35 protein-coding genes, 1 tRNA gene and 2 pseudogenes are annotated in these 40634 nt (G+C 46.8%); 18 read left to right on the forward strand and 20 right to left on the reverse strand.

The features are described from left to right. Both B5D26_RS14270 and B5D26_RS14275 read right to left on the reverse strand, forming a co-directional pair. Positions 1-258: helix-turn-helix domain-containing protein (locus B5D26_RS14270; RefSeq protein WP_143833120.1), on the reverse strand; the 258-nt coding region annotated here is incomplete at its 3' end. 121 nt (positions 259-379) lie between these two features. After that, complete coding sequence (locus tag B5D26_RS14275; RefSeq protein ID WP_078746397.1) at positions 380-1621, reverse strand: glycosyltransferase; 1242 nt, start codon at positions 1619-1621, stop codon at positions 380-382. Positions 1622-1804: 183 nt separating this feature from the next. Here B5D26_RS14275 and B5D26_RS14280 point away from each other — a divergent pair, with 183 nt between their 5' ends. Then, entirely contained in the window at positions 1805-3037 is a 1233-nt protein-coding gene (locus B5D26_RS14280) for a TIGR03862 family flavoprotein (protein WP_078746398.1), read from the forward strand. Between the two features lie 54 nt (positions 3038-3091). Here the strand turns inward: B5D26_RS14280 and B5D26_RS14285 are convergent, their stop codons facing one another. The 11 genes from B5D26_RS14285 to hutH all read right to left on the reverse strand — a co-directional run bounded on the left by B5D26_RS14285 (position 3092) and on the right by hutH (position 15565). Next, positions 3092-3994, reverse strand: a complete 903-nt coding sequence (locus B5D26_RS14285; protein ID WP_078746399.1) for a methyl-accepting chemotaxis protein — start codon at positions 3992-3994, stop codon at positions 3092-3094. A gap of 43 nt (positions 3995-4037) precedes the next feature. After that, on the reverse strand, positions 4038-4256 hold the full coding sequence (gene nrtS / locus B5D26_RS14290) for a nitrate/nitrite transporter NrtS (RefSeq protein WP_078746400.1): 219 nt from the start codon (positions 4254-4256) through the stop codon (positions 4038-4040). 31 nt (positions 4257-4287) lie between these two features. Next, complete coding sequence (locus B5D26_RS16630; RefSeq protein ID WP_159445676.1) at positions 4288-5115, reverse strand: peptidoglycan DD-metalloendopeptidase family protein; 828 nt, start codon at positions 5113-5115, stop codon at positions 4288-4290. Positions 5116-5188: 73 nt separating this feature from the next. Beyond that, positions 5189-6085 carry a LysR family transcriptional regulator gene (locus B5D26_RS14300; RefSeq protein WP_078746401.1) on the reverse strand — a complete coding sequence of 299 codons (897 nt, stop codon included), beginning with the start codon at positions 6083-6085 and terminating at the stop codon, positions 5189-5191. A gap of 120 nt (positions 6086-6205) precedes the next feature. Continuing rightward, complete coding sequence (locus tag B5D26_RS14305; RefSeq protein WP_078746402.1) at positions 6206-6745, reverse strand: DUF924 family protein; 540 nt, start codon at positions 6743-6745, stop codon at positions 6206-6208. 97 nt (positions 6746-6842) lie between these two features. Next, entirely contained in the window at positions 6843-8225 is a 1383-nt protein-coding gene (locus B5D26_RS14310) for an ATP-binding response regulator (protein WP_078746403.1), read from the reverse strand. Then, the gene (ercA, locus tag B5D26_RS14315; RefSeq protein WP_078746404.1) at positions 8209-9372 is read right to left on the reverse strand and encodes an alcohol dehydrogenase-like regulatory protein ErcA; all 1164 of its coding nucleotides are present in this window, start codon (positions 9370-9372) and stop codon (positions 8209-8211) included. Before ercA ends, B5D26_RS14310 begins: the two co-directional genes overlap by 17 nt. Positions 9373-9564: 192 nt before the next feature. After that, the gene (gene hutG / locus B5D26_RS14320; protein ID WP_078746405.1) at positions 9565-10557 is read right to left on the reverse strand and encodes a formimidoylglutamase; all 993 of its coding nucleotides are present in this window, start codon (positions 10555-10557) and stop codon (positions 9565-9567) included. Between the two features lie 2 nt (positions 10558-10559). Beyond that, the gene (hutI, locus tag B5D26_RS14325) at positions 10560-11861 is read right to left on the reverse strand and encodes an imidazolonepropionase (protein ID WP_078746406.1); all 1302 of its coding nucleotides are present in this window, start codon (positions 11859-11861) and stop codon (positions 10560-10562) included. Between the two features lie 151 nt (positions 11862-12012). Further along, on the reverse strand, positions 12013-13791 hold the full coding sequence (locus B5D26_RS14330; protein ID WP_200810697.1) for a urocanate hydratase: 1779 nt from the start codon (positions 13789-13791) through the stop codon (positions 12013-12015). Positions 13792-14053: 262 nt separating this feature from the next. Further along, a complete protein-coding gene (hutH, locus tag B5D26_RS14335) occupies positions 14054-15565 on the reverse strand; it encodes a histidine ammonia-lyase (RefSeq protein WP_078746408.1) in 1512 nt (503 codons plus the stop codon). A 184-nt stretch (positions 15566-15749) separates the two neighbouring features. Between hutH and B5D26_RS14340 the strand changes: the two genes are divergently transcribed. The 10 genes and pseudogenes from B5D26_RS14340 (at position 15750) to B5D26_RS14390 (ending at position 23292) form a co-directional block, all read left to right on the forward strand. Continuing rightward, positions 15750-16649 carry a LysR family transcriptional regulator gene (locus tag B5D26_RS14340; protein WP_078746409.1) on the forward strand — a complete coding sequence of 300 codons (900 nt, stop codon included), beginning with the start codon at positions 15750-15752 and terminating at the stop codon, positions 16647-16649. Between the two features lie 481 nt (positions 16650-17130). Continuing rightward, positions 17131-17859 carry an FRG domain-containing protein gene (locus tag B5D26_RS14345; RefSeq protein ID WP_078746410.1) on the forward strand — a complete coding sequence of 243 codons (729 nt, stop codon included), beginning with the start codon at positions 17131-17133 and terminating at the stop codon, positions 17857-17859. A gap of 8 nt (positions 17860-17867) precedes the next feature. Next, positions 17868-17949, forward strand: a tRNA-Tyr gene (locus B5D26_RS14350). 237 nt (positions 17950-18186) lie between these two features. Next, positions 18187-19029 carry a hypothetical protein gene (locus B5D26_RS14355; protein WP_078746411.1) on the forward strand — a complete coding sequence of 281 codons (843 nt, stop codon included), beginning with the start codon at positions 18187-18189 and terminating at the stop codon, positions 19027-19029. Between the two features lie 109 nt (positions 19030-19138). Next, positions 19139-19234: pseudogene (locus B5D26_RS14360) on the forward strand (Type I secretion system protein TolC); the annotation flags it as partial. Between the two features lie 54 nt (positions 19235-19288). After that, a pseudogene (locus tag B5D26_RS14365) lies at positions 19289-19606 on the forward strand (antibiotic biosynthesis monooxygenase family protein). Between the two features lie 618 nt (positions 19607-20224). Next, positions 20225-20392: a hypothetical protein gene (locus B5D26_RS16230; protein WP_159445677.1), complete on the forward strand. Its 168-nt coding sequence runs from the start codon at positions 20225-20227 to the stop codon at positions 20390-20392. A gap of 11 nt (positions 20393-20403) precedes the next feature. Further along, positions 20404-20919, forward strand: coding sequence for a hypothetical protein (locus B5D26_RS14380; protein WP_078746414.1), 516 nt, complete (start codon positions 20404-20406; stop codon positions 20917-20919). Positions 20920-21322: 403 nt separating this feature from the next. After that, positions 21323-22951 (forward strand): methyl-accepting chemotaxis protein, encoded by a 1629-nt coding sequence (locus tag B5D26_RS14385; protein WP_078746415.1) that lies wholly within the window; start codon positions 21323-21325, stop codon positions 22949-22951. Positions 22952-23064: 113 nt separating this feature from the next. Then, positions 23065-23292: a hypothetical protein gene (locus tag B5D26_RS14390; RefSeq protein WP_078746416.1), complete on the forward strand. Its 228-nt coding sequence runs from the start codon at positions 23065-23067 to the stop codon at positions 23290-23292. A 91-nt stretch (positions 23293-23383) separates the two neighbouring features. Here the strand turns inward: B5D26_RS14390 and B5D26_RS14395 are convergent, their stop codons facing one another. The 3 genes from B5D26_RS14395 to B5D26_RS14405 form a co-directional block, all read right to left on the reverse strand. Further along, positions 23384-23722, reverse strand: a complete 339-nt coding sequence (locus B5D26_RS14395; protein ID WP_078746417.1) for a PBPRA1643 family SWIM/SEC-C metal-binding motif protein — start codon at positions 23720-23722, stop codon at positions 23384-23386. Positions 23723-23889: 167 nt separating this feature from the next. Continuing rightward, entirely contained in the window at positions 23890-24900 is a 1011-nt protein-coding gene (locus tag B5D26_RS14400; RefSeq protein WP_078746418.1) for a PA2778 family cysteine peptidase, read from the reverse strand. 35 nt (positions 24901-24935) lie between these two features. Beyond that, the gene (locus tag B5D26_RS14405) at positions 24936-25322 is read right to left on the reverse strand and encodes a DUF6627 family protein (protein ID WP_159445678.1); all 387 of its coding nucleotides are present in this window, start codon (positions 25320-25322) and stop codon (positions 24936-24938) included. Between the two features lie 214 nt (positions 25323-25536). Here B5D26_RS14405 and pyrC point away from each other — a divergent pair, with 214 nt between their 5' ends. Next, complete coding sequence (gene pyrC, locus B5D26_RS14410; protein ID WP_078746419.1) at positions 25537-26571, forward strand: dihydroorotase; 1035 nt, start codon at positions 25537-25539, stop codon at positions 26569-26571. 400 nt (positions 26572-26971) lie between these two features. Here the strand turns inward: pyrC and B5D26_RS14415 are convergent, their stop codons facing one another. Continuing rightward, a complete protein-coding gene (locus B5D26_RS14415) occupies positions 26972-27415 on the reverse strand; it encodes a gamma-glutamylcyclotransferase family protein (protein WP_078746420.1) in 444 nt (147 codons plus the stop codon). A gap of 102 nt (positions 27416-27517) precedes the next feature. On the opposite strand from B5D26_RS14415, the gene B5D26_RS14420 reads away from it, so the two are divergent. From B5D26_RS14420 to B5D26_RS14430, 3 genes are all read left to right on the forward strand, one after another. Beyond that, complete coding sequence (locus B5D26_RS14420; RefSeq protein WP_078746421.1) at positions 27518-28405, forward strand: DMT family transporter; 888 nt, start codon at positions 27518-27520, stop codon at positions 28403-28405. A gap of 118 nt (positions 28406-28523) precedes the next feature. Further along, positions 28524-29549 (forward strand): Preprotein translocase subunit SecY, encoded by a 1026-nt coding sequence (locus tag B5D26_RS14425; RefSeq protein ID WP_078746422.1) that lies wholly within the window; start codon positions 28524-28526, stop codon positions 29547-29549. A 98-nt stretch (positions 29550-29647) separates the two neighbouring features. Then, the gene (locus tag B5D26_RS14430; protein ID WP_078746423.1) at positions 29648-30220 is read left to right on the forward strand and encodes a hypothetical protein; all 573 of its coding nucleotides are present in this window, start codon (positions 29648-29650) and stop codon (positions 30218-30220) included. A gap of 65 nt (positions 30221-30285) precedes the next feature. Here the strand turns inward: B5D26_RS14430 and alr are convergent, their stop codons facing one another. From alr to B5D26_RS14445, 3 genes are all read right to left on the reverse strand, one after another. Next, a complete protein-coding gene (gene alr / locus B5D26_RS14435) occupies positions 30286-31362 on the reverse strand; it encodes an alanine racemase (RefSeq protein ID WP_078746424.1) in 1077 nt (358 codons plus the stop codon). Positions 31363-31458: 96 nt separating this feature from the next. Next, a complete protein-coding gene (locus B5D26_RS14440; protein ID WP_249024959.1) occupies positions 31459-31842 on the reverse strand; it encodes a RidA family protein in 384 nt (127 codons plus the stop codon). 129 nt (positions 31843-31971) lie between these two features. Further along, positions 31972-33225, reverse strand: a complete 1254-nt coding sequence (locus B5D26_RS14445) for a D-amino acid dehydrogenase (protein ID WP_078746425.1) — start codon at positions 33223-33225, stop codon at positions 31972-31974. A 532-nt stretch (positions 33226-33757) separates the two neighbouring features. On the opposite strand from B5D26_RS14445, the gene B5D26_RS14450 reads away from it, so the two are divergent. The 3 genes from B5D26_RS14450 to B5D26_RS14460 all read left to right on the forward strand — a co-directional run. Then, positions 33758-35788, forward strand: a complete 2031-nt coding sequence (locus tag B5D26_RS14450) for a sensor histidine kinase (RefSeq protein ID WP_139776658.1) — start codon at positions 33758-33760, stop codon at positions 35786-35788. Further along, on the forward strand, positions 35767-36459 hold the full coding sequence (locus B5D26_RS14455) for a response regulator transcription factor (RefSeq protein WP_078746427.1): 693 nt from the start codon (positions 35767-35769) through the stop codon (positions 36457-36459). Before B5D26_RS14450 ends, B5D26_RS14455 begins: the two co-directional genes overlap by 22 nt. 172 nt (positions 36460-36631) lie before the next feature. Next, positions 36632-40634 (forward strand): LVIVD repeat-containing protein (locus B5D26_RS14460; protein ID WP_200810698.1); only part of this gene is annotated, 4003 nt, incomplete at its 3' end.

The following is a 40634-nucleotide window of genomic DNA, read 5'->3' on the forward strand; positions in this document are numbered from 1 at the left end:
CAAAATCACGAGGTCAAACAGTTCATTACCCTGAGCAAGCTTTTTCACTGGTCGACAGCCTACTCTTCGAGCCTGACGGTTGGCTTGAGCCTTAGGTGCTTCGTATAGGCCATCGGCAAGCTGGTTACGACGAATCTCTCGACTGATTGTTGAGGGGCTTCGATCAAGTAGGCGAGCAATACTTCGCAGACTGAGATTGTGAAGCAGGCCAATTTGAATAGTGGCACGCTCTTCTATGTTGAGTTCTTTGTATGTCATAACAACACCTTACCCGATATTGGATTAGGTGTTGCACTCAGAATTTGCCGCTAAGAAGATATAAAAGCGCGCTTGTGGCTAACCGCAAGCGCGCTTTTTTTATGGCGATAAAAATAGAGGGTTATGAGGGCTGCGGTGGGGCATTTTTAGCCGCGATCCACTGCGACATATACTTTGTGCTGGCCATGGTATGATGCCTCAGCATTGCGCCAGTGAAATTGTCGAGTCGATGCTGTTCTAACTGCTCACTGATCTGCTCAATTCGCGTGATTAAGGTTCGTCCTAATTGCTCTGCATCATAACGCTTGTTTAATAATGTGTTCGCATCCGCTTGTGCTTGCTGCCACTGCTCAGCGTTTTGATACAGCGCTACCGCTGCGTTTGCAAAAGCTTGTGCGTCAACCTGTTTACAAACCACCCCTGGCCAGCGTTCATCTTCAAGCATGCCCTCACTGCCAATAGGGGTTGTGACGTTCGGTGTTTGCATGATCATCGCATCTAGCAGCTTACCTTTAATACCTGCGCCAAAGCGGAGTGGTGCTAGACAAACCCGAGCTTGTTCCATCACCACAAAGGCATCGTCTGCCCAACCTTTAATTAAAAACCCCGTTTTCGGATTATGTAGCGCAGTGGCCTTAGGAGGCGGATAAGATCCATAAATATGTAACTCAGCACTGGGTAACTGTTTACGAATCAACGGCCAAATTTCCTGTAAGAATAAAACAGCATCCCAATTAGGGGCGTGTCTAAAGTTGCCGATGGTCATAAAATGCTGACGTTGATCGTAGCTTTTAGTCTCTGTTGGACATTGTGCCAAGTTCACCATAAACGGCAGATGATGCAGGATGCTAGCGTCAATCTTAAAGCGCTCTGTTAACAGCTCCACTTCAAAGCTGGAGATAATCAGTGCAAGGTCACAGCGTAAAATGGCCGCAATTTCTCGTTTAGCCAAATCAGAGCATAAGTCAGCCTGCTTCAGTTCTCGGCCTGCTTTGAGTGCTTGGTGACGAGCATTGCGCAGAAACTGTAAGTCCTCGGTATCCAGTATTTTGAGCGCCTGAGGACAGTTTTTTTCAACGCGCCAGCCAAACTGTTCCTCCATCATAAAGCGGTCAAACATCACGATATCAGGCTGATATTCAAGGATATACTGATCAAAGCTGTCACAGTTCAACACAATATTTCGGCTGCTAATACCCTCTTCTGCTAGGTCAACCATATGCTCAGTGGCTTGTGCGGGGGTAGCAAACTCAACCTGCCAGTTTTGCTGACGGAACAGTCTCAAGAGCGACAGCATATGCGTGCCTGCGGCTGAGGAGTTTGGCTCAGGCCATACGTAGCCAATGACTAATACTTTTTTCATATAAAAGGTGATCCAGCGCTTTGATTTGAAAGGCGTTACCTGCCGAAAGAGTTGCAGCGCAAGTGTATAGGGCAATCCTTGTAATGTGAAATTGGAGATATTCGGTCGATTACTCACAAGCTTTTAAGACAAAAGGCTCCAAATTGCCTAGAATCTGCGCTTTTAGATTTACAGGTGTCTCGCATGTCGTTTTCTGCTCCAATTCCCGTTGCCATTATCGGTGCAGGCCCCGCAGGCTTAATGGCGGCGCAACGGTTATTACAAGCAGGTATTGCTGTACATCTTTTTGAAGCGATGCCAACGGTTGCCCGCAAGTTTTTATATGCGGGTAAAAGTGGCATGAACATTACGCATGCCGAAGCCACTGAACAGTTTCTGACCCGTTATCAGCCGCAAGCCCCTGCACTTTTAGAAAGCTTGCACGCTTTTAACAATGTTGACGTACGCCAGTGGGTACATGATTTAGGCATCGAAACTTTTGTAGGGTCTTCGCAGCGGGTGTTTCCTACGGGTATGAAAGCCGCGCCTTTACTGCGCGCTTGGCTACATCAGCTTAAAAACCAGGGTTTAGTATTACACACCCGTCATTATTGGACGGGGTGGGATGCAAATCAGCAACTCTGCTTTGACACACCCGAAGGTCAGATTTGTGTAGAGGCGCAAAGTACAATTTTGGCTTTAGGCGGTGGTAGCTGGGCCAAGTTAGGCAGTGATGCCCGTTGGGTGCCACTATTAACTCAGCGTCAAATTAGGCTGGCCGCGCTGAAACCGGCCAACTGCGGTTTTTTATATCCTTGGTCACAGGTATTTATCGAGCAGTTCGCGGGAGTACCCATCAAGAGTATTCAAATTAGCGTCACAAATGCAGAGGGTGAATCACAGTACAAACGTGGTGATTTGATGGTCAGCCAGCAAGGCATTGAAGGTGGTTTAATTTATGGACTATCCGCATTGATACGAGATCAAATTTTATCCCACGGCCAATGCACACTGATGCTTGATTTAAGTCCTGATCGTAGCGAGGCACAGCTAAAAGAAAAGCTCAGCCAACGTAAAGGCAAATCTATTACCCAGCAGCTTAACACTCTCAAGCTAGGTGGTATAAAAAGTGCGCTACTACGCTTATTGACCGATAAGCACTGCTTTCAAGACCCCGCACAATTGGCTTATAAAATTAAACATTTGCCACTGGTTCTGACAGAAACCACGCCTATATCTGAAGCGATTAGCACCGCAGGTGGCGTTTGTTTTGAGGTCTTAGATCCATATTTAATGAGCACGCAACATAACGGCTTGTTCTTTGCGGGTGAGATGTTGGATTGGGAAGCCCCAACAGGAGGTTATCTGCTTACGGCTTGTTTAGCGACAGGCTTGAGAGCTGGGGAGGGAGTCTTGCGTTATCTTCAACAAAAATAACGCAAGACCAGAATACTATCACCTCTACCCCATTAATAGGGTAGAGGTAAACCACTAAAGCTTAGTCAACGGGCTAAGATCAGCAACCAGCTGCTCACCAATTTGACTATTATTAGCAGACCCTTCAACCGCTTGACGGGTATCACTGACAATCTCTCCAATGTTTTTCAACACTGTATTGGCATCACTCATTTGGTCTTGTACATGAGAGATTACTGTATCCGCAGCTCGGGCGCTTTGCTGTGAGAAACTGTTCACATTACCTAAGCTTTCAGCAATAGCATCTGACAAACTCTGGCTTTCAGAGATACTGTTAACAACGGTTTGCTGCTGCTTCACGATTGCATTAGAGATTTCAATAATTTTATTCATCTCAGTTTGAATTTCTTCAGCAGAGCTATTCGCTGTACTGGCAAGCGTTCTAACTTCATCGGCAACTACCGCGAAACCGCGACCATATTCCCCCGCTCGCGCAGCTTCGATAGCAGCGTTTAATGCAAGCAAGTTAGTCTGGTCTGCAATACCTTTAATAGCATCAACCAACTGTGTAACTGTTTGATTGTTTTTATTAAAGCCTTCTAGCAAGCCGCTAAACTCTGAAATTCGCTTCTCCGCAGTTGCAATGTTATTAGACAAGGCTTTTAACTGCTTCAAGCTTTGCTCACTATGCTTAGCCGTTTCCTGCGCCAAGCTGACGGCTTCATTTGCCAGCCCACCCATATCACTGGCCTGTCCCACCAAACGCTCAACCAGCTGATAGTTATGTTCAATTTTATCTAAACGCTGAGATGAAGCTTTGTTCACAGCTTTTGCATTCTGTGTAATCTGTGATGCCTTTTTACTCGGCGCATTACTGATAATTTGATCCAAAATAGCAGCTTTACGCTCTAACTCTGCTAACGCACTCTTTTTGATGACCACTTCATCATCAGCCACTTTATTTTTTGAGAAAAACATAATATTCCCTATATCTAATTTTTTAGTCGCAACAATGAAATACTCAGGACTCTAGTCGGGCTACAACACTACTGTAAGTGGCAACCGAAAAAGGTACTAAATAGGTTAATACAATCTTGAAAATATGCTCTGTTTCTAGGGTATTGCTAATCAAGCGATCACCATGGTTAATAAGCATTAGAGATGTACCTACAATCGCCATAACCTTTATTGATCGCTTCAGAATTGCCTTTTCGGTGGCGATACTAAACCATTTGGGCATCGTATTCTCTCTTCAGTACTAACATCAATAGCTAAGGCTTTAAAAATAATGCTGGATCAACTCGCGCGCCATTCAGAGTAACCGTCCAATGTAAGTGAGGCCCTGTCACTCGACCTGTTGCCCCTACTTCTCCAATTTTCTGGCCTGCACTGACCTTATCGCCAACTTTTACGCCGTTAATTTCAGACAGGTGACAATATAAAGTGGTTAAGCCTTGGCCATGATCAACTATCACCGTTTTACCATTGAAATAGTAATCACCCACCGCAACCACTTTGCCATTTAAGGCTGACAATACGTCTGTGCCTGTTGGTGCCGCAATATCCATTCCGCTATGAGGATTTCGCGGTTGGTCATTAAAAATACGACGCAAACCAAACGAACTACTAATACGCCCTTGCGTAGGCTGTACTAACTGCTCAGGTAATGGATAAACCACTGGGCGAAAACTGTCCATCGCGCTACGAATTTCAGGGGTTTCTTTGCGAATACGGGCTAATTGTTTTGGATCAGGCGTGACATGCTTCTGCTTAACGGTTAAACGCTGCTCTTCATATTTTTTATCACTCAGGTCAAAGGCAATCGCCTTATCACCCTCTGCAGTACGCCAAATAAGAGAATATTGCCCAGCTTTTAGCGACAAGGGCAAACCTACCCAAGCATACCATTTACCTTCTTTTTGCGTAGTAAACACACGCTTATCTTGAAACAAAACCTGAGGAGAGGCGCTGCCTCTTTGTGGCAGTTCAATAATCGCAACCCCTCCTGGGACACGGCTGTCTTGTGGGCTAAAGCCTGCAAGTGCCAAACTGGAAAATAGTAATAAACTGCTGAGGATAAATTTGGGGATCCATCTCACTGATTGGGTCAAGCCAAACAAAGCAAGCACTCCTTATAAATTGATAAACTTAATATAAATCAAGCCATAAAGTTCAAGACTGTAACACCGATTGCCGACACAGGTCGATCCAGCGCTGCACCCCTGCACTACGATATTTTTGTTTATGCAGAATAAAATAGAACCACCGTTCAGTATTACGATGGGGAATTTGTAAAGGCACCAAACTACCACGTTTAAAAGCATCGGCTAAAGCCACTGCAGATAAGCAACCTAAACCTAGGCCTGCTTCAACGGCACGTTTAATGGCCTCTGTATGTTGTAGCTCAAGCAAAACCTGTAGTTCGGGTAGAATACCCGTCATGATGCGGTCAAAGGTTTGCCTTGTACCTGAGCCTTTTTCCCGCAGAATCCAAGTTGCCGCAAGCAAGTCTGTATCTGTTAGTGCTTGCTCACTACGCTGAGCCAAAGGATGCTCAGGGCTACAAAACACAACTAACTGATCTTGCCTCCAAGGCAAAACGTCAAGATCTGGTTGCTGTAACTCGCCCTCAATCAGGCCGATATCCAACTCAAAATTCAGCACTTTGCTGGCAATAGCGGCTGTATTTTCCACATCTAAGGTGACTTTGGCTTGAGGCTGTTCCAGCATGTAGCGCGCCATTAGATCAACGGCAAGGTAATTACCAATGGTTAATGTTGCGCCAACAGTTAGATGACCGGGTTGCAGATGTTGACTAAAGCTGGTTTCAAGTTCGCTTGCTTGCGCCAACAGTGATTCAGCCTGAGGACGAACCAGTCGCCCCAACTCATTGAGTTGCAGACGCTTACCGATTCGGTCAAAAAGTTGAATATCAAACTGTTGTTCAAGCTCTTTTAGGGCGCTGCTGGCAGCAGATTGTGACATGGACAAACTTTCGGCAGCTCGCGTGATATTTTCAAAGTGTGCCGCAGCCAAAAAGACCTGTAACTGCCTTAGACTATATCTCATATTCCATTTCCGCTATCTGCTACCTACCTCGATTTATTTGCCACTGTATTACGTGGCAGAGTGATTGGAAAGACTTTGATTGAATTGTTTGTACCCTAACCACTACTTACTAAATACGTGCTAAAAAGCGCTATCAGGCTGGGTTAGAAACTCCAGTTCTTCAGTGGTTGAGGCTCGACCTAGAATAGCGTTGCGATGGGGGTAGCGACCAAAACGATCAATAATGGCTTTGTGTTTATATTCAAAATTCAAAGTATTTTCATTGCCTAACAGTTTAAACAACTCTACCGCTAAAACATGCATGTCAGCCTCTTCACTATGCATCAAAGGCATATAGAGAAAGGCACGCTCATCACGGGTAAGCGAACGATCATCTTTGCAGGCAATGGCCGCAAGGCAGCGCTCTAATGCCAAATCATCAGCGGCAAAAGCTTCAGGGCTATCACGATAGATGTTACGAGAAAACTGATCTAACAAAATAATCTCAGCTAAACGCCCTCGGGGCTGAGCGTGCCATTCTCTTAACCCGCCTTTTTTTGCTGTTTCTAGCAAAGTCCCAAAGCGCTGCTTAATCTGAGTATCTAAAATACGGTCTTTAATCCACCACTGTTCAGGTGTTAACTCACGAAACCAAAATTCAATTACGGGCTGCCATAACATAGCGATACCTCAAATAAACAGAACTTATACCCATTGATCTTAGTCAAGAGTTAAACATTCTGCTTGTAAGAGATTGCCGACAAATGACAGAGAAAAGCTAACGCCCTTCAACAAGATGAGAAAGCAGCGCCCGTAGTTTACTAGGTTTAACTGGCTTATTTAGAACAGGCAGTTCTAGTCGGTCAAATAGCTGTCGACACTCACTACTGCGATCTGCGGTAATGATAACAGCAGGAATTGGCTGACCAAGCTCTTCACGCACAGCCTGAATGGCATCCGTACCCAACAAGTCATCATGCAGATGGAAATCGGCCAAAATAATATCAGGCATAAAATCTTCATCAGTACAAAGTGCGATTGCATCACAACTATTACTGGCCGTTAACACCTCACAGCCCCAACCACTGAGCAACTGATCCATACTCATTAAAATGCTGTCTTCGTTATCAATCACTAACACAGATTGCCCATGTAAGCTGGAAACTGGCGAAATCGTATAATGACTCACAGCGGCAGGCAAAGCGGCTAGGCTGGCGCGGGGAACTTTAATAGAGAACATCGAGCCGACGCCTTCCTCTGAGCGCACCGTCAAAGGGTGCTGCAACATACTGGCAAGTCGCTCCACAATGGCCAAACCTAAGCCTAAGCCTTGCCGATCCTTACCACGGTGGCGGTCGAGTTGTTGGAACTCTTTAAAAATATTCTGTTGCTGATTTAACGGAATACCATCGCCAGTGTCCCAGACTTCGATACGGATATGACCGCCTTGGCGACGGCAGCCTATGAGCACTCGGCCTGTGCGGGTGTAGCGAATCGCATTGCTCAGCAGGTTTCGAATAATACGCAGCAATAACCTTGAGTCACTGCACACCGCCAGCGAGTTAGGAATCAGGGTCAACTTCAGGTTCTTGCTCTGCGCAACAGGCTGAAACTCAGCCAGCATTGAGTTGAGCAGTGGCCCCAAATGAAACTCGCTGATATCTGGTGTAACCGCTTTTTGATCTAGTTTTGAAATATCCAGTAGGTCGGTGATCAAGTCTTCAGCGTTTTCTAAGGCCAGATGAATCTGCTCAACCAGATAACCTTCATGTTGAGGCAAGGGCTGTTCTCTTAACGCCGATACCAACAGTCGAGCGGCATTCATCGGCTGCAATAAATCGTGACTGGCAGCTGCAAAGTAGCGGTCTTTGCTCAGCGTGGCCGCTTCGGCCAGTTCTTTGGCCTGCTTCAGCTCCGCTTGCATCAACTCGCGCTCTGCAATCTCTTGGCGCAGTTGTGCGTTCACTTCGGTGAGTGCTTGCGTGCGCTCTGCAACCCGTTGCTCTAATACTTCATTGAGGCACTTGTAGCGGTTACGCTCGGCCTCTAACTCTTCAAGTTTAGCGGTCAGTTCCGAGTAGTAGCTTTTGCGTGCTGACTGTTGGCCTAAACCAATCAGGCTGGCCAGCAGTTGCTCTTGTTGATCAGAGGGCTTGTTCATATACCGCTTCTACGTCACGTTGATTGGAGCTACGTGGGTTGGTGAGCATACAAGGATCAGACAGCGCACGAACCGACAGCATTGGAATATCAATCACCCGCACGCCCTGTGCTGCTAAAGACTGGCTTAAGCCCACCTGCTGCTTAAAGCTGATAATTTCTTGGATCAATCGTTGTTTCACTTGGGCACTGCTTAAGCCGCGACAATCAATACCCAAAGTTTCAGCCACTACTTTGAAGCGATTTTCCGCCTCATGGAAATTAAAATCGACCACATGCTCCAGCAGCATCGCATTACATAGGCCATGAGGCAGGTCTAAATAGCCGCCCAAACTGTGAGACATGGCATGAACTGCGCCCAGTATTGCGTTAGAGAAGGCCAATCCCGCCTTCATGGAACCCAGCATCACTTGCTCTCGAAGCTTGAGATCATGGGGTTGTAGCACCAATGCGGCTAAATGTTGATGGATTAAACGTATACCATCTAAGGCGTACATATCCGTCAACGGCCCAGCTCCTGTCGAGACAAACGCTTCAATGGCGTGAACCAAAGCATCCACCCCTGTGCAGGCGCTGAGGAACGGGTCCATGGTCAAGGTGGTTTCAGGATCAATCAGTGCCACATCGGGCACAACGGCCTTGCTGACAATAGAGATTTTCACCTTGTCCACTTGGTCAGAAATAATCGCAAACTGCGACACATCCGCCGAGGTGCCTGCTGTTGTGGGAATAAAAATCAGCGGGGGAATAGGCAGATGAATAGTATCAATGCCCTGATAATCTAAGATGTGCTTGCCATTGGCACAGACAATACCAATGCCCTTGGCGCAGTCCATTGGACTACCGCCGCCGACCGCCACAATAAGATTGCACTGTTGTGTTTGGTAAACCTCAGCCCCTTGCATCACTTCGTCGGTACGAGGGTTGGGGGAAACCTGCGTGAAGGTCACAAACTCAATGCCTTCCGCCGCCAAACTATTGGCCACATCGGCTAACCAGCCTGCTTGTTCAACACCGGGATCAGAAACCAATAGCACTTTACGCGCCCCAAATGTGCGGGCGTAGTTCGCCACAGAATGACGTGCGCCAGCACCAAAAATGATTTCTGGTGCCACAAACTTTCTGAGATTGGAAATGTCTTGACTCATGCCTACCACTCAAATCTGTTTCTCAGTGGATCACACTACCGAAACAGCGGTCGTTGTAATTGTTATAGACCGAGCAGTCTACCTGAACTGTGATCCAGCCCCAAGTCATCAAAAGTATCTGCCAGAACGCTACTTAAGATCTAAATTACGTTCTGGCCGACCAGCACCCCCTCCAAGCTTCAGACGTGAATATTATTGAGCCGCTCCAGCAATTTCATACACCAACCGAGCCGCCAGTTTAGCCGTACGGCTGTCTTGATCTAAAAGCGGGTTACACTCCGCAAGATCCACTAACACAATAGGCAGGTTCAGGGCTTGCGCTTCACTGATCAGCAGTTTGATCAGGGCTAAACCGATCACAGGGTCTAAGCCCATCACTGAAGGTGCGCTGACACCCGGTGCGGCAGCGGCGTTGAACACATCCATGCAGATGGTCAGATAGAGATAATCCAACTGACGCAGATAGGTCTGCATTTCCGCTCTGATGTCGGAAAAATCAGACAGCTTGCACTGGTGATCTAAGCGCCACAACACCCCTTGGCTTTTGGCAAAGTCGAAGAGTGCCTGTGTGTTGGCGCTGTCATTCACCCCTATGCAGTAGTAGTGAAACGGTTTGTGCTGATGGGCGCACCACTCGGCAATCTGGCGAAACGGTGTGCCGGAGCTGCCTTGGCGCTCTGGGTTACGTAAATCAAGATGCGCATCGAAATTCACAATACCCACTGCGGCCTTGGGATTTTGCGCGTATACATGCTGAGCGATGCCTTGAAAACTGGCCCATGCGATCTCATGCCCGCCACCCAAAACAATGGGCTGTAAACCTTGGCGCAAAAGCTGAGCCACTTGCAGACCTAAAGCCGCTTGTACAGGCTCAAGCTGTTCATCATCACAGTTTACATCACCCGCATCATACACCGCTTTGCTCAGGTGCCATGCCGCATTGGCCAAGGCTTTACGAATCGCTTCAGGCCCTTGTTTAGCGCCTTGGCGACCTTTATTGCGACGCACTCCCTCGTCACAGGCAAAACCCAAAAGCGCAACATCTCCGGTTTGAACCTCTGAATAATCCGTAGGCAAGGCTTGCACTTGTTGATGCCAGCGCCAACTGATGCCCTCTTCCTCATCGTCGATACGCCCCTGCCAAAGCGCCATATTGGCGGGGGTGTGATGATTCTTAGCCGACATGGTTAAGCTCCTGTGGTGTTGGAAACAGAGGGATTCAACCGAGGCTGGCCGTTGACCCAAATCTGTTGAGGTTGATGCATATTGATCGCGTAACTCAGCTCGCTGGGGTGGTCAATTGACCACAGCACCAAGTCGGCCTGATAGCCCACTTGCAGTTGCCCTTTGCGATCTTGTAAACCCAAAGCTTGCGCCGCATGGCAGGTGACGCCTGCTAAGGCTTGCTCAGGGGTTAAGCCAAATAAGAGACAGCTTTGGTTCATCGCCAACAGTAACGAGGCAATAGGTGAGGTGCCGGGGTTCAGATCGGTGGAAACCGCAACCGGAATTTGATGCTCAAACAGCGCTTGTACAGGGGGCAGTTTGGTTTCTTTTAAACAGTAAAACGCCCCCGGTAATAACACTGCAACCGTGTTGGCGGCTTTTAATGCAGGTAGATCCTCTTCGGCGAGATACTCCAGATGATCCACCGATAGCGCATTAAACTCAGCGGCCAAACGGGAACCCTTAAGGTCGCTTAACTGCTCCATATGGCCTTTCACGGGCAAACCATACTGCTGCGCGGCTTTAAATAAACGCTCGGTTTGGGCATGGCTAAAGCCGATCCCCTCGCAAAACACATCCACTGCGTCGGCCAAATTATGCTCCGCCACTTGGGGCAGCATCTCGTTAATCACAAGGTCAAGATAATCATCAGCACGGTCTTTATACTCCGGCGGCACGGCATGGGCGGCCAAAAAAGTGCGCTTAATCTCGATGCCTGTGTGTTCGGCCAGTTGCCCTGCCACCTTTAACATGCGCTGCTCAGTCGGCCAGTCCAAACCGTAACCAGACTTGATTTCAACGGTGGTAACTCCTTCGGCCATTAAACGTTGCAAACGCTTTAACCCGCTTGCAAACAGTTCCTGCTCAGATGCGGCACGGGTGGCTCTCACCGTGCTCACAATGCCACCGCCCTGCTGGGAAATCTCTTGGTAGCTGTAGCCTTGCAAGCGCATTTCAAACTCACGGGCGCGGCTGCCGCCATAAATCAAATGGGTATGGCAGTCGATTAAAGCGGGAGTCAGCCAGCCCTGTTGCCCATCAATCTGTTCAATCGCGTCAAACTCCGGAGCTTCTGCTGCCGCCCCGACCCAGCTGATTCGCCCCGCCGTGACAGCCAATACACCATCTTCTAACTGACCATAGGGCGATGCCGAGTCTGACGTTTCGTAGTCCATTGTCGCTAAAGATACGTTGTGTATTAAAAGGTCACAGCGATGAGCATCAGCCTTGTTCTGATTTATCACGGTATCCGTTATTGTCATAAGGCACTCTCTTTCTTATCGCTACTTTCTTATCGCTATAAGGTGGGGATATTCTGGTTCGCCCCGATTTGGAGGCTTTGAATTGCAGGTGAGACTGAATTTGAATGCCATCCGTTAAGTGGATGGCATTCTGATACCCGCTATCAAAAGGTTAGAAATTCAGGCCTTCGAGCAAGCCATCATCAACCTGATTTGCCAGAGTGACTTTTAGTTTAGGCGTGCGTTCCATTTCACGCTTAATGGCAAAATCAGCTTCTTTATTCCGTGCCCAGCTGCGTCGTGCAATGCCGTTATTGACGTCAAAGAACAGCATATTTTTCAGACGACGTTCACAAGCCTCAGAGCCATCTAGCAGCATACCAAAACCGCCGTTGATCACTTCACCCCAGCCGACACCGCCGCCATTGTGAATGGATACCCATGTTGCCCCTCGGAAGCCATCACCAATCACGTTATGAATCGCCATATCCGCTGTAAAACGGCTGCCATCATAGATATTTGACGTTTCACGGTAAGGGGAGTCGGTGCCACTGACATCGTGATGATCACGGCCTAATACCACGGGGCCAATTTCACCAGCGTTAATGGCATCATTAAAGGCTTTGGCAATTTCCGCCCGTCCCTGTGCATCGGCATAGAGGATACGCGCCTGTGAACCAACCACGAGCTTGTTCTGTTTCGCATCCTTGATCCAGGTGATGTTGTCCTGCATCTGCTGCTGAATCTCCTCCGGAGAATCCCGCATGATACGCTCCAGTACCTTCGCTGCAATCCCATCGGTTTTATCCAGATCTTCCGGATTCCCTGAGGTACACACCCAGCGGAAGGGGCCAAAACCATAGTCAAAACACATCGGCCCCAGAATATCCTGAACATAAGAGGGATATTTGAAGTCGATACCGTTTTCAGCCATCACATCACCACCTGCCCGCGATGCTTCAAGCAGGAAGGCATTACCGTAATCGAAGAAATAGGTGCCCTTAGCCGTATGCTTATTGACCGCATCGGCGTGGCGCTTCAGTGTGGCCTGTACTTTTTCTTTAAAGACTTCCGGCTCTTCACGAATCAAGCGGTTTGATTCTTCGTAGCTGATGTCTGCCGGATAGTAACCACCGGACCAAGGGTTATGCAGAGAGGTCTGGTCTGAGCCTAAATGAATGAAGATATCTTCAGTCAGGAAGCTTTCCCAAACGTCTACGACGTTACCAATAAAGGCGATGGAGACCACCTCTTCGTTGTCCTGTGCTTTACGAACACGGGCAACCAGATCCGGCATATTATCAACCAGTTCGTCTACCCAACCCTGTTCATGACGTTTGATCGCCGCTTTAGGGTTCACCTCAGCACAGACAGTAATACAGTTAGCAATGTTGCCCGCTTTAGGCTGAGCACCACTCATACCGCCCAGACCTGCGGTTAAGAAGATCTTACCTTTCGGGCTTTCACCTTTATTCAGCACTTTACGGAAGGCATTCATCACCGTAATCGTTGTACCGTGAACAATGCCCTGCGGACCAATGTACATAAAGGATCCGGCGGTCATCTGGCCGTACTGGGTTACACCCAGAGCATTGAATTTTTCCCAATCATCCGGTTTGGAATAGTTCGGAATCATCATACCGTTAGTCACAACGACCCTTGGCGCCTCTTCAGAAGAAGGGAACAGACCCATCGGGTGTCCGGAATACATGTGCAGTGTCTGATCCGATTCCATCTCACTCAGATACTTCATGGTCAGAAGATACTGAGCCCAGTTCTGGAATACCGCGCCATTACCGCCATAGGTGATCAGCTCTTCCGGATGCTGAGCCACCGCAGGATCTAAGTTATTGTCGATCATCAGCATGATCGCCGCAGCCTGCTGGCACTTAGCCGGATAATCCTCGATTGAGCGAGCCTTCAATGAGTGCTCTGGCTTAAAACGGTACATATAAATCCGGCCATAGTCGTTCAGCTCTTTCGCGAACTCAGGCGCCAGCTCTGCATGCCACTCTTTCGGGAAGTAACGCAGTGCATTGCGTACTGCCAGCTGCTTTTCTTCTGTGCTTAAAATATCTTTTCGTTTCGGTGCCCGATTGGCGTTTTCCGGATACGGCTTTGCAGCGGGTAAACTCGCAGGGATGCCTTGCTTAATCGTTTGTTGAAAAAGATGGATATCATTCATTGTCAGCGTCTCCTTATGTTTTCCCGGCTTAAGCGTGGTTTACTGGCGAATCAACACAGAGCGCCTGTGTTTGAACCAGCTTGATCATGGCGTCAATGTCAGGTTTTAGCAGTCTGTCTTCTTCTAATTTGGCGACTTTGCTACGGATAATCTGATGATTCTTCTCAATTGTTTCTGAACAGGTATTCGGGCGTCTGAAATCAATCGCTTGGGCGGCATACATCAGTTCAATGGCAAAAATCTTGTCTAGATTGCCGAGGATCTGATTGAGTTTACGACCCGAAATACTGCCCATAGAGACATGATCTTCCTGCCCCATTGAGGTTGGCACACTGTCTGCTGATGGCGGGAAACACAGTGATTTGTTTTCAGTCACTAAAGCTGCCGTGGCATATTGAGGAATCATCAAGCCAGAGTTTAAACCGCCTGATTTGGTTAACATTCTTGGCAGGCCGTGCATGCCTTCAAGTAGTAAGTAACAACGACGATCGGCAATATTGCCCAACTCAGCCGCCGCAATAGACACATAATCCAACGCCATCGCCAGAGGTTGACCGTGGAAACTGCCGCCAGAGATCGCTTCCTCCTGACTGATCACAATAGGATTATCTGTCACTGAGTTCATTTCGATCTCAGCTAACTCTTTCAGGTGGTTATAGGCGTTTCGGGATGCACCATGCACCTGAGGAATACAACGCAGTGAGTAAGGGTCTTGTACGCGATTACAGTTGGTATGCGATGCCATATTCTGCGAACCGTCAAAAAAGCTCCGCATTCTAGCAGCGACTTCTATGCAGCCCGGAAATGGTCGGGTCTGATGCAGCTCTGCTCTAAAAGGTGAAGAACTTCCCTGCATCCCTTCAATACTCATAGCACCTGCTAAATCCGCCAAATCCAGCAGATAGCGCATTTTGACCAGTGCGGTAATGGCATGAGACAGAATAAATTGAGTACCATTAATCAGCGCCAACCCCTCTTTAGCTTCAAGCTCCATAGGCGCCAAGTGATGCGCTTTTAACAGCGTAATCGCCGATACCGTTTCTGAGCCCTGCCAGAACTCACCTTCGCCGATTAAGGGTAAAAACAGATGTGAAAGGGGTGCTAAATCCCCTGAAGCCCCCACTGAACCTTGCTCTGGTACGACAGGAATCAGATCCAGCTCTAAAAATTTGAGCATTCTTTCAACGACTTCAAGACGAATACCCGAAAACCCCTGACTTAGTGCGTGGATTTTGGTAATCAGCATCAGCTTAGAGATTGACTTATCAATGGAGTTACCCACCCCAACCGCATGGGTGATTAGCAGGTTTTTTTGTAGCAGATTGGTCTCAGCAGGAGAGATCTGGGTATCACACAGAGGGCCAAAACCAGTATTGATGCCATATACCGCAGAATCTGAGCTGGCCATGTGCTCAACATTTTTCCGGCTGGCGTTGATCTTGTCTTTTGCTTCCGAGCAGAGCTCAGTTTCAACAGAGCCATTGGCGATGTCATTGACCAATTCAACAGTGAGTGTATCTATCCCGTATTTAAACATCATTTTATAGTTCTCCGATGAAAATGTAGCGGCTGTCAGAAGTATATCTTGCAACTTAAGTTTCATAGATAAAGAATATCCGAGCGTTATTCCTGCTTTATCGAACAAAAGCTATCGAACAAAAACCTATCAAACAAAAGTCATCGAACAAAAGATGAGAGCTGCATCGCAGCGGAGACATTCTTATATGCAGATCCATGATGTTGACTTAAAGCTCTTAAGAATCTTTGTCGCAATTGTTGAATCCGGCGGTTTGTCAGCAGCGGAATCAAGGTTAAACATCGGGCGTTCAACCATCAGCGCTCATCTGTCTGATCTGGAGATCCGACTGGGCCTGACGTTATGCAAGCGCGGACGAAGCGGTTTTGAGATAACAGAACCCGGACGTATCACCTATCAGGCCAGTCTCGAACTGCTCAGACAGTGCGAAGCCTTTGCGGCGACCGTTGCTAGTTCCAAAAATGAACTGACAGGCCGTGTCACCATCGCCACCATTGATAATCTGGTTAACGACCCGCGCTGTGGAATCTCAAAAGCGATCGCAGCACTCAGAGACAAAAGCGATTCCATTCAGTTTGAAATCAACGTATGTGAAGCAAGAGAGGTCGAAACATCGGTTATCAGCGGGCGTTCTATGGTGGGACTGGGGGTGAGCCGTCATCCTATTCGTGGACTGAACTACTACCCGTTACAGAACGAAGTGAACTACTTGTATTGCTCTTCAGAGCATCCGTTGTTTGATTGCGATGATAATGCCCGTGAAGCCTTGCTGAAGGAGGCTGAAATTGTTTCCAGCCACTATCAGAGAGATAAAGAAACCCGTAATGACGGGTTAAATTATCAGAATACCGCCACGGCTTACCATGATCAGGGCATTGCACATATGGTGCTGTCTGGCCGGTTTATCGGTTATCTGCCAGAGCATTATGCGAACCAATGGGTCGAAAAGGGTCAGCTAAAAGCGATTTTGCCAGAGCGGTATCATTACGAAATCCCTGTGATGCTGATCACCCTGAAGAATGCAGTTTCAACGCCACTTATCAAAGAGTTGATCAGTGAATTAAAACGCTGCCACGCAAACTTGTAGCCAGAACCTGCGCAACACACACCGCTGCCAGCGAGCTTTATGCCCAGCAGTGTGGCTGTAGCGGTATATTTCAGCATTTGCAGAAAACGATGCTCATAAAAGAAGAGAAAAGTGAATCAAGTCAGAAACGAGATAGCCCAGATATTACGAATACCCGATACGACTTAGCACCGAAACCTTGATCAATCGCAAGGTGTTAAGCGCTTCGGGTATAGCCCGAAGGATGATTGTTGCCAGCGCATCAAAAAGCAGGTAAAAGATAGTTTTATTAGAAAAAAATAGTGAACCAAGCGAACGACTTAGGCGTGGAACAAGCCAGAAAATAGTTCGCAGATAAGCCACAGGTTGACAGGGAAAACATCGTGTTAAAAAGCAAATTCCCTAGAGTGCCAGCGGCCGTTCAACAAACGGTTATAGCCATGGCTTCGCCATCTGTATAACCGTTTAATAATTAAGTAACTCTAAGGCTAATTATTAAATTATGGAAACAGAGAAGGCTCTCAAAGAATTTTATGAGTCTATCGCGAAAAAGCGAAAGCGACTGGGCATATCAAATGATCCTGCTTGGTTTCGTGGTCATAGTCATGGCTACTATGAATTAGTGCCATCTCTTTTCAGAATCAAAGATGTGCGTCTGGTAGACGAGAAGAACATATTTAATACGTTTATTACAGAAGGTAGAGCACATGTTGGTATGCCAACCGATCCTTGGGGAATACTCGCGATTATGCAGCACTACAAAGTGCCAACCCGTTTATTGGATTGGACTGACTCGTTGCACGTAGCTCTCTTCTTTGCTTTAAAATATACAAGCTACGAAAAGCCGCATCTGTGGATTCTAAATCCATATAGGTTGAATGCAAAAATAAGTGATACTGACCGTATTATATACGGTGATATGGACGAGCTTAAATTTAACTATTACGAACAAGTTAAGTCTGAATCATGGGAGAGAAAAACTCCAGTAGCCATCGCTCCGAGTTGGAATAGTACAAGGCTGACTGCTCAACGAGGCTATTTTACCGTTCATGGGGGAGATTATAGTCCTGTAAATAAGGTCGTTACAAATTGTGCCCTGAAAGTTGAAATCCCTGAAGTAATCATCCCTCGACTATTAGATGAGTTAGAGCACTCTGGTACTGATGAGGCTAGAATGTTTCCTGATTTGGAAGGGCTGGCGCTAAGTATTCGAAGAAGATTTAGGTTGTAGTATTTTATACGAGAGTGGTGAAACTGGTAGACACGCACGACTATAGATCGTGTGCCGAAAGGCGTGGCGGTTCGAGTCCGCCCTCTCGTACCGAATCACTTAACAAAGTGTTGCACCGGACAAGCCGGTGAACACGGCGTTCAGGCTGTAGAAAAACCTAACGGGTTCTAGTTATTGAGAATTTATCGCGCTGCCACGTTGATTTAAGCACATTCTTTGATGAGAACTGCTCCAGAATTCGCGTAGGAGCGCCATTTTTAGTACAAAAAATGATCAATTTTTGAGACTGAGGCTTTTCTACAGCCTCGTTATGTTTAAAGGAGAGTTATGAGTTTACAGATGGATATTTCATTTGCCTGTGAATGTGGTGAGCATGTAGAAGATATAGTCTATGTCCAAGACCCTGATTTTTCCGCTGAAAAGAATAAGGATAGCCAAACCGACTCTTGGCAGGAGGTGTTTTGCCCTTCTTGCGATAAGGAATATACAGTTCAAGTTACTAACACTTTTTATAGTGCTATGGCATCAATTGATTATGGGAATGTGGACGTAAACCACGGGATGCCTTATTACCCAGAAGATGAAGCTGATGAGCTTTACTGGTATATCGATAGCAAAACTCATTATGAAATTCTGCAAAGCCACTTAAAGAGTGTCCGAACACTACTAGAAGTAGAAGTTCCTCCTGACACCCTATTTAATCTATGGGTCATGCTACATGGTCACGTTGTATCAGCAATTGAAGGTTACTTGGCAGGCATATTTATTCATAAGGTTACAAACTCTGAGGAGTTAATACGAAAACTAGTTGAAACAGACCCTGAATTCTCAAAAAGAACGTTCACTCTTAAAGAGATTTTTGAAAAGCAATCAAACTTAAAGGTTACGGTTGCCACTTACCTTAAAGATCTAATATTTCACGATCTAAAGAAGGTTAAGCCAATGTTTAAAGATGTTCTAGGTCATGATTTTGGTGACATTTCGTGGTTATTTAAAGATGTCGTGAAACGCCATGACTGTGTTCACCGGGCAGGATACAACAAGGACGGCGAAGCGATTGAGGTTTCAAAAGATTCTGTTTTGGTACTCTTAGAAAAAGTTGAAGCTCTGGCTGATTCAGTTGAGGCAACGGTAGGTAAGTTAGATGAGCCTAATGACCTGCCATTTTAAACATAACAAAAAAAAACAGGACACCCATAAAAATTAGCCCCTTTAAAGAACATGGTCTACATTGAACTCAACCGCTAAGGAATAGCTTGTTCATCAAGGAGGATACATCATGACCCGCGCTCGCTTAGAACAAATCAGCCCATCCGATACCCCTTACTATCACTGCATTGCCCGTTGTGTTCGCCGTGCGTTTTTATGCGGCCAATAAATAAATGGGCGTCCGAATTTTCCTAATCATTAAATACTCAAAGGAGCAAGAATGTCCCTCATTGCCAGTACACCAAAGCCACCTTACTACGCAGTGATTTTCACATCTCATCGTACTGAAGGTGATAGCGGCTACAGCGAAATGGCAGCTCGAATGGTTGAGCTAGCGTCAATGCAACCGGGTTTCTTGGGCGTAGAGTCCGCACGAGAGGACGTTGGAATTACAGTTTCCTATTAGTCTGATCTTGAGTCCATCAAGCAGTGGAAGGCGAATGCCGAGCATCAAGAAGCCCAAAGACTGGGGCATGAGCAGTGGTATTCATCATTCAAAACTCGTATATCGAAGGTAGAGCATGATTATGGTATCTAACCAACGGTAGGCTGATAGTGATACCGCTATCCTATTCGATTACTCAGATTATCTAGCCTTAGTTGACTGGACTGGGCGCTGTTGCAGAGAGGATAAACGGGACTTTATTTCATCGAATTCAATGCCGATACTGGATCGGTTAGGGATCGATAAGGCGTATTGGCTTAAAGCAATGCAGCCAGAAGGGTTGAAACTTAACCGAGCAATAGGCTGTTTAAACAAGCTAAAACAGTACGCTGAACGAGTGGGTTGTGCATGGCTGCATGGTGAGACACAATCTAAGCATTTATATCATGGCGATGTAGTATGTTGATTTTTCAGATATAAATGAATGGGTGTTCTAATTTTCCCCTGAGCCACCAACTCAGGCACCTGCGCCAGAATCGGTAAGTCGTTTTGATTGGACGAGGAGCAGTTAGCGGATGAAACCGAGGATGTCATGGGTAAAACACCGATAGTAAAGCGTGAAAAACAGAGGGCTAAGGATAACGGGAAAGGATGTTTCTGAGTAGCAGTGTCTATCTGAATCAAAACTCAGCATTTATGCCTATGCTGTTTGAGTTGTGGTATATTTGGTCGATAAAGCAAGGATCTACACTATCTATATGGGGTGAAACTATGACTCTGGGAATTATCAGAACAGCTGCAAAGGCAGTGATGCGTAAAAAGCCGCTGGACGCCTACGACTTGCCGGAACAGGTTAAGCGCCAGATTGCCCGCCGACACTTTTCAGCCGAAGAGATCAACGAAAAGTACAAACAATCCCGCCGGGCTCATACCGTCTAGGAGATTGTGTTATGTGGGGACACAATCTTTTTAATGATCTTGTTCAGGGTGATGATGATTTTGTCGGTATGGTGGCTTACTCCGTTTACAAACAGGAAAAAGTCCGCTGGATACAGAAACACCATCAAGATACTGGTCGTTATCCCACTCCGGAAGAGATGCAAACCTACTTTTATAACCAGCACTCCCGGCCTGAATCAATTCGACGTTATAGAGGCGAAGCCGAAGCTCAGCTGAATGCTTTTATTCAGGCAACACTTGCTGAAGAGCTTTTAGTGTATCAGCAGGAAATACGCGATTCTGAGATCATCAAGAATGTAAAAACTCCCCTGCATAAAAGACTGATTGAGGGGGTTGTTGCTGGCCTTATCTCTACAGCCCTTGTTGCACTGATTTCTATGATTGTCTGGCTTTACAGCATTATGGAGCCTGTTTCTGAGAACCAGCCTTTGCCGAAAGCTTTGAAAGAGAAAATAGAGTCTCAGGTAAATAAACATACGCCTTCCCCAGCATCATCTGATAACTGATTCAACTAGAAGTAGATCATCGCCAAGAGCGTTAATGCTGTTTTTGTTCGTATCTAGCAGCTCATCCTAACTTCCAGCCCTCTCAAAACTCGCTCCATCCGCCTTGTAGCCATATCGCGTATCCCATCATATTACCACTCAAGATGCAGCTATACATTCGCGACGGCGGTTGTCAGCGTAACGTCATAACCGAGAATGTAGCAGCCCATCAGGCAGGATCAAGGCCGTAATATTCAAATGAATAATTATTTATAGTGTGCAACTGTTTGAAAAAATTGAAATTTAATTGATCAGGCTCAATGTTAAGCTCTGAAAGACTAAAACCACCGTATAGGTTAATAGAAATTCTGCAAACCTTGCTTAATACCCGCATTTTTGATGCGGTCAACTGGGATAAAACAACATGCTCAAGCAAACCTCTATTTCCCGCGCGCTGCAGTTGGGCTTTGGTGCTGCCATTGCAGCAGTTGTCGCTTTAAGCCTGCATTTACTATTGTCAGTGAATGGTATTCAAAATCAATTTGTCACCGTAGTTGACCGCAACGTGAGTTTACTGACGACGGTATCAGACTTACGGTATTACACGGTCACTTACCGCCGTTTTGCGTTGGACTATGGTTTAACCGATGACGTGCAAGAGCACCGTAAAATCATTCAAACCATTGCGTACAATGACGAAAAAGTCGCTACTGTTATGGTCAAGATGAAGCGATTAGCGGATACAGATCGTATTAAGGCTGATATTTCAGAGTATGAAACTCGAATCGCGGCCTATCGAAAAATGCAGGAAAACTATATTCGCCTAATCGACAACGGTCAGATTGGGGCCGCTCGTGCCGAGATGTTAGGCCCGATGTTAGCGCCTTTTAATGCCATTGTGGGACTACTCGGTCGTCTACAACAAGACCTAGAAGATGAGGCCATCAGTATCAAAATGGCTGAGTCTGACAAGATGAATGCCTTAATAGAGTTAAGTGCGGTTGTTGTAGTATTAATTACAGGTTTTATGCTGTTGATGAGTATTGTGATCTCGCGCAAAGTGACTCGCCCTTTGGATTTACTTGTGAAACAGATGCAAGCGGTTGAACAAGGCCATTTAAGCAAACGGCTTGAGATGCGTGCATTTGCCAAGGATGAACTGGGTACAGCAGCACAATATTTTGATCGTATGCAGATGGGCTTAACGTCATTGGCGAAGGAAATCAATGAGAGTGTTAGCACTTTAGAGAGTACCAGTCAGACGTTACGTACTAGAGTCAGTGAAACCACTACGAACCTTGATACACAGCGTAGTGAAATCTCGCAAATCGCTGCGGCAACGGAGCAGATGCAATCGGGTTTCAGTGAAGTGGTGCAGCGTACGCTTGATGCCTCTGAGCAAAGTAATCAGGCAAGAAATGAAGCGCATGACAGTCAAACGCAAATTCAGCAGTCTGTCACTCAAAGTGAAGCACTGGCAAATGCCTTAAGTGAAACCGCATCAGTGGTATTACAGCTACAACAAGACAGCCATAGCATTAATGCGATCTCTGAAGTGATTGGCAATATCACCGAGCAGACCAACTTGTTGGCGCTGAATGCCGCCATTGAAGCCGCCCGCGCGGGTGAGGCAGGGCGAGGTTTTGCGGTAGTGGCCGATGAAGTACGACAACTGGCGCAAAAAACACAGGCTTCTTTGGGGCAAATTAGCGACATCATCAACTCGTTACAAAGCCATGCGGGTAAAGCAGCACAGATGATGACACACAGCCAAGATCAGATGAAAATTGGCTTAGAGCGGATTCGTGATGCGGGTGAGTCTTTTGGGCATATTCTCAAAGCCTCGGAGCAAATTGCAGGCATGAGCACACAAATTGCAGCGGCAACTGAAGAACAAACCGCGGTAGCACGTGATTTGAGTGAAAGTGTAAGCGCCATCCATCTTGCCTCCGACCGTATTGCAGAAGGGGCGATGGAAACGAAAGTTGCCTGTGATGCGCTCAGTCAAGAGAGTGAGCATCTCAGTAAGTTAGCGGGACGTTTTAAACTTTAGGCTAGAACCACTTAGGGCTTGGCACCTGTCATTGGCTTGGCAGGTGCTGGCTGATCAGTTGTATTTTTTTCCAGTGCGCAACGGGTTGCAATATTGCGATATTCAAACAATTTATGGGGCAAGATGAGGTGGTGTATCTGCTGTCTGATTTTTCACCTGAGCGATACGTTTATTTGAGGTTCTATGTTCAATATGTCTACAACATGGTGCGTGCTGTTTTAGGGGCGGGGGCGGCGCACTATTCGCCTCTGTTGCTGGTCTATAACCCCGATGATCATGATGACTGTAATCTGCTGAAGTCTCTTCAACAGCATCAGCAGACGATGGATATTGTTCTTTGACAAAGCCTGACCTCGGTTATTCCAACGTCAGGCTTTTAGAGTGTTAAGGGCACCACAAGCTTTAATCAGGCCTCAGTCTCTCAAACCTTGGTTACCCCAACCCACAACATTTTTTGTATTTCTTACCACTACCACAACTGCAAGGCTCGTTGCGGTCAGGCTTTGGAGCAAAGCGGGTGGTAGTTGGATAATTCTTTAGCACGTCCAGTGCCTGTTCATTCACTTGCTCATCAGGGTTAACGCTGATTTGGCAGTGCCAGTCATTTTCTTGGCAGATAGCAAGTAACTCATCTCGACGTGCATCGGTATGCACATTAATGATGGCAGGGTTGGCTGCTGTACCCAATCGTTTCTGGCGTTTGTGGTTAAACCCACGAAAAGGCTCTTGGGGCACGCGGGCAATGCGGGTTTTAAAGGGGTACTTGGGCATAACACACCATTTCAGAAAGAATAAAAATGCCGATTAGATCAATCGGCGCGAATGATACACGGAAGTGGTTGCAGCGTCTTGATCTGCTTTGAGGTAGAGGGACACCAGACATCTGCCAATCAGGAAGAGATCAGCTTTGGGCAATACCTTATTCTTTTTACAGCTGGCTAGAAGCTTTGCACGGGGTTAGGGCAAGTCAGTAAGGGGCAGTCCGCTCCACCGTTAGGTCGATCAGTTCTCTGCAAGATATCTTGCACGCTATGTTGGATATTCTGATCACTCGGTGACAAGGTAATCGCGCATTGAATAGCGGAAACTGCACTGCGGTAGCACTGGCGGGCAAGCTGAATGTAGGCAATATTGTTCCAAAGATCCCCCGAGGTTCCCAATGAGGGGCTTTGCTGTAAAACTTTTGAGGCTGCATTAAACAACCCAGACTGGAAGTATGTATTAGACAGCGCCATCCGTATCGCTTCATGCTCAGGCCAAGTGTTCACACCAACTTCTAAGGCTTTCTGTGCCGATAGGTTTAAGCCGACGTTGACAAGATCAAGGCTAGATTGCAAATACACTTTAGGATCGGGTTTTGCGGGCAGTTCTCCGGGCGTTAAAAAGAGATAAGCCCAGTGATTAGCCCGCTGCCAAGTGTTGATAAACGTTTTGAAATCAAGACGATATTCTTTGATACGAGCAGATCTTAAGATCAATTCTTCTTGTGCAAGGTCATAACCTACAATAACTGCAAAATGCCATTGGGCGAAGGTTTCAAAGGCTAGGTTTTGGAAGACCAACACAGGGTGCCCCGCGTTAACCTGTTGCAATAAATGGCCTAAGTTTGGATCAAGCTTATAGGCTAACAACCCATAACTTCGGCCTGCGGCGACCATTTCAAGGGGTAAACTGGCCTCTTGCTCTGGCAGATACACTTTATCGACCAAAACCTCTGGGGTGACGTTTACCCCTTGGCTAGTCAATACCGTTGCTAAGGCCGCAGGGCCGCATTGGTAATCTTCTTGTGGAAAAAAGGCAACCTGATTGAGATTCACGCTAACACGCAAACCTTCTACATCAAGCACTGGCTCATGCTTGGAGGGCGCTATCATCGTGCAACCCACTACCGTAATCATCAATGATAAGCTCAGTAGATAACGCAGCAGTGCTCTAAAATAACGCGCCATAGCCTATAATGCCTTTTAACCCTTTGGTGTTGAGATTACCGATTAATGTTTTTCACAAATGGGAATACATCTGTGGCACCCAGCATGTCAGTGATCACTAACACAACGAATACCATGAAAGCCAAACCTAACACATCTTGTCCTGCGGGCTGATCAGCCAGATGTTGGTTCAGTTGATTGATTTCAGCATCAGACATTGCCGCGACACGAGATTTAGCCAATTCAGCATCAACACCTAATGCAGACAGTTGATTTTGAACATCAGCACGATCAAATAACGCGACTGCGTGTTGACGATCCAGTTGCTGCACGATTTGTTGATTAGTAATCATGCCTGCTTGCGCTTGTCCGACTGTGGCAGATAGTAGCAGCACTGATAGAAAAGCCGCGAAAAGACGTTTGATTTGAAGAGAATATTTCATTTTTTATTCCTTTAGAAAATTATGAGCCAGAGTGTCACCATCACGCTATCAACACACAATATAAACCAACCTTACACCTCTCGCTATGGCATTGATTTCTGTGGTGGTTCGATTTGTCATCTCTTATCAACCTATTTGAGAGGTTTTTCTACTGACGATGTTATAGGATAACGTCCATTTATTTTACACCCGCCAAATGAGTTGATAGAAACCTATGACGACACTAACGATTCAAACACCTGACGACTGGCACCTACATCTGCGTGATGGCGACATGCTACCAGAGACCGTAGCCGCAACTGCCCGCTGCTTTAAACGTGCCATTGTAATGCCAAACTTAGTACCACCTGTCACCAACGCTGAAATGGCACTGGCTTATCGTCAGCGTATTCTAGACGCCCGTCCAGCAGGCAACACTTTTGAACCGCTGGTAACACTGTTTTTAACCAACAGCACCTCAGCACAAGACATTATCGACGCCAAAGCCGCAGGCATTGTGGCCGCTAAGATGTACCCCGCTGGAGCGACCACTAATTCTGATGCCGCTGTCAAACAACTGGAAACCATGTACCCCATTCTTGAGGTGATGCAAGAGCAAGGCATGTTACTGCTGGTACACGGTGAAGTGACCGATCACCACATTGATATTTTTGATCGTGAAAAAGAATTTATCGACCAAAAAATGGTGCATATCGTTAAACAATTCCCTGAGTTGAAAGTAGTATTTGAGCACATCACCACCGCTGATGCCGCTCAGTTTGTTCAAGCCGCAGGCAACAATATCGCCGCCACCATTACCCCACAACACCTGTTGCTGAACCGTAATGACCTGTTAGTAGGCGGTGTGCGTCCGCATAACTTTTGCTTACCCGTGCTGAAACGCAACACCCACCAACAAGCCCTGCGTGAAGTGGTTAAAACAGGCTCACCTAAGTTCTTCCTGGGTACAGACTCTGCCCCACACGCCAAAGAAGCCAAAGAAAACGCTTGCGGTTGTGCGGGTTGTTACAGCGCATGGAGCGCCATTGAGCTCTACGCCCACGTCTTTGAAGAAATAGGTGCACTGGACAAACTAGAGGGTTTTGCAAGCCACTACGGCGCAGACTTCTATGGTCTGCCACGCAATGAAGGCACCATAACGCTAGTGCGTGAAGATTGGACAATCCCTACTGAAATTGAACTGCCCAATGGCAAGCCCATCGTGCCATTCTTTGCGGGTCAACAAGTGCATTGGAAACTACAGCGCTAAACTGGTAGCAGCCTCTTGCAACAAAGGGTACGCGCTTTGCCGTACCCTTTAGTCTCAACACTTAAGCTACTTGAGGCGTTTGTTATGCGACCTGTGCGTTTAAAATATAGAGATAGTCACACCTCGACTGAACGCCTTGATATGCTCTTTCTTTGATTCATCAAACCCATCTAAGAATTTGTCCAACTGCAAGTTAATTGCCATGATGTTCCTTATTGCCTACCGTTCGCGGATAACTTAACTAACTACTAAACTAAAAAGTTATACAGATGGTAAACCATGGCTATAAACGCTTTTTGAACAATAGCAGGACTTAATGCAATGTTTTCCCTGCTAACTTGTGGCGTATCTGCGAGCTATATTCTGGTTTATTCCACGCCAAAGTCACTCACTTGGTTCACTATTTGTTTCTAACTAGGCTCTCTTCTACCTGTTTTTTGCTGTACGGGCAACAGCCGCCTGAACTTGCCTGCTTTGCACTGTAGTAGTCTAACCAATCCCCTGATGCGACAATTGGCACTCCCGCCAGTGATTGGTTATACAGATAAACCCAGCACAGCCCAAAAGGGGTTTTCAGTGTTTCTCTGAGATAAAGGCTGTCATTAGGTCGCAAGGGTTCATAGTCTTCCAGTCTATCTAGCAACGCTAATGTTGCGTTTTCAATTCGATAAACCTCAAGTATCACGCCAGTTGAGGGGTGTCGAAGGGCAGCGGGGTACTCGCCTAAGTCATAAAGTGTCAAACCTTGGTGCAATATAGTGCCAATCAGTGTGCTACCGCCTAGCAGATAATGGTTGATCAGCCCTGCGCGTAAGGAGCCATAGACCGCAACGTAGTGTGACATCTTCAATCCCTCTTCTGGGCTAGATAAAAACCTATGCCATTGTTATAAGGCTGATATTATAGTGCTCAATACCTTGATCGCCACAAACCTCAAGAGCCTGTTATGTTCAAAATGCTAACCCTTACGTTTTTCTCGCTATTGGCACTTGCTGCCAACTCGGTGCTGTGTCGGCTGGCGCTTGGGGATGGTAGTATTGATCCGGTCAGTTTTACCTTGATTCGTTTGTTTTCTGGCATTTTGATGCTGTCTTTGGCTTTGCTTTTTTTACGTCGCTCTCAACCTAAACCCCTTTCTGTGTCTCGTTCTCTTGCTTTGCGCTATGGGGCGGCATTTATGTTGTTTCTTTATGCGATAGCCTTTTCCATTGCTTATATTAATTTGGATACTGGTATAGGTGCTCTGGTGCTATTCGGCTCTGTACAACTTACGATGATTATCAATGGGGTGATTAAAGGACAGCATTTGCATAAGGTTGAGTGGCTGGGTTTGCTGCTGGCCTTTTCAGGCTTGATCTATTTGGTGTTGCCAAAACTCAGTACCCCATCATTGTCTGGGTTTATATTAATGGCGCTAGCGGGTATTGCTTGGGGGTTTTATACCTTAATGGGGCGCGGTTCTACTACACCGATGACGGATACGGCAAGCAATTTCATTTACACATGGCCTTGGCTGCTGTTATTAGTTTTGTGGCTAATTTTTAATGGTGCAGAACTACAATCTAAAGGTGTGCTTTTAGCACTGGCCTCAGGGGGCATCACTTCAGGATTGGGTTACATTGTTTGGTATGCCGCGCTGAAGTACTACAGTGCTACTCAAGCGGCGGTATTACAGCTTTTGGTTCCCGTTTTAGCTGCTTTTGGCGGTGTGATATTTATAGCGGAAACGATCTCTTTAAATTTGATAATGGCCTCTATTATGGTGCTGGGTGGTATCTTTCTAGTGATTGCAGGGCGCTGGTATTTTACCCGTGCAGTAGAAAAGAGTGTTTAAGTCCTATAATTCTTTGATCTTTCCTAGATTTTCTTTAATTATCGGTTATTCTTAGCGCCCTTTTTCCGCAGAGCAGCACTCTGCGTTATCACTGTTTGTATTGAGATTGCTTTTTGTTATGCGCCACACCACAGCTCTACCTTTAAGATATCCTAAGTCTAAGTTTGCCATGCGCACGGTTTACAGTTTTACCGCGGCTTCGGTTTTAACCTCTATTTTCTTCTCTTTGTTGCTCTTTTTGTCGATTGACGATGATCTGTTAATGAAGGTGATGTTTGGCAGCCTTGCCATTATTTTTGAGTTGGGTAAGTTCTTCGCTTGGTATGAAGTGGGTGAGCGGTTATCTCGTCGCAATTACATCGCAACTTTTTCCGCGCTGGTGTTCTATGGCATTTTGGCCGCTATTTCGATTGCAGGCTCTGTGGGCGGGATCAATAGTGCAACTAACAAAGCGCAAAACCATGTCAATGTGCAGCAAAGTCAGGTGAATGCGTTTAATCATCAAATTGCGGCATTGGATCAGCAGATTGCCTTGAACAATGAAGCGGCAAAAAAATATATTGAGATGGATCGTATAGCAATAGGGCTAGCTCGTATCCAAAAAGAGAATGCCAAACTGCGTGAACAGCAACAAGCCTTGGCTATGCAGCGTGATAGTTTACCAGTGGTTAGCCAAGGCTCTGTCTTGGGGCTGATTGATGGTTTAGCCAAAACGCTTCAGATTGAAACCCAAACCGCCCAGTTGGGGCTGGTGATCTTTCTCTCAATCTTGCTGGATTTCTTTGCGGCTTTTTTCATCAGTCTGATTGGTGAGGAGCTGCGCTTTCGTCAGCGGTTTTATGATCGCCGCCCCCTGACCATTGAGCCTGACGACTCGTCAGTACCAATCCAGCTGTTAACGCATCAAAATGATGTATCAGATGAAGTGGCTGAAGCACCTCAGAGCTCTGAACCAGAGGCGGAAAAAACTTTATACCAAAAGGTGGTAGAAGCATTAGAGAGCAAGCAGGTCAGTTGTAGTAAAAAAGCGATCATCTCGCTTTTTAAGATTGACCCTGAAGAAGCCGAAGCCCTTTTTAAGCAGCTATTAGCAGAAGGGCTGGTGGTTCAAAAAGCGAATAATCACTATCGCTGGAAAGATTAAGCTTTAAAAGCTTCTAGCTTAAGTTGGAATATTTTATATCCCTTTTTTTTGTTATAACTAACGCCTTCAACATATTGGCTTTATCACGGATGTTTTGTATGCAGAAAATAAGAAAAGTTACATTGGCACTCTGTTGTGCGGCTTTGTGCCAAACCGCAAATGCGGCAGATTACTTTCAGATTGGCTTGGGTGGGGCTTCTGTCGGCTTTGTGGGTTCCTCTTCTTTATCCTCTACAAGCACACATTACGATACAAATAAGGCGGCTCTAAAAATTGGTGGCGCTTCAACCACGCAAAATATGTACATAACGGGTGGTTTGACGGTCATTGGCTTTGAGGGGCAAGATAAAATCTACACCTTAGATCTGGCAACGCATTTCTTTGCAGCACCTAGCTTCTATGTCGGTGGTGTAATCGGCTATCAAGAGTATAAATACGACAACGCCTCTATGATGAGTAGTATTGGCGCGACTAGCTCAAAGTTTGATTTTAATGGCTTAACAGCAGGTATAAGCGTTGGTGGATTGTTGTTCTATGATAATGTTGATGTCAATTTAACCTATCGCTTTGTTAATGGTCGTAGTGCCAGCATTACAAGTGCAACAGGGTCTGCAGATATTGAAATTGAAAGAATTGTACAGCTGAGTATTTCTAGAAATATTATGCTGTAGTCGCACAGATAAAGGCTGCGTTTGCAGCCTCTATGCAAAGCCAGTTTAACCAAATACCTTTGAGATCAACTGTAAATTCTTGGTACTCGGTTGGTAATACCTGTATACAAACTATAAGAGATAGTGTCTGCACAAGCGGCTACTTCATTAATATCAACCTGCGCACCCCATAGTTCAACGGGGTCGCCGACTTTAGCATCGGGTTGGTTTGTTAGATCAACCGTCATCATATCCATCGATACTTTGCCAATCACACGGGTCATTTGGCCATTCACCGCCACGGGAGTACCATCTTTGGCGTGTCGTGGATAGCCATCGGCATAGCCCATTGCAACCACGCCGACTCGGGTTGGCTCGGTTGTGACAAAACGGCGGCCATAGCCGATAGGCTCACCTGCGGGCAGTTCTCGTACCGCAATCAGCGCAGAGCTAAGCGTCATCACGGTTTTTAATTGATCGGCGGCGTCCGTTTTCTGATCTAGTGGTGATGCGCCATAAAGCATAATGCCCGGGCGAACCCAGTCGCCATGAGTTTGCGGCCAGTGTAAAGTCGCGGCAGAATTTGCCATGCACACTGGTAAGCCAAACTGATCACAGGCTGCGTGGAAATTGGCAATCTGGGTTTCGGTGTAATCAGATTCTAATTCATCGGCACAGGCAAAGTGTGTCATCGCCACTAAAGAGGCGACCTGTGGTAAAGACTGTAATTGAGCAATTGCAGAAGCAAACCCTTCAGCGTTAAACCCTAAACGGTGCATGCCAGAGTCAAATTTGACCCAAACCTGAATAGGCGTTTTGATTGAGCTGGCGGCAATGGCGTCAATTTGCCATTGGCTGTGAACCGCCGTAATAAAACGATGCTGCTCAATCAGTTCCAATTCATCCGCAGTGAAAAAACCTTCTAATAATGCAATCGGTTGTTCTATGCCTGCTGCACGTAGTTCTAATGCTTCTTCAATACAGGCTACACCAAATGCGTCTGCCACATCGGCAAGGTAGCGCGCAACAACTACAGCGCCATGCCCATAAGCATTGGCTTTGATAATCGCAACCGCTTTGTTTCCTGATGATAGGGATTTTGCCAGTAGGTAGTTGTGTTTCAGTGCAGCCAGATCAATAACCGCTTTAGCAGCCCGCGCCATATTGCAGGTCTCCAGAAATTTGTTTTTAAACAGCGGCTTACCATAACGTAAGCCGCAGTATTTATCATGTATTACAGCTTAAATTAACAGATGTAATTACAGGGCTAAAATGCCTTCAACTTCAACATCAACATTCTTAGGCAGTGCTTTAACGCCAATCGCTGCGCGAGCTGGGTAAGGCGCAGTGAAGTAGCGTTCCATCACTTCGTTAACTTTTGCGAAGTTACCTAAGTCTGGCATGTAAATGTTCAGCTTAACGATGTTCTCTAAAGAACCACCTGCGGCTTCTGCAACGGCTTTCAGGTTTTCAAAAACCTGCACAGTTTGTGCTTCAAAAGACTCAGTGACCACTTCCATTGTTTTAGGATCTAACGGGATCTGGCCTGACATAAATACCAAGTTGCCCACTTGTACAGCCTGAGAGTATGGGCCAATGGCCGCTGGTGCGTTGTCTGAATGAATGATTTTTTTCTCGATCATGATGCATCTCTCTTCGTGTGTGAAAAATTAAAAAAAGCAGGCGAACCATCGCTGGCTGCCTGCAAAGCACGTGGATAGAACAACAAACGCGCGATTAAAACAGGGGGTAGTCGATCAGGCTTGAGAAGATCAGTTGTAGCGGCTGATATCTAGGCCTTTAGGGTCGATTTCAGGTTTGTTGCCTGAAATCAGATCTGCCAGTAAACGGGCAGAGCCACAAGACATTGTCCAACCTAAAGTGCCGTGTCCGGTATTCAGTGATAAATTGTCAAACTTTGTTTTGCCAATCAGTGGGGTGCCATCTGGTGTCATTGGGCGTAGGCCTGTCCAGAACTCAGCTTTGGCCACATCGCCGCCTTCTGGGAATACATCCGAAACCACCATCGCAATGGTCGCACGACGTTTTGCGGGCAAATCTAAGTTGTAACCCGACAGTTCAGCGGTGCCTGCAACACGAATGCGGTCATCAAAACGTGTAATAGCCACTTTGTAAGTCTCATCCATTACTGTTGAAACAGGTGCGGCATCATAGTTCGTGATAGGCACGGTTAATGAATAACCTTTTACAGGGTAGATTGGCGCATCAATACCCACTTGCTTTAATAACTGGCGAGAGAAGCTGCCCATTGCGACAACATAATGATCAGCAGTCAGTGTGCCTTGTCTCGTTTTGACACCTGTGATCTTGCCAGCGTTGTCGGTTAAACCTTCAATTTCGGTTTCAAATAGGAACTTAACGCCCATCTCTTCACAGATTTTGGCCAGTTTATTGGTGAAGGTATAGCAGTCACCAGTTTGGTCATCGGCAAGACGAAGGCCGCCGACAAACTTGTCTTTAACGCGTGCCAGAGCAGGTTCCGCAGCGATACAGCCTGCCATATCCAACTCTTCATATTTCATGCCGAACTGTTTAAGCACTTCAATATCTTTGCCGACGGCATCCACTTGCTTCTGAGAGCGGAACATCTGCAATGTGCCTTGTTGGCGATCTTCGTAACTGATCCCTGTTTCGGCACGAAGCGCATCAATACTGATGCGGGAGTATTCAGATACACGCACCATACGAGCCTTGTTCACGGCATAGCGTGCTTCGGTGCAGTTGGCTAGCATCTTGGTCATCCAAGTCCACTGATGCGGGTCTGCTGTTAACGCAAGCTTAAGTGGTGCATGGGTTTGTGTAAGCCACTTCATCGCTTTTAGAGGAATGCCTGGTGCAGCCCATGGAGATGAATAGCCAAAAGACACTTGGCCAGCATTGGCATGGCTAGTTTCCATCGCAGGGGACGCTTGACGGTCAATTACAGTGACTTGATGTCCTTGCTTGGCCAAGTAGTACGCAGAGGTCACACCGACAACACCGCTACCTAGTATTAAAATATTCATAAGTGCAATCTGCCCCGTTGATAGATTTGAATAGTTAAATCATCTGTTAGCTGACGCTGTGTCAGCGAATGCGCTTATGATATTGCTTTAAATGCGATAAATGTAACTTTTGTTAGGTGCTTAAAAAGTTTAATTTTCTTTATTTATTTGAAAGACCAGTTGAAACATGCTGTCAAAATATTTTTAATTAGGCCATTCTCCCTTTTCTTTGTATTTTTCTAATGATTTTAAGTAGTTACTTAGTCAGCCGTCAGACAAAGATCTCGATATTTATCAGATTATTAGTGGAATACACTTTTTAAAGAGATAGATTTGGTTTTTTATTCGAGAGCAGAATTTAAACTAAAGTTTTAGTCGGAGTGGGCAGATAAAGCCGTTGTGCACGAGTGTTTTCTGATTAGGCTTAATGGCGCGATGTGCCGAAAAAGAAGGTGGAAAATAAACAAAAACACGCAGACGCGGTTGAAATATATGGTCATATGCGTCCGTTTGAGTTTAAAGTGCTCGGCTGATCACCAGGGAGTTGAAGTCATTGGAACGCAAAATGGTTGAGAGTCGGCATCAGCGGTTGCGCTTAAAGCAGCAGGGGCAAGCTAAAACATGCATCACCCTCTATTGGATTGTATTCTGTTGCTTGGTGCTGTTAATGCCCAAAGCAGCGGTTGCAGCGCCAGCTGTCCATGACTTTGAACAGGAACCTTTGATCCCTCAGTTTGAATTCTTTGTGGATAAAGAACACCGCCACACCCTTGAGACGATCCGCCAACTGCCAGATAACGCTTTTAAAAAAGCCCCAGTGACAGGCTATGCAGGGGGCTATAACCGTGCAGTTCACTGGTTAAGATTTACGATACCAGCGGCGACACAACCCGGTCAGCCTCTTTGGTTGCGTATTCATCCTGCTTATACAGATTTTCTCACGTTGTACCGTCCCGACACATCATCTGATGACACCTTTGTCAGCGTTCCCTCTGGTGAAATGGTCGAAAACTGGGAGAAAAAAACAGACCGTGCCTTTGTTTTCCAACTCCATGCCCAAAACCAAGCACAACGGTTCTATTTGCGTCTGTCCTCCAGTAATAACCATTCGGTGATCGCTAGAGTTTACAGTCAGTCGGGGTACATCGGCAGAGTATGGGTTGATTACACACTATCAGGGCTGTATATCGGGCTGCTGATCGCACTTTTCATTCTGAATATCCGCCACCATAAAGTACACAAAAACAAGTTGAACACCCCCTATCTGGCGTTAGTGGCGGCCTCTTTGTTCACCTTTATCAGTGGGGATAACTGGATTATGCTTTTGCTGCCCGATAGCAGTAAAGCTTGGGCAAGCTACTTACCTCAAGTGGGCACGTTGATCTACACACTGACTTTATCCTTTTTCTACCACCGCTTGTTTGAGTTCCAACGACAGCGCAACCCCATCGGCTACTATCTGTCGATAGGGTTTATGGGTCTCACTGCAATAGGCTTTTTGGCGCTGTTACTCGATCTGTATATCGAGTATATGCCCCTGCTGATGAAGTTGTCGGCACTCTATCTGCTCTGGACAACAGGGGTTGCTTTCAGTTGGTGGTATCACAAGCGTCGTCATGCCGGGTTGATCCTGATTGCGGCTTTATTGATCTTTTTCGGCACCTTCGGCACAGCGCTCTTTTATGGCGGTTGGGTGGCCAGTGGTATTTTAGTGTTTTACTCCTACACCATTGGCACCTTGTCCGGTACTTTAGTCTTTCATGGACTGATCAGTCGCCAATTACGTCAACTGGAGCAGCAGTATGTGACAGCCCTGCTTGAAAAAGAACATACCGAGCAACTTCTGGCTCGAGAGCAAAGCGACAAAGAACAAAAAGCCCAATTTATCAGTATGCTTTCCCATGAGCTGAAAACCCCCTTGTCGGTTATCAGTATGGGCAGTGCCCAATCCAATCTTTCAGAGAAGGCACGCCATTATGTGCAGCAGGCAATTAACGACATGAGCCGTGTGATCGACCGCTGTGCAGTGCTGGAGCAGGTCGATCATCAGGTAGAAACCCGACAGGAAACCGTGGAGCTGATCGCATTGTTGGATACGTTGATTCAACAAAGCCCGTCACCGACACGCATACAGCGCCTATTTAGCAAAACGAGCTGCCAAGTGCAGAGCGACAGCGATTGGTTACGGGTGATTCTGTCTAACCTGTTAGACAATGCCCTAAAATACAGTCCACCCGAGACCACCATCCGTATTGGCCTGAGTTGCCACAATCAACAGATCTGCGTGGTATTTCACAATTGGACCGCCGATCCTTTGCCGGATGGCGAGAAAATCTTCACCAAATATTACCGTGCCAAAAGCGCCCATAAAAAAACGGGCTCTGGTTTAGGCTTGTATATTGTGAAACGTCTGGCGGATCAGTTAGGGGGCAGCATCCGTTATCAAAGTGCCCCCGCCAACACCCCTTTGCTGTTTGAGAGCGACCAGATAACACAAGCATCTGGTGTAAAGGAAAAGGAGATGCTACAACACAACAAGATGAACCAAGTGGAGATGTCGTTATGCCTGCCCGATCTGAGCTGAAATTATTGCTGGTTGAAGATCATTTCGCCCTACGGGAAATGTTGGTGGAATATCTGGTGTCTTTGGATTATCAAGTTGCAGCCTATGAATCTGCTGAAGATGCCTTGGCATCAGCAGATACTGACAGCAGCATTGCACTGCTAGATGTTAATCTACCCGGTGAAGATGGTATGTTCTTAGCGCAGCAGCTACGTCAAAAGACACCGAATATCGGCATTATCTTAATGACTGTACGCAACCAACTGAACGATAAGCTGGAAGGCTATAACGTGGGCGCTGATTTTTACCTGCCAAAACCCGTGGCTCCACAAGAGTTGGATGCTGCCATTCAGGCGCTTTGTCGACGCTTGCCAAATCAGCAGTCCGCTGATTTGGTACTGAATCACGTTAGCCAATTGCTGACCGCTAGCAATAACCAACAGGTGGTGTTATCTGCCGAAGAGTGCCGATTGTTGACCGTACTGGCTCAGGCACCTAAAAACCAGCTGGAGTATTGGCAGCTGGCAGATTATCTGGCGCTGGATCTGGACAGTGACACCCTGAAAACCACATTGGAAAAACGCGTCTCCCGCCTACGCCGTAAGCTTACCCAACTTGATCTTCCCCCCACCGCTGTCAAAGCCCTACGGGGTTTTGGCTATCAACTGACCTGCTCGGTGCAGATCCATTAAAAGGCCAAGATTCTGTAGGTTAGCCTGTTACAAAAGGGTCAGCTTAGGTCAGGTTCAGAAAAAACAACAGAGTAAGATCACTGCCAAATAACACTGGCAGCCATAAGCTTATCCATAACACCAAAAGCGATGAGTGCCAGTTTGATTAATCTTGAGCGGAGGCACTCTACTGATGACGACCATCAACAATGCACCTGTACTGGATACCACCAAATCTCCGGCTTTGACCGATGTCATCCAAAACGCATCAGCCCCACAGGCTAACTCAACCGCGGGTTCCACACTGGTCAGTGATCTGATTGGTACAGCGAATAATAACGGCATCGGTAACTACAGTGATATCGAAGACGATAGCCCCGGTATTGCCATTACCGGCGTCAGCGACAAAGGAAAGCTGTATTACACGACCAACGGCGGCGAAACTTGGTCAGCACTCACCGGCAGAGTATCCGCAACCTCTGCACTGGTGTTACAGGCGAATGCCGATACCCGAGTTTACTTCCTGCCTAATCAACAAACCGATGCAGGTACGATCAACGATGCCCTAACCTTTAAAGCTTGGGATGGTACGGGTGGCTATACCAATGGAAAAACACGCATAACAACAGGCACTGTTTGGAGTATTGATGGCAGTCTTGACACCTCTGGAGCTGCTTATGGTGTCAGTGTGATCGGCAACTATGCCTATGTAGCCGATGGTGTTTTGGGCTTACAGGTTATTGATATCAGCGTGCCCAATCATCCAACCTTAGTCGGTAATTCTGACACTAATGGAGGTTATGGTGTCAGTGTGGTCGGCAACTATGCTTATGTAGCCAGTGGTTATTTAGGTGTACAGATTATCGATATCAGTGATCCCGCCCAGCCAACTTTAACCAGCATGGTTGATACTTCAGGATCTGCTAAGGGTGTCAGTGTGGTCGGCAACTATGCTTATGTAGCCGATGGTTCGTATGGTTTACAGATTATCGATATTAGTGATCCCGCTAATCCAACCTTAACCGGAACGGTTGATACTTCCGGTACAGCTGTTGGTGTGAGTGTGGTCGGCAACTATGCTTATGTAGCCGATCGTTCGTATGGTTTACAGATTATCGATATCAGTGATCCCGCTAATCCAACCTTAACCGGAACGGTTGATACTTCTAAACCTGCTCTTGGTGTCAGTGTAGTCGGCAACTATGCTTATGTGGCCAATGCTGAAGCAGGTTTACAGATTATCGATATCAGTGATCCCGCTAATCCAACCTTAGTCGGTAATTATGAAACTTATGGATATGCTCATGATGTCAGTGTAGTCGGCAACTATGCTTATGTGGCCACTGGTAGTCCAGGTGTAAAGATTATCGATATCAGTGATCCCACCAAGCCAACCTTAGCCGGTACTGTTGACACCACTGGAGAGGCTCACGGCGTGAGCGTGGTCGGTGACACTATCTATATCGCTGATAGTGATGCAGGCTTGCAGGTGATTAAAGCCACTGTACCAAACGCTTTCTCCACCGCCAGCGATACGGTTAGTTTGGTGGTGAATGAGTTGAATACAGCCCCTACTTTAACCGCCACGGGCACCAACCCCACCTTTACTGAGCTTCTGGATTTAGAGCAGGACACACTGCAAAACACCCCATTGACCTATCTGTTTACGGAAAGCGATTTCGATACGATTGATGCCAATCAAGAAATCACCCAAGTCACAATTACCGTTACGAATGTAGTCGATTATATCGATGGTAATCCGGAAGAATTATTGTTTATTGGCTCCAGTGCTATTGAGCCTAGTTTTATACCTATTTTCTTAGAAGACGGCTTTAACAGTCAGAATGTTAATTGGGAAGACACTCCCGATTTACCCTACTCTGTAACGATTGATGAGAATAATATCGCTACGGTTGTTATTGACTTTAGCGATAGTGCCGAACACTGGGAACAGTATTTAAATAAATTGGCTTATATCAATACAAGCCAAGACCCAACTGCTGGTGATCGGGTCGTGACCATCACCAGTTTAAAAGATGACGGTGGTACAGATAACAACGGCCAAGACACCACCACGGGTTTAAGTGTGTCCTCCACGGTAACGGTAGTATCTGTTAACGACGCCCCCGTACTGGATGCCACTCAATCTCCGGCTTTGGCCGACGTTATTCAAAAGGCAGGCGCACCTGAGGCTAACTCAATCGCTGGTTCCACAGTGGTCAGTGATCTGATTGGTACAGCGAATAATAACGGCATTGGCAACTACAGTGATGTCGAAGGCGATAGCCCCGGTATTGCTATTACCGGCGTCAGCGACAAAGGTACGCTGTATTACACCACCGACGGCGGCGCGAACTGGACAGCACTCACCGGCACAGTATCCGCAACCTCTGCACTGGTGTTACAGGCGAATGCCGATACCCGTGTTTACTTCCAGCCTAATCAACAGACCGATGCAGGCACGATCAACGATGCCCTCACCTTTAAAGCTTGGGATGGTACGGGTGAATTTAGCAACGGCCAGACAGAAGTGGTGACTGATATTGTCATCATAGAGAGCTACGGAGTTGCTACTCAGGGAGTGGCTAGAAGTGTAAGTGTGGTCGGCAACTACGCCTATGTGGCCGATGGTGGTTCGGGCTTACAGGTTATTGATATCAGTGTGCCCAATCATCCAACCTTAGTCGGTAATTATGACACTACTGGATATGCTTATGATGTCAGTGTGGTCGGCAACTATGCTTATATAGCCGATGGTGGGGGGGGTGGTTTGCATATTATCGATATCAGTAATCCCGCCCAGCCAACTTTAACCAGAATGTTTGATACTTCTGGATTTGCTCTTGGTGTCAGTGTGGTCGGTAACTATGCTTATGTGGCCGATGATAGTGATGGCTTACGGATTATTGATATCAGTGACCCCAATAACCTAGCCTTGACCGGAACGTTTGATACTTCCGGTGCAGCTGCTGGTGTGAGTGTGGTCGGTAACTATGCTTATGTGGCCGATGCTACCTCAGGTTTACAGATTATCGATATCAGTAATCCCAACAATCCAACCTTAGCCGGTACTATTGACACAACTGGAAATGCTCGTGGCGTCAGTGTGGTCGGTGACTATGCTTATGTGGCCGATCAAGGTTCGGGTTTACAGATTGTCGATATCAGTGATCCCACCAATCCAACCTTAGCCGGTACTGTTGATACCCCTGGATTTGCTTATGGTGTCAGCGTGGTCGGTGGCTATGCTTATGTGGCAGATGGTAGTTCGGGTTTACAGATTATCGATATCAGTGATCCCACCAAGCCAACCTTAGCCGGTACTGTTGACACTACTGGAGAGGCTCGCAGCGTGAGCGTGGTCGGTGACACTATCTATATCGCTGATAATGATGCAGGCTTGAAGGTGATTAAAGCCACTGTACCAAACGCTTTCTCCACCGCCAGCGATACGGTTAGTTTGGTGGTGAATGAGTTGAATATAGCACCCACTTTAACCGCTGAGGCTGCCACGCCAACCTTTACTGAAAATGGACAAGCGGTCGATCTGTTTAGCGAAGTAGCAGCCAATACGGGCAATACCAACGATGCCTTTGCTGGGCTGACCTTAACGGTCACCAATGTTGCCGATGGCGCAGACGAAGTGCTCAATATTGACGGTAGCGCCATTAGCCTAACCGCAACCACAGCAGCGGGCACAACGACAACCAATGGCCTAACCTATGCTGTTAGCCTTGATAACGGAACGGCCAGGGTTACGCTGTCCGGTGGTGAATTAACCGCCGAACAATTGCAAACCCTGATCGACGGCATCACCTATCAAAACAACTCTGAAAAGCCGAGTACGGCCAATAATCGGGTTATTACACTGACGGAAGTGAAAGACAGCGGCGGCACTGATGGTAATGGTCAGAACAGCCAAGCTCTGAATATCGCGGCAACAGTGAATCTCATCTCGATCAACGACGCCCCCGTACTGGATGCCACCAAATCCCCGGCTCTGGCCGATGTCATCCAAAAGGCAGGCGCACCTGAGGCGAGCTCAATCGCTGGCTCCACGCTGGTCAGTGATCTGATTGGCACTGCGGACAATAACGGCATCGGTAACTACAGTGATGTCGAAGGCGATAGCCCCGGTATTGCTATTACCGGCGTCAGCGACAAAGGTACGCTGTATTACACCACCGACGGCGGCG

This window comes from Oceanospirillum multiglobuliferum (assembly GCF_900167095.1).
Lineage (GTDB): Bacteria > Pseudomonadota > Gammaproteobacteria > Pseudomonadales > Halomonadaceae > Oceanospirillum > Oceanospirillum multiglobuliferum.

Excerpts from the sequence above, each read along its gene's own strand:
- B5D26_RS14275 (WP_078746397.1), bottom strand. The coding sequence starts at position 1,621 with ATGAAAAAAGTATTAGTCATTGGCTACGTATGGCCTGAGCCAAACTCC.
- B5D26_RS14415 (WP_078746420.1), bottom strand. The coding sequence starts at position 27,415 with ATGTCACACTACGTTGCGGTCTATGGCTCCTTACGCGCAGGGCTGATC.
- B5D26_RS14385 (WP_078746415.1), top strand. The coding sequence starts at position 21,323 with ATGCTCAAGCAAACCTCTATTTCCCGCGCGCTGCAGTTGGGCTTTGGT.
- B5D26_RS14455 (WP_078746427.1), top strand. The coding sequence starts at position 35,767 with ATGCCTGCCCGATCTGAGCTGAAATTATTGCTGGTTGAAGATCATTTC.
- hutH (WP_078746408.1), bottom strand. The coding sequence starts at position 15,565 with ATGATGTTTAAATACGGGATAGATACACTCACTGTTGAATTGGTCAAT.
- nrtS (WP_078746400.1), bottom strand. The coding sequence starts at position 4,256 with ATGCCCAAATGGTTTAGTATCGCCACCGAAAAGGCAATTCTGAAGCGA.
- B5D26_RS14400 (WP_078746418.1), bottom strand. The coding sequence starts at position 24,900 with ATGGCGCGTTATTTTAGAGCACTGCTGCGTTATCTACTGAGCTTATCA.
- B5D26_RS14285 (WP_078746399.1), bottom strand. The coding sequence starts at position 3,994 with ATGTTTTTCTCAAAAAATAAAGTGGCTGATGATGAAGTGGTCATCAAA.
- B5D26_RS14430 (WP_078746423.1), top strand. The coding sequence starts at position 29,648 with ATGCAGAAAATAAGAAAAGTTACATTGGCACTCTGTTGTGCGGCTTTG.
- alr (WP_078746424.1), bottom strand. The coding sequence starts at position 31,362 with ATGGCGCGGGCTGCTAAAGCGGTTATTGATCTGGCTGCACTGAAACAC.
- B5D26_RS14425 (WP_078746422.1), top strand. The coding sequence starts at position 28,524 with ATGCGCCACACCACAGCTCTACCTTTAAGATATCCTAAGTCTAAGTTT.
- B5D26_RS14380 (WP_078746414.1), top strand. The coding sequence starts at position 20,404 with ATGTGGGGACACAATCTTTTTAATGATCTTGTTCAGGGTGATGATGAT.
- B5D26_RS14445 (WP_078746425.1), bottom strand. The coding sequence starts at position 33,225 with ATGAATATTTTAATACTAGGTAGCGGTGTTGTCGGTGTGACCTCTGCG.
- B5D26_RS14395 (WP_078746417.1), bottom strand. The coding sequence starts at position 23,722 with ATGCCCAAGTACCCCTTTAAAACCCGCATTGCCCGCGTGCCCCAAGAG.
- B5D26_RS14310 (WP_078746403.1), bottom strand. The coding sequence starts at position 8,225 with ATGAACAAGCCCTCTGATCAACAAGAGCAACTGCTGGCCAGCCTGATT.
- B5D26_RS14420 (WP_078746421.1), top strand. The coding sequence starts at position 27,518 with ATGTTCAAAATGCTAACCCTTACGTTTTTCTCGCTATTGGCACTTGCT.
- B5D26_RS14345 (WP_078746410.1), top strand. The coding sequence starts at position 17,131 with ATGGAAACAGAGAAGGCTCTCAAAGAATTTTATGAGTCTATCGCGAAA.
- B5D26_RS16230 (WP_159445677.1), top strand. The coding sequence starts at position 20,225 with ATGACTCTGGGAATTATCAGAACAGCTGCAAAGGCAGTGATGCGTAAA.
- B5D26_RS14280 (WP_078746398.1), top strand. The coding sequence starts at position 1,805 with ATGTCGTTTTCTGCTCCAATTCCCGTTGCCATTATCGGTGCAGGCCCC.
- pyrC (WP_078746419.1), top strand. The coding sequence starts at position 25,537 with ATGACGACACTAACGATTCAAACACCTGACGACTGGCACCTACATCTG.
- B5D26_RS14305 (WP_078746402.1), bottom strand. The coding sequence starts at position 6,745 with ATGTTATGGCAGCCCGTAATTGAATTTTGGTTTCGTGAGTTAACACCT.
- B5D26_RS14390 (WP_078746416.1), top strand. The coding sequence starts at position 23,065 with ATGGGGCAAGATGAGGTGGTGTATCTGCTGTCTGATTTTTCACCTGAG.
- B5D26_RS14405 (WP_159445678.1), bottom strand. The coding sequence starts at position 25,322 with ATGAAATATTCTCTTCAAATCAAACGTCTTTTCGCGGCTTTTCTATCA.
- B5D26_RS14440 (WP_249024959.1), bottom strand. The coding sequence starts at position 31,842 with ATGATCGAGAAAAAAATCATTCATTCAGACAACGCACCAGCGGCCATT.
- hutG (WP_078746405.1), bottom strand. The coding sequence starts at position 10,557 with ATGTCGGCTAAGAATCATCACACCCCCGCCAATATGGCGCTTTGGCAG.
- hutI (WP_078746406.1), bottom strand. The coding sequence starts at position 11,861 with ATGACAATAACGGATACCGTGATAAATCAGAACAAGGCTGATGCTCAT.
- ercA (WP_078746404.1), bottom strand. The coding sequence starts at position 9,372 with ATGAGTCAAGACATTTCCAATCTCAGAAAGTTTGTGGCACCAGAAATC.
- B5D26_RS14355 (WP_078746411.1), top strand. The coding sequence starts at position 18,187 with ATGAGTTTACAGATGGATATTTCATTTGCCTGTGAATGTGGTGAGCAT.
- B5D26_RS14300 (WP_078746401.1), bottom strand. The coding sequence starts at position 6,085 with ATGAGATATAGTCTAAGGCAGTTACAGGTCTTTTTGGCTGCGGCACAC.
- B5D26_RS14330 (WP_200810697.1), bottom strand. The coding sequence starts at position 13,791 with ATGTACCGTTTTAAGCCAGAGCACTCATTGAAGGCTCGCTCAATCGAG.
- B5D26_RS14340 (WP_078746409.1), top strand. The coding sequence starts at position 15,750 with ATGCAGATCCATGATGTTGACTTAAAGCTCTTAAGAATCTTTGTCGCA.